A 55,434-nucleotide genomic window follows, 5' to 3' on the forward strand; every position below is an offset into this window, starting at 1 on the left:
GGATATTTCGGACCGGAAAGAGGGGCGCGGGCCGAGGGGTTCGCGCCCTTTTCGCGTGTCAGCGGGTGCGGGCGCGGCCGCCGCGGCGCTTGGCGATCATGGGCGCGCGGTCGGGCAGCGTCTCCATGATCTCGCGCCGTTCCATGTCGGTGAGGCGCGACCATGTGGCGATCTCGTTGATCGTCCGGTAGCAGCCGATGCAGATGCGCATTTCGGGATGGATCTGGCAGACCTTGTTGCAGGGCGACAGTGGCTCGTCGCGGATCCAGACGTCGTCGGTCACAGGTGCCTCATGCGGTCGAGCGCGCCTTGCAGGATGTAGCCTGCGGCCACATGGTCGATCACGCCGGATCGTTTGGCGCGTGAGGTGTCGGCTTCGAGGAGGGCGCGTTCGGCGGCCACCGTCGAGAGGCGTTCGTCCCAGAAGGTGATCGGGCGTTCGGTCAGGCGCGACAGGTTGCGGGCGAAGGCGCGGGTTTTCTGGCAACGCGGGCCTTCGGTGCCGTCCATGTTGCGCGGCAGCCCGAGGACGAGGCCGGAGATCGCGCGTTCGTCGAGGATCGCCATGAGCGCCTCGGCGTCCTGCGTGAATTTCTTGCCGCGCCGAATGGTGTCGAGCGGCGTCGCCACCTGGCGCATCCCGTCGGATACGGCCACGCCGATGGTCTTGTCTCCGTAGTCGAGGCCGGCGAGCGCCGTCATCGCGGGCAGGGCGGCGGCGAAGGCGGCGATGTCGTCGAAGATCACTCGGCCACCCCCGCGTCACGGGCCGCCGCGCGCACGATGTCGAGTTCGCCGGGCTGACCTTCGAACCGCGCCTGCGCCTCGGCCCAGATCGCCTGCGCCTGTTCCATGTCGCCCAGCACGCCGAGCGCACGGATGAGGCGGGCCCAGTCCGAGGCGGGGCCGCCCTCGGTCGCCAGACGGTCGGACAGGCCCGCGACCATGCCCCGGATCATGTCCTGCCGCTCTCCCTCGGTCATTTCGGCGGCGTTTTCGATGTCCTGCGCCGAGGGGCCGCGGGGGGCCGCCCCGCTTTCGGGCAGGGTGTAGTTGACGCCTGCGGCTGAGGCGAGAAGTTCGATGCGCTCGCGGATCGGGCCGACCCACGGATCTTCCGGCGCCGAGCTTTCGAGCAGCGCGCGCCACATGCGGAAGGCGAGGTCGGGGCGGTCGTTCTGGGCGAACATCAGGCCCGAATAGTAGCGCGCGACCTTGTTGCCCGGTTCGATCTGGAGCGCGCGCGAGAGGGCGGTTTCCGCCTCAGGCGAGACATAGCCACCGGCGGCGAGGATCAGAAGCTCGGCGAGGTCGGAATAGTCGTTCGCCGTCGCTTCGTCCCCCTTGGCCTGAATAAGCGACCATTGCGCGTTGTGGGCGGCGCGGTAGTTGCCGAGCTGCGCCTCGTGCTGGGCCAGCAGGGCGAGGCCCTGAACATCGCCGGGGCGGCGCGCGACGGCGGTGCGCAACTGGGCGACGAGTTCGACGTAATCCTGCGGCACGTCGGCGGCGGGGCCCTCCCACGCGGGCATCTCGGCCTCGGCGGCTTTCTGGTCCGGTCGGTTTTCGCGTGCTTCGGCGGCGAGGCTCTTGCGCAGGTCCAGCGGCAGGTCCGGGTAACCCGGCGCGCCCAGATCGGAATAGAGATACCAGCCGCCGCCGACCAGCAGCACCGCGATCCCGGCGACGGCGGCGATGCTGGCGGAGCGGGGCGCGCGGCCCGCGCCGCTTTGCGCCTGCGCGGCCCTGTCGGCTTCCAGCAGACGGCGCGAGATCTCGATCTTCGTGCGCTCGGCATCCGCTTCGGACACGACACCGCGCGCCACGTCGCGGTCGAGTTCCTTGAGCTGGTCGCGGTAGACCGCCATGTCGAATTCCGCGCTGGCGCGGGCCGTCGTGCGGGCGGGCGCGAACAGCGCGTAGCCCAGAATGAGCACGATGAAGATCGCGGCGAGCGCCGCCAGCATCCAGAACCCCATGGTCCCTCCCGAAAAGTTCCCCCTCATCTACCCATTTGCCGTGTCCTGCAAAACCCCCTGCGACATCGCGTGTCGGAAACCGACGACAAGTTGATGTCGCATTTGGTGCAGGTGGTGCCGTTCGCCGCATTGGCGCGGATCGTCGGGTTGATATGAACGGGGCGAACCACGACGTCGGGGATTCGCATGAAACGATATTCGGCCTTTGCCATCGCGCGTGAGGCGCTGCGCTACCACACCGGGTGGGAGCGCGCCTGGGGCAATCCCGAACCCAAGAAACGCTACGATGTCGTCATCGTGGGGGCCGGGGGCCACGGGCTCGCCACCGCGTTCTATCTGGGCAAGAACTTCGGCATCACCAATGTGGCGGTGATCGAAAAGGGCTGGCTCGGCGGCGGGAACACGGGCCGCAACACGACGATCATCCGGTCGAACTATCTGCAAGACCCCTCGGCGGCGATCTATGAAAAGTCGCGCTCGCTTTACGAGACGATGAGCCAGGACGTGAACATGAACGTCATGTTCTCGCCGCGCGGCGTCATCATGCTGGCCCAGACCCATCACGAAGTGCGCGGGTACGAGCGCACGGCTCATGCAAACGCGCTTCAGGGGGTCGATACGACGTTCATCGGGCCGGAGAAGGTCAAGGAACTGGTGCCGATCATCAACATCGACGGCCCGCGCTATCCGGTGCTGGGTGGGCTGTGGCAGCCGCGCGGCGGCACCGCGCGTCACGATGCGGTGGCCTGGGGCTATGCGCGGGCCTGCGCGGGCATGGGGATGGACATCATCCAGAACTGCGCCGTTCAGGGGGTCGAGACCGAGGGCGGTCAGGTCAAGGCGGTGAACACCACCAAGGGCCGGATCGAATGCGGCAAGCTGGCGCTGGTCGTCGCGGGGCACTCCTCGGATCTGGCCGAAATGGCCGGGTTCCGCCTGCCGATTGAGTCGGTCGCGCTTCAGGCGCTGGTGTCGGAGCCGATCAAGCCCTGCATGGACGTGGTCGTGATGGCCAACACCGTTCATGGCTACATGAGCCAGTCCGACAAGGGCGAGATGGTGATCGGCGGCGGCACTGACGGGTTCAACAACTACACCCAGCGCGGCAGCTTCCACCACATCGAAGAGACCGTGCGCGCGCTGGTCGAGACCTTCCCAATGATCTCGCGGCTCAAGATGCTGCGCCAGTGGGGCGGGATCGTGGACATGACCGGGGACCGCTCGCCGATCATCTCGAAAACTCCGGTGGGCAACATCTTCGTCAACTGCGGCTGGGGCACCGGCGGGTTCAAGGCGATCCCCGGCTCCGGCTGGGCGATGGCCGAGCTTGTGGCCAAGGGCGAGCCGGGGCCGCTCGCGGCCGAGTTCGGCGTGGATCGCTTCCGCGAGGGGCGCTTCATCGACGAGTCCGTCGCCGCCGGGGTTGCGCACTGATGCGGACGGTTGGAAACATACATCCGAAAGCCAAAAAAACCGTGCCGGTTGCGCGCGTTGCGCGAGTGATGCCTCACTTGGCTGGGGCTTGGAACCTCGCTGCCGGACAGCGCGTTGGCTGTGCAACTGAGAATTGCACAGGAGATCGAAAATGGCAGATCGGAGCGACACGCCCCCTGACCACACCGTCGTGCAATCCGGCGGTGGTAATACCGGACTGGCCTTCGTCGTCGGCATCCTTGTCGTCGTCGTCGCCGTCATCGCATGGTTCGTCTTCGCGGGCGATCCGTCCGGTGCGGGCGATCAGGTCAACGTCACCATCGAAGGCGCAGGGGACAACGGCGCAATCGAAGGTGCGGAAAACCGGATCGGCAGTGCCACCAGCGACTTTGGTGAAAGCGCCGAACCCGCAGCCGAATAATACGACCATCACAACCAGACTGACCGGCCTGCCGCCTTTTGGCGTGCGGGCCGGTCGCATGCGTGGCGCCTCTGCCACCCTGACCGGAGGTGCGACATGCTGATCCTCACCTGTCCTTATTGCGGCGTGGAGGCCGACGAAACCGAACTGGCACCGGGGGGCGAAGCGCATCTGAAGCGTGCCACCGTGGGCGACAGCGACGAGGCGTTCGAGGCCTACCTGTTCGACCGGGCGAACCCCAAGGGCGTGCATTTCGAGCGGTGGCGTCATGCCTATGGCTGCGGGAAATGGTTCCTCGCGGCCCGCCACACCGTGACGCTGGAGGTCTACGGGACTTACAAGGCCCAGACGCCGGAACCGACGAAAGAGATCGTCGCCGCCATCAAGAAACGCCTGCCGGAGTGGGAGGGTCGGGGATGAGCCATCGTCTCGACGGAAAGGGGCGGCTGATCGACCGTTCCAAAAAGCTGCGCTTCACCTTCAACGGCAAGGCGATGACGGGCTATGCGGGCGACACGCTCGCCTCGGCGCTGCTCGGATCGGGCCAGTCCGTGATGGGCCGAAGCTTCAAATATCACCGTCCGCGCGGCGTGGTCGCTTCGGGCGTGGAAGAGCCGAATGCGCTCATGAACCTCGGCGAAGGCGGGCGGTTCGAGCCGAACCAGCGCGCCACCACGACGCCGCTTTTCGACGGTCTGACCGCGACCAGCCAGAACCACTGGCCGTCGCTGGAGTTCGACATCGGCGCGGTGAACGATCTGGCCGCGCGGTTCCTGCCGGCGGGGTTCTACTACAAGACCTTCATGTTCCCGCGTTTCGCGTGGAAGCACCTGTTCGAGCCGTTCATCCGCCAGTCCGCGGGGCTGGGTCAGGTCCCGAAGGAACCCGATGCGGACCGTTATGAGCATGTCTATCACCACACCGACGTGCTGGTGATCGGCGGCGGTGTGGCGGGTCTCGCGGCCGCGCGGGCCGCTGCGGCGGGCGGCGCCAAGGTCATGGTGCTGGAACAGACCGCCCATTGGGGCGGGCGTGCCCCGGTCGATGGCGGGCAGATCGACGGTCTCGACCCGGAAACGTGGGTGAACAACGCGGTCCAAGAGCTTGAGACTGCTGAAAATGTGACGCTGCGCCTCGGCACGATGGGCGCGGGCGTCTACGACCACGGCTACGTGCTGGGGTATGAGCGTGTGGCTGACGCGACTCCGGGCGACGACCGCCCGCGTCACCGCCTGTGGCGCATCCGCGCCAAGCAGATCGTGACCGCGACCGGCGCGATCGAACGCCCGCTGTCTTTCCCCGGCAACGACGTGCCGGGCGTGATGCTGGCCTCTGCCGTGCGCGACTACGTGGTGAACTGGGGCGTCGCGCCGGGCCGGCGCACGGTGATCGTGACGAACAACGACGATGCCTACCTGACCGCGCTCGCGTTGAAAGAGGCGAAGCTGGAGGTGCCCGCGATCATCGACGTGCGCGCGACCCTCGTGGGGCCGCTCGCGGACCGGGCGCGCAAGGCCGGGATCAAGCTGATGCATGGCAAGGCCGTGGTCGGGGTGAAGGGCAAGAAACAGGTCACGGGCGTCATGGTCGCCGACCTCGACGGCAAGTCGACGCCGGACGCCATCGAATGCGATGCGGTCGCCATGTCGGGCGGCTGGTCTCCTGTGGTGCACCTGTGGTCGCACTGCGGTGGCAAACTGAACTGGGACGATGCCGAGGCGATGTTCAAACCCGATCCGGCTCGTCCGCCACTGGGCGCCGACGGGCAGGGGTTCGTCCTGACTGCCGGGAACGCCTCGGGCGCCATGGGTCTGGCCGAGGCGCTGGCCGACGGGCATGAGGCCGGGCGGCAGGCGGCCAAAGCCGCAGGCGGCACGCTGACGCGCAAAGCCGCACCCAAAGCGCCCGAGACCGAGCGTCAGCCGCTCAAACAGGTCTGGATCATGCCGACGTCGGCAGGCCCGGACAAGCGGATGAAGATGTGGCTCGACTACCAGAACGATGTGAAAGTGTCGGACGTGCAGCTTGCCGCGCGCGAAGGCTATGCGAGCGTCGAGCACACAAAACGCTACACCACGCTCGGCATGGCGACGGATCAGGGGAAACTGAGCAACATCAACGGTTTGGCGGTGTTGTCCGATGCTCTGGGTCAGGCGATCCCGCAGACCGGGACGACCACGTTCCGTCCGCCCTATACACCGATCAGCATGGGGGCCATCGCGGGCGAGGCGCGCGGCGAACTCTTTCAGCCGATCCGCCGCACGCCGATGCATTCGGCCCATGACGCCGCCGGCGCGGTGTGGGAGCCTGTGGGGCATTGGCGCCGCCCCTTCTGTTTCGCGCGCACGGGCGAGACCGACATGGAGGCGGTGAACCGTGAGATCGTGAACACCCGCGACAACGTCGGGATGCTCGACGCCTCGACGCTGGGCAAGATCCTCGTGACCGGACCCGATGCGGGCAAGTTCCTCGACATGCTCTACACGAACGTGATGTCGAGCCTGCCGGTGGGCAAATGTCGCTACGGCCTGATGTGCACCGAAAACGGCTTCGTCACCGACGACGGCGTGGTCGCGCGTATCGGCGAGCAGACGTGGCTCTGCCACACAACTACGGGCGGCGCGGATCGGATCCACGGCCACATGGAAGACTGGCTCCAGTGCGAATGGTGGGATTGGAAAGTCTATACCGCCAACCTGACCGAGCAATACGCGCAGGTCGCCGTCGCGGGCCCCAAGGCGCGCAAGGTGCTTGAGGCTCTGGGCGGCATGGACGTCTCGAAAGAGGCGATGCCGTTCATGACATGGGCCGACGGAACGCTCGCGGGCATCCCGGCGCGCGTCTACCGGATCAGCTTCACCGGCGAACTCAGCTATGAAATCGCGGTCCCAGCGAACCGGGGGGCCGAGCTTTGGGCGAAGGTGGCCGAGGCGGGGGCCGCGCATGGCATCCAGCCCTACGGCACGGAAGCCATGCACATCATGCGGGCCGAAAAGGGGTTCGTAATGATCGGGGACGAAACCGACGGCACCGTGATTCCGCAGGACCTGAACATGGGCTGGATCATCTCGAAGAAGAAAACCGACTACCTCGGCAAGCGCGCGCAGGAGCGGTCGCACATGGCAAGCCCGGATCGCTGGCGGCTCGTGGGGCTCGAAACGCTCGACGGGTCCGTGATCCCCGATGGGGCCTATGCGGTGGGCGAGGGCTTTAACGCCAACGGTCAGCGCAACATGATCGGGCGTGTCACCTCGACCTACTACTCCCCCACGATCCGCAAGGGGATCGCGATGGGTCTGATCCAGCACGGGCCGGACCGGATGGGCGAGGTCGTGGATTTCGCCACGCTGGACGGCACCGGCACGGTCATCAAGGCGAAGATCGTCGAGACCTGTTTTTACGACAAGGAAGGAGCCAAGGCCGATGTCTGATGCGGTTTCCGTTCTGAATGGCGCGGCCTTCGACGGCTTCGCGCAGGTCTCCGACACCGGCCCGCGCGGAATGATTACCCTGCGTGGCGCGCCGGAGGTGCTGGCGAAAATGGCAAAGGCGCTTGGGCTTGCGGTGCCGGAGACGCTGGGTCTGACGAGCAAGGGCGACCTGTCGCTCGCGTGGATGTCGCCGGACGAGGCGATGGTGCTGTGCGACTATGCCGACGCGCCGGGGCTGGCGGAGAAGGTGCAGGGGGCCGTCAAAGGCGATCACGCGCTGGTCGCCGTGGTCTCCGACGCCCGCGCGGTGTTCCGGGTGAAGGGGGACAAGGCCGATCAGGTGCTGCGCAAGCTCACCCCCGCGCCGCTCGACGGCTTCGCGCCCGGACAGGTCCGGCGCACGCGGCTCGCCCAAGTCGCCGGCGCGTTCTGGATGACGGATGCACAGACATTCGAAATCATGTGCTTCCGCAGTCAGGCGCAATACGTGTTCGACCTTTTGTCGAATGCGGCGCGGCCCGGCTCGGAACTCGACCTGTAAACCCATAGGCGGCCAGTACGTTGCGACCGAAAGCGGGGCCGGAATGCCCCGCTTTTTGTTTTCCACGTCGCGGCCCGATAGCCGTGACGCCAGCCCAAAAGCGACAACGCGCCCGCGCGCAGACGGGTTCCGTGCACATCCCGTGTGCCGCTCATTATTCGCCGCAAACCCGGAAACCCGGCCTGCGCCCCTTGACCTCGGGCGCGACCAAGGCCCATCTAAGCGGCAACTGACACCAGAAGAACAGGGGGATATCCCAATGGCTTTCGAACTTCCCGACCTTCCCTACGCCCACGACGCGCTCGCCGATCTCGGCATGTCGAAGGAGACGATGGAGTATCACCACGACATCCACCACAAGGCCTATGTTGACAACGGCAACAAGGCGATTGCCGGCACCGAGTGGGAAGGCAAGTCGGTCGAAGAGATCATCAAGGGCACCTATGACCCGAAAGCGGTCGCCCAATCCGGTATCTTCAACAACGCCTCGCAGTATTGGAACCACAACCAGTTCTGGGAAATGATGGGTCCGGGCGAAAAGAAGATGCCGGGCGAGCTGGAAAAGGCGCTCACGGAAGCTTTCGGCTCGGTCGACAAGTTCAAGGAAGACTTCTCGGCCGCGGGCGCCGGCCAGTTCGGCTCCGGCTGGGCCTGGCTCGTGAAGGACACCGACGGATCGCTCAAGGTGACCAAGACCGAGAACGGTGTGAACCCGCTGTGCTTCGGTCAGACCGCGCTTCTGGGCTGCGACGTGTGGGAGCATTCCTACTACATCGACTTCCGCAACAAGCGCCCGGCGTATCTGACGAACTTCCTCGACAACCTCGTGAACTGGGAAAACGTCGCCTCGCGCATGTGATCCGACGCCCGAATGATGTGAAATGGTGGCCGCCCCAAGGGGCGGCCGCTTTGTTTTCATCGCCACATCTGCGGGGCAGATGAAGCGATGCGGTGGGGGCTCGGGCTCACCAAAGCAAGCCCCGGAGCCGCCATCCCCCGATCCCGCGCCTGACAGCCGCCGGACCGCCCACCAAGTACAATCGCCGTATCCCCACCTGCGGCGGGGCCCCTCGGCGATTCTCCTTGGCGTTCGGACCGCCGCCCGTCCTGCGGGTCTCAGGCGACGGCGGCTCCGAAGCAAGCTTCGGTCGGAGGGGGTGTTCCGGTGAGGTGGTCCTTGGGCGCACAGGGGGCAGGGCACTGCGCCGGCGGTTTCGAGTGTCGCGGTCTTTTGGTTTGGGATGTCCTTTTTCGGCGTGTCCGCCGCCGCAAAGGAACAGCGGGCGGCGTGCGGGCGTTTTTTAGGGAAACGGCAAACAGGAGGACGATATGGCCGAGCGCAAACGCTCCAAAGACGGGCACAGCGAAACCGAAGCGATCCTTGGCGGAAAGCCCGAGAAGCTGGATGAGACGGCGCAGGAAGGCGCGTCGGGCGGAAACCTTCAGCGCAAGGTCGGCACCCGTGACGAAGAAAAGCGGGTCGACGAGACTTCGGCGGGCAACACCCGGCCGCTTGCGCAGGATCAGAACGGGTCGGGCGACAAGGAAAAGGTCTGACCTGCGTGCGGAGGGCCCTGCGAACGCGGGGCCTTTCGTCAGTCCGGGTGGATGTCACGCGGCGTGCACCCGGCATCGAGGATCACGGCGATCCAGTTCACATCGGCTTTCAGACCGAGTTCGGCCAGCCACGCCGACTGCGCCCGATAGGCGCCCTCTTCCTGCGCGGCTGGGCAGTAGAAATGGCGCGGGGCCTGACGGTGGTGGACGAGTTCGTGCAGCAGCACGGACAGGTCTTCGGGGTCGTCGGCGGCCCAGGGGTGGACGAGATAGATCGTTTCGGACTGGGCATCGTAAAGCCCGCGCGTGGCGCCGTGGCCGCGACCGGGAAGACCCGCGATCAGGGCGGCGTGTTGCGCGGACACGACCTTGATTTCGGGCAAATCGGAGCGGGCGGGCAGGTCGGTGTTCGCATCCAGCCAGTGCTCCAACATCCCCAGAATATCGCTGCCGACAACGGGCGGCTCGGCGGCGGACACGGGCGCCGTGCTCAGGGACAGGCAAAGCGGGATTGTTGCCAGCCAGCGGCCGGCTTGGGACGGGAGGTTCATCAGATCACTCCGGATAGCGTGGATTTGGTTGTGAGCCTGAAATCATGCTAGGATCTGAGGGCACCGGTCGCAAAAGACGGTTCTTCAACTGCCGATGAACGGGATTCATGCGCGATGAGCCGCAAGTTGCCCCCTTTCGCCGCCGTGCGCGCCTTCGAGGCCGCCGCGCGGCTTTTGAGCTTCAAGGACGCAGCGGACGAGCTGTGCCTGTCGCCGTCCGCGGTCAGCCATCAGGTGCGCGCGCTGGAGGAGTTCCTCGATACCAAGCTGTTCGAGCGGCGCGGGAACGCGATGCACCTGACCCTGACGGGGGAGTCCTATGCGGGGCGGCTCGAAACCCTGCTCGACGGGATCGACGGAGCCACGCGGGCGGCGCGGGCCGGGGCCGATCCCGAGGTGCTGCGGGTGCTTTGCACGCCGGGCTTTGCCGCGCGCTGGATGGTGCCGCGCATGGGGCGGTTCGCCCATGCCGACCGGCTGCGCCTGCGGGTGTCGGTAGGTGCGCCCTCGACGGACTTCACCACGAACGATGCGGATATCGTGATCCATTGGGCCGATGCCCCGGTCGCGGGTGTGCTGGTGGAACCGCTCATGGCCTCGGCCCGCTATCCCGTGATCCGGCCCGATCTGAAGGCGCGGCTGGGGATCGAGACCCCCGCCGATCTGGCGCGCGCCACGCTCATGCATGACGAGACGATGGATATGTGGGCGGAATGGTTCGAACTGGCCGGATGCCCGCCGCCGCAGATGCCCGCAGGCCCGGAATTTCCCAATTGCGAACTCGCCACCACGGCGGCGGAGCAGGGGGGCGGTGTGGCGCTGGCCTATGACATGATGGTGCGCGACACGGTGGCCTCGGGCCGGCTCATGCGACTATTCGACACCGTGACAATGCCGTTCGTGATCTATTCAGTCGCCTGCGATGAAGCCCGCATGGACGAGCCGATGATCGCCGCGTTTCGGACGTGGGTGCAGGCCGAGGTGGCCGAGGATGGGCGGCCCGCCACCGCGATCCGGGTCGCCGAGTAGGCGGGAACCCCCGCCAAGTTCCGGGCGTTTCTTCCTAAATCACTGACACTTAAGGAGGATATGCAATGGCACAGATCGATACCGGGACCTGGGTTTTGGTCGCCGACAGCGAAAAGGCCCTGTTTCTCGAGAATGTCGCGGATGCCGAAAACCCGCATTTGGTGGTGACCCGTGAAGAGCATCAGGACAACCCGTCCGACCGCGAACAATCGGCCAACCGTCCGGGCCGGATGCAGGACACCGGGGTGGGCCAACGCTCGGCGCTGGACGACACCGACTGGCACGAACTCGCCAAGGAACGCTTTGCCTCGCAACTGGCGGACATCCTTTACAAGAAGGCGCATCGCGGCGAGTTCGAGAAAATCGTCATCGCCGCCTCGCCGCAGGTGCTGGGCGCCCTGCGCGACGAATTGCATCAGGAGGTCACAAAGCGGATCGTGGGGGAGGTCGACAAGACCCTGACCAACCATCCGCTCGACAAGATTGAGAAGATCGTCAAGGAAGACCTCGAAGCGGCCTGACCGATCGGGCGAGGCGCGCGGCCTTGACCCCGCCGCGCGCCTCTGCCACCCCCGGTTCGAAACGGCAGGAGCGGACAGGGATGAGCGAGACGGGCAAAGGCATCGCGGCCATCGCGGGTGCCTGCGTGATCTGGGGTCTGTCCTCGATCTATTACAAGGCTTTGGCGCATGTGCCGCCGGAAGAGGTGCTGGCGCATCGCACCCTGTGGTCCTTCGTGTTCTTCGCGGGCGTTCTGGCGGTGCAGGGGCGGCTTGGGGCCCTGCGCGGACTTATCGGGTCGCGGCGTGTTTGGCAGGTGCTGCTGGCCGCCGTCATGATCTCGACCAACTGGTTCTTCTTCATTTATTCGGTTCAGACCGGCCGGGCCTTGGGGGCATCGCTGGGCTATTACATCTTTCCGCTCGTCGCCGTGCTTCTGGGCGTGGTCATCTTCCGCGAACGCTTGCGGTTCGGGCATGGGATCGCTGTGGTCATGGCCGCGCTCGCCGTCGCGATCCTCACCTGGGGGCTGGGGCAGGCGCCTTGGATCTCCCTCCTCTTGGCGACCACATTCGGGTTCTATGGTGTCGTGAAAAAGGGGCTGGATGCCGGGCCGGTGGCCAGTGTGACGGCCGAGGTCACGCTTCTCCTGCCGCTGGCGGTCCTGTGGCTCGTCGGGGTCCACGCGTTCGGCTGGACCGGGATCACGGGCCGCAACCTCGCCGTGTTCGGTGACGACCTGCGCGACAGCCTGTTGCTGGCTTTTTCGGGCGTGCTGACGGCCACGCCGCTGATCTTGTTCTCCTACGCCGCGCGACGGTTGGGATACGGGTTGCTCGGCTTGATGGAATACATCAACCCCACGCTGCAATTCCTTGTCGCATCGATGATTTTCGGCGAACTCGTCACCCGTTGGCATATGATCGCGCTGCCGATCATCTGGGTCGCGCTTGCCCTTTATTCATGGGTCAGCCTACGTCAGGACAGGGCGGAGTCCAGCCTCGCGGCGAGGGTTTCGACGTCGGGCACGACCTGAACGAAATCCAAGAGCGACCGATCCGCGAACCCCTGATCGATGGTATGCTCGATCAGCGCGATAAGCGGGTCCCAATACCCTTGCGTGTTCAGCACGATCAGCGGTTTGTCGTGGAGGCCCAATTGGCGCCACGTCAGCACCTCGAAGAACTCGTCCAGCGATCCCGCCCCGCCGGGGAGGACCACGACGGCGTTCGAATTCATGAACATGACCTTCTTGCGTTCGTGCATGTTCTCGGTGACGACGAAACTGGTCAGGTCGCGCTTGCCCACTTCCATCGACAGTAGGTGCGTGGGGATCACGCCGAAGGTCGCGCCGCCTGCCTCCTGCGCCGCCCGCGCGACGGTGCCCATGAGGCCCACGTCCCCGGCGCCGTAGACCAATTGCCAGTTGCGCGAGGCCAGAAGGGCGCCGACGGCGCGCGCCTCGGCCACGTACTCCGGCCTGGCCCCGAAGCGTGAGCCGCAAAAGACACAGACAGAAGCTTGTGGCGCGGGCATGGGTTAGCCTTTCGGGAAAGTGTTTTGACCCGTGATAACCGCGTTGTTAATGTCCCTCAAGCCTTGGGGATACGGGGCGTTTGGGGGACGGCGAAAGGGTAAGAATGATCGGCTTGCTGAGAGGTTGGCTGGGCTGGGCGCTTGGTGCGGTTGCAGCAGGTGTCGCAGTCGTGGCTGCCGTCGTGACGACCGGGGATTTCCCACGGTCCGATCCCGATGTGCCCGAGGCACCCGCCGAGGTCGCGGCTTTGCCCGAAGCGGCAGAGGAGACGCCAACCGGCGAGACGGACGAGACCGCGGAAACCGCGCCCGAAGCGGGTGCCGAAGAGGCGACCGATACCGACACGCCCGCGATGGCCCCGCCTGAATTCGACGTGGTGCGGGTCGATCCGAACGGATCGGCCCTGATCGCGGGTCATGCCGCGCCCGGATCGGACGTGACCGTCATGGTCGAAGGCGAGAAGATGATGACCGTCACCGCCGATGCGGGCGGCAATTTCGTCGCCATGTTCGACCTCCCGCTCTCGGATACGCCGCGCATCATGCAACTGATGGCCGCCTTGGGTGGCGAGGACATGATGTCGGACAAATCCGTGATCGTCGAGCCGCGCGACCTGCCGGTTCAGGTCGCAGAGGCGGACACCGGGACTCCGACGAGCGAAGCGCCGTCTGAGACGACGGAAGTCGCGCGGGACGAGGCCACGACGACCCCGGACGCGCCAACCGAGACCGCCGAGGCGGACGCGGAAGTGGCGCAAGCGGCTGAGGATACGGCCCCGGTGGAGATGGCCGATGCGGCGCAGGCTATGGACGAGGCGCCGGAAACCGCGCCCGAACCCGTCGAAACGCCGACCGAGGTCGCGCAAGCGCCGGAGGTTTCCGCGCCGGACGCGCCCGAAGCGGGCGAAAACGCGGACATGGCCGAGGCCGACGCGGCGCCGGAAACGCCCGAGGTCACCGCCGAGGCCGAGGCGCCACGGGTTCTGCTTGCCGACCGTGACGGGATCACCGTCTTGCAGGACGGCGCGGCGCCCGATCTGTCGCTCGACGCGATTGCCTATGACGACGCGGGCGAGGTCACGATTTCGGGTCGCGGTCAGCCGGGCGGCACCGTCCGGCTCTATCTCGACAACGGGCTGGTGGGCGACGTGCCGGTCGCTCCGGCTGGCCAGTGGCGCATGACCCTGCCCGAAAGCGTCGAGGCGGGGATCTACACCCTGCGGGTCGACGAGGTGGCCGAGGACGGCACCGTCATGGCGCGCGTCGAATCTCCCTTCAAACGTGAGGACCGCGAGATGCTGGCCGCCGCTTTGGGCCGGGCGAGCGAGGCGCGGGAAGGCGAGGCGGCGGCGCAGGATGAGGTCGAGATGGCCGAGGCGGACATGGCGGACCCTGCGCCGACCGCGACGACCGAGGATGTGGCGGGAGCGGACGGGATCGGGGCCGACCCGGAACCGACGCCTGTGCCTGCGGAAACCGCTGAGGCGGTCACCGAGACCGCCGTCGAAGACGAGGCGCCCGAATTGCCCGCCGAGACCGCAGACGCGGCGCAGGCGGGCGAGGCTCCGACCGCGCCGGATACGCCCGCAGCGGAGGTCGGCGTTGAAAGCGAGGCCGCGACGCCCGCGAATGCAGGAGACGCCCCGGAGGCCGCCGAGGCACCGATGGAGGCCGCGCCGGACGCCCCAGAGGCGGGCGATACCGTCACGGCGGCCATGGACAGCGACGCGCCCGACACGGCCTCAGCGCCGGACATGCCCCCGGCGGACAGCGACCCCAAGGCTCCGGCAGCCGAGCCGATGATTTCGGCCATCACCGTGCAGCCGGGATCGACCCTCTGGGCGATCTCGCGCGAACGCTACGGCGACGGGCTCCTTTACGTGCAGGTGTTCGAGGCGAACCGCGACAAGATCCGTGACCCCGACCTGATCTATCCGGGTCAGGTGTTCGAGCTTCCGGCCGATGTGAGCGGCAACTAGGCCACTGGCCTTTTCCGGTCCGAGACCCTAGGTGATAGGACCTTAGGGAAAGGGAACGGCATGAGACGTGGCGGACAACGGACGGTGAGCGATGCGCGGGCGTCGGGGGCGCATGAGGGCACCGGGCTACGCACGATCCAACGCGTTATCCCCTACCTCTGGCCCAAGGGCGACCGCGACACGCAGTGGCGGGTCGTCGTCGCCATGTCGCTCCTGATCGGGGCCAAGCTGATCGCGGTCGCGACGCCGCTGTTCTACAAGGCCGCCGTCGATGGACTGACCGGCGAGGCGAGCGACAGCGCGGCCTGGATGCTGGCGCTTGGTGCGGTGAGCCTGACGGTGGCCTATGGTGTCGCCCGGTTCCTGTCCGTGGGCTTTCAACAATTGCGCGACGCCGTGTTCGCCAAGGTGGCGCAGGGCGCGCTGCGGTCGATGGCGCTTCAGACGTTTCAGCACATCCACGCGCTGTCCCTCCGCTATCACATCACGCGCAAGACCGGGGGCCTCAGCCGGATCATGGAGCGCGGGGTGAAGGGCGTCGAATTCCTGCTGCGCTTCCTTCTGTTCAACATCATCCCGCTATTCATCGAGCTGGGGCTGGTCTGCGTGATCTTCTTCGTGCTCTTCGATGTCTGGTATCTGGCCGCCGTCGTGGCGACCATCGCGGTCTATATCCGCTTCACCTTCGCCGTGACCGAGTGGCGGGTGAAACTGCGCAAGCTGATGAACGATCAGGATACGGATGCGAACCAGAAGGCCATCGACAGCCTTCTGAACTTCGAGACCGTGAAATACTTCGGCGCCGAGAAGCGCGAGGCGCGGCGCTATGACGGTGCGATGGAGGGCTACGAGGGGGCCGCGATCAAGACGTCGCAGTCGCTCGCGTTCCTGAACGCGGGGCAGAGCTTCATCATCACGGCGGGTCTGGTCGCGGTCATGGTCATGGCGGCCATCGGGGTGCAGAACGGCACGCTCTCGACCGGCGATTTCGTCATGGTCAACGCCTACATGATCCAGATCACCATGCCGCTGAACTTCCTCGGCTCGGTATATCGCGAGATCCGGCAGGCGCTGGTGGACATGGCCGAGATGTTCGACCTGCTCGAACAGCCCGCCGAGGTGACGGACAAGCCGGGGGCCAAGCCGCTGGACATGAAGGGCGGCAAGGTCGAACTGGATGCTGTCGAATTCGGCTACGATCCCGCGCGGCCCATCCTGCATGGCGTCACGATCACCGCCGAGGCGGGCGAGACGGTGGCCATCGTCGGCCCGTCGGGATCGGGCAAATCCACCATCGGGCGGCTTCTGTTCCGGTTCTACGACGTCACCGGGGGCGCGATCCGCATCGACGGGCAGGACCTGCGCGACGTGACGCAGGAAAGCGTGCATGACGCCATCGGCGTGGTGCCGCAGGACACGGTGCTTTTCAACGACACGATCCGCTACAACATCGCCTACGGGCGCGATGGTGCGACGTTCGCGGATATCGAGGCGGCGGCGAAGGCGGCCAAGATCCATGACTTCGTGATGAGCCTGCCCGAAGGCTACGACACGCAGGTGGGCGAGCGCGGGCTGAAGCTGTCGGGTGGCGAGAAGCAGCGGGTGGGGATCGCGCGCACGCTCCTCAAGAACCCGCCGATCCTGCTTCTGGACGAGGCGACGAGCGCGCTGGACACCGAAACCGAGCGCGACATCCAGATGAGCCTGAAGGCCATGGGCGTGGGGCGCACCGTCATCACCATCGCGCACCGGCTGTCGACCATCGCGGATGCGGACAAGATCGTCGTCTTGCAGGACGGCGAGGTGATCGAAGAGGGCCGTCACGACGCGCTTTTGACCAAGGGCGGCAAATACGCCTCGATGTGGGCGCGCCAGCTTGCCGAGGAAGAGGACGAAGCGGCGTGACCTGATCGTGCGGGCGTGCGCCCGCGCAGGGTTTGCGCCGCCCCGCCGCTGGCGGGTCGTCGCGGTGGGACGCGGCCGGGGCCGCGTCTGGAGGGCGCTGCCCTCCAGACCTCCCGAAGTATTTCCGAAACGAAGAAGAAGGGCGCGGTTATTCGGCGGCCTTGATGTCCGGGCCTCGACGGGTTTCGTCGTGTTCATCCTCGGCCTCGACCGCCTCTTCGGCCACGTCCGCGTCGATCCCGTCGCCTGCCGAGCGGCGGGCGGTGAGGAGGTAGTCGAGTTCGTCGGCGGTGGGTTCCGCTTCGCCCTCGTCCTCTTCGATGGCCGGTGAGTCGAAGTCCCACACGAACTCGTCGACGCTGGTCTTTTTCGCCTGTTTCTGAAGCGCGAGGTCGCGGGCGGTGCGTGAGCCGCGGCCCCAGGTCATTGCCTTGAGACCCGCCGCACTGCGGTAGGCGCCGACGCCGACCCAGACGCGCAGGGCCAGCATGGAGGGGGTGAAGACCAGCGTGAGAATCGTCGCGATGCCGAGGCCGAAGACCACGGCGGTGGCGAGTTGCACCCACCAGAGCGCGGTCGGGGCGTTCACTGAATAGCCGCCCCCGATGAAGTCGAGCGACAGGCCGAACATCATCGGCGCGAGGCCCGCCATCGTCGTGATCGTCGTCAGCAGCACGGGGCGGATGCGATCCTCGGCGGTGCGGGTGATCGCCTCGATCCGGGGCATGTAGCGGGCGTATTCCTGATAGGTGTCGATGAGCACGATGTTGTTGTTCACAACGATCCCCGCAAGCGCCACGACCCCGGTGCCGGTCATGATGACCGAGAAGGACTGACCCATCACCAGCATCCCGAACAACACGCCCGCCGTGGACAGGACGACGGCCAGCAGGACCAGCACTGCGTTGTAGAACGAGTTGAACTGGGCCAGGAGGATGATGAACATCAGAAACAGCGCGCCCGCGAAGGCCTTGCCCAGAAAGGCGGTCGATTCCGACTGGTCCGCGAAGTCGCCCGCCCATTCGTAGTCGATGCCGGTGGGAAGGTTGCCCGCTTCGAGCCATTCGGTGATCCGTTCGATCCGTTCGGTCGAGGTCACGGGCGTCTTTCGGTAATCGTCCGGATTGGCGGCGTTCGCGATGATCCGGTCGGCCTCGGCCACGGCAAGCGTCCGCGTGTCGCCCGAGGGGCCGGTCAGCACCACCAGCCCGGGGTCCACGGCGGCCTTGACGTCGAAATAGCGGGACTGGTCGATCCGGTCGATCTGGGCGAGGGTCGGCACCGCTTCACGGGTGACGAAATTCGACAGCGGCACGAGGCCCTGCGCGGTGCGGACCTTGAGCGTGTCGAGGGTCGACAGCACGCGGTCCTCGGCCGGGAACCGCACCCGGATTTCGATCTCCTCGTCATTGCCGTCGACGCGCATCGTGTCGAGCAGAAGCCCGGTGGTCACGAGTTGCACCATGCCGCCCACTGTGGCGACGTCGGTGCCGTAGCGTCCCGCCTCTTCCACGTCGATGTTGAGCTGCCAGTCGATGCCGGGCAGGGGGCGCGTATCTTCGACCTGCGCAAGGCCCGTCAGACCCTCGAAGAACTGGCGGGTGATTTCGGTGGCGGCCAGAAGCGTGTCCCAGTCGTCGCCCTTGAGGCGCAGGTTCACGGGCTTGGTGGAGGCGGGGCCGCCGGCGATGCCCGCGACCTCGGTCGGGATGCCTTCGAGCCCGGCCAGATCGCGTTTCAGCCGCTCGACCACGACTTTGCCGTCGTAATCTGCGTCCCGCACCGTGCGGGTGTAGGGGATGATCCCGAGAAGCTTGTCCTCCACATCGTAGGCGGGGCGATCCTCGAAGGTGGCGATTTCGATCTGGACCTGTCCGATGGTGTCGCGCGGTCCGGCCGCGCCGCCGGTGTTCTGGTTCAGACCGCCTTCGCCGGCGAAGGAAAACGCGTTCTTCACGCCGGGCACGGCGCGCACGACCTCTTCGACCCGGCGCACCATGTCGTCCTTCTCTTCGATCGACAGGTTGCCGCGCCCCCGGACATAGACGATGGCCTGTTCCGGCGCGGTGTCGGCGAAGAAATCGACGCCCTGATTGTTGCGCCCGTAATCCATGCCGATCCCGGCGACGAGCGCCATGACGCCCAGAATGGTCACGATGGGCATGACCGGATTGCCGACGATGGCGTTGATGATGACGCCGAAGCCCGTGCGACGGTAGGTGCCCGTCACCTTCTTCGGCTTGCGCTTGGGTTTGGCCGCGTCGAGCAGGATGGTGGTGACCAGCGCCATGACGACGAACAGCACGATGCCGGGCAGCATGGCCACGGCGCCATCCAACGGGTTCGAACCCCGCCCGAACAGGAAGTCGGGGTTGGCGATCTGAAGCGCGGCCACGAACAGAAGCGCGAAGGCCGGGAGGACCAGCGCGGCGCGCACCACCCACGGCCAGCCCCGCAGCCCGTGCGAGGCGCGTTCGAGCGAGCGCGACAACCGGCCCGCAACCCCGCCCATGACGGGCAGGTAGATCAGCGCGACCAGCAGCGACGCGGTCAGCGTGTAGATCAGCGTCTTCGGCAGCATTTCCATGAATTCGCCGGGGATGCCGGGCCAGAAGAGCATCGGCAGGAAGGCGCAGAGGGTGGTGGCGGTGGACGAGATGATCGGCCAGAACATCCGCTTGGCGGCCTCGGTATAGGCCGACATCGGGCCGACGCCATCCGAAATGCGCTTGTCGGCATATTCGACGACCACGATGGCCCCGTCGACCAGCATCCCCACGGCGAGGATCAGGCCGAACATGACGATGTTGTTGATCGCCACGCCCAGCACCGCGAAGAGCGCGAAGGTCAAAAGGAACGAGGTCGGGATCGCGAAACCAACAAGCAGCGCCGAGCGCATCCCGAGCGAGGCGAGCACGACGATCATCACCAGCGCGATGGCGGTGATGACCGAACCTTCAAGCTGGCTGACCATCGACGATATGACGTGGCTCTGGTCGTTGGAATACCGGACCTCGACCGCCTGTTTCAGCTCGTCGGGCCATTCCTCGGTGGCGGCTTCGACCACCTCCTTCACTTCGGCCACGGTGTCGATCAGGTTGAAGCCCTTGCGCTTGACCACCTGTAGGGCAACGGTCGTGTCGCCGTTGAAGCGTGCCGTGCCTGCGCGATCCTCGAACGCCAGCCGGATCTCGGCCAGATCGCCCAGCGTCACCACCCGGTCGCCGTTCACCTTGACCGGAAGGCCGTAAATGTCCTGCACATCGTCGAAGGACGACGGGATCTTGATCGACGTGGCGCCGGACGGTGTTGTGATCTGGCCCGCCGCGATCAGCTGGTTGTTGTTGGTGACGACCTGAATGAGCTCGCCCGCCGTCACGTTGTAGGCTTCGAGTTTCAGGGGGTCGATCAGGACTTCCATCATCTCGTCGCGCGCGCCGGTCAATTGCGCCTCGAGCACGGGCTCGATGCCCTCGACCTCGTCCTGCACCTCGCGGGCCAGTCGAACGAGCATCCGTTCCGGCACCGCGCCGGTGAAATTCACCACCAGAATCGGGAATTCCGAGAAGTTGATCTCGTTGACCGAGTATTTGTCGGCCCCCGACGGGAATTTCGCCTCGGCGGCGTTCATCGCGTCGCGCACGTCGGCGATGACCTTGGTGCGGTCCCAGCCGAACTCGAATTCGAGCGCGAGACCCGCATAATTCTCGGCCGCCGTCCCGGTCATGGTCTTAAGACCGTCGATATCCGCAAGCTCCTGCTCCATCGGGCGCACGAGCAGGTTTTCGCTGTCCTCGGCGGAAATGCCGGGGAAGGGAACCGAGACGAACAGGGCCGGGATTTCAATGTCCGGCTCGCCCTCTTTCGGCAGGCCGACATAGGCGGCGATCCCGGCGGTCAGCGACAGGATGATGAAGGCGAGGACCATCCTCGCCCGTGAGGCCGCCCAATCGACGACGCCGTTCATGTGCCGGACTCCCGATAGGTCGGGTCGATGGCGACACCGTCGATCACATAGTCCTGTCCGACGACGATCACCGCCGTCTCGTCCGGCAGGCCCGCGACCCAGACCCCATCGGTCGAATCGCGCACGAGGTCGACGGGCATGAAGCGGGCCACGTCGCCTTCGCCCACCACCCGCACGCCAAGATCGCCCGCGTCGTTCAAGGTGAGCGCGGATTGCGGCAGAAGGTGCGCGGTGCGCCCGGCCGACTGGATCAGGATTTCGGCGGTCTGGCCGTGGCGGATCGCAAGATCGGGATTGGCCACCTGCGCCTCGACGCGGAAGGTGCGCGTGACCGGGTCGGCGGCGCGACCGATGAAGGTGATCCGGCCCTGCACCTGATCGCCGGTGGCAAGGCGCGCGCCGACCGGGGCGCCCATCGACACGCGGTTCACGTCAAGCTCGGCCACGTAGCCGACGAGCTTCAGGGGATCGAGTTGAACGACCGTCGCGCAGGGGCTGCCGGGTTGCAGGAGCGCGCCGATTTCGGCGGGGTCGTCTTCGATCAGGCCCGAGAACGGTGCCCGGATGTCGAGGTCGTCAAGCGCGGCCTCGGCCTGTTCGACACCGCTTTGCGCGGCCTCGAACGCGGAACGGGCGGACAGAACGCGCGTCTCGGCGGCGAACCCGCCCTCCGACAGCTTTTCGGCGGCATTGAGGTTCTGCTCCGCCTCGGTCAACTGCGCCTGCGCCTGTTTCAGCGCGACTTCGCGGGTGCCGGGGTCGAGGCTGCAAAGCACGTCGCCTTCCGCCACCGCATCGCCCTTGGCGACCGGTGCGGCGATCACCCGGCCCGAGGCTTCGGACATCAGCGTGACCGAACGCGTCGCCTCGGTCTCGCCCCGCACCACCACGGCGCTGTCGATCTCCTGCGCGGCCGAGCGCATGGCGATCACCGAAATCCGGGAGGCGTCAGTGGTCTCTTCGGTAGGGGTATCTTCCTCGACCGCGGCTTCGGCATCGCTGCCGAGTCCGACGAAATCGCGCACCATTTCGCGCTGAAAGACCAGCATGAACAGCACTGCGACCGTCAGCAGCGCCGTCAGGATCGGAATGGGTCTCATGCTGTCCTCATGTCCCAAGTCGTTAATTCGTTTCACATAGCCCGCACCACCCTTTGCAACAAGGGTTTGGCATCACTCTATGCGTATATGACAAGATATTGGATCACTTTTGCCGCGCCCCTTGGCAAACCTCGCGCCTTTCCGGTAAAGAAGTGGTCAAAAGTGACGCAAAAAGGCGCTGGGGGCCGAGCACGTGAGCAATCCCGATAGTTTCATCGACGAGGTGACCGAAGAGGTTCGTCGCGACAAGCTCTTTGCGCTGTTTCGCAAATGGGGCTGGGTCGGCGTTCTGCTGGTCGTCGTCATCGTCGGCGGGGCCGCCGTGAACGAATTCCTGAAAGCGCGCGAACAACGTCAGGCGCAGGCGACCGGCGACGCGGTGCTCGCCGCGCAGGATGCCGACGGGGCCGAGGCCCGGCTGGCGGCCCTCGACGGTGTCGCCGCCGAGGGGGATGCGGCTGCGGTGATCGGGCTCATCAAGGCGGCGGAAGCCGAAGCGCCGGAGCGCGCCGACGAACTGCTGGCGGCGATCGAGAGCGACACGAGTTATCCCGCGCTCTATCGCGACCTCGCCACGCTCAAGCGCGTGATGCTGCCGGGCTCGCCGATGACGGCGGACGAAAAGGTCGCCGCCCTCGATCCGCTGCTCGGGCCGGGTGCCCCGTTCCGGGTGCTGGCCGAGGAACAACTGGCGCTGGCCGAGATCGAGGCGGGCGACGCCGAGGCCGCACTTGCGCGGCTGAATGCATTGATGGACGATGCCGAGGCGGGGGATTCCCTGCGCGAACGGGCGTCGCAACTGATCGTGGCGCTCGGCGGCACGGTGGAATGACAGGGCGGGCGCGGTCGGACCGCGTGCGCGAAAAGAACGGGCAGATCTTGGGGGACACGCGCGTGACACGCAAAGGTTTGATCGCACTGGCACTGGTGGGGGCCGTCGGCGCCCTGAGCGCCTGCGACAGGGACGTCATCTTTCAAGGCAAACGCGAAAACATCTATTCGCCGGACCCGGCCATCGTGGGCGAGGACGCTGCCGCGGCCTTTGTCCGTGAACAGGCCGAGGCCGAGGCGAACGTCACCCGCGCGGTGTCCCTGCCGGGGATGAGCTCGCTGGGATCGTGGACGCAGGTCGCCGCGAACGCCCAGAACAACGTGCCGCACGTGGCTTTTTCTTCTGCGCCGCAGGTGATCTTCAATACCGATTTCGGACAGGGCAGCACCCGCAAATACAAGATCACCGCCGAACCCGTCATCGCGGGCGGGCAGGTCTTCGTCATGGATTCGCAATCCACCGTCGCCGCGCTCACCACGGGGGGCGAACGGCTCTGGACATCGGACCTGACACCGCCGGGCGAGCGGGCCGGGCAGGCATCGGGCGGCGGGCTGGCCTATGCCAACGGGCTTGTGCTCGCCTCAACCGGATATGGTGAACTCGTCGCGATCGACGCAGGCTCGGGCGCGGTCCGCTGGCGTCAGGATCTGGGCTCGCCGGGGTCCGGCGCACCGACCGTTTCGGGCAACACCGCCTATGTCATGTCGACCGCGAACGTGGGCTACGCCGTCAATATCTCGAACGGTCGCCTCGTCTGGCGCCTTCCCGGCACCCCGCAGGCGCCGGGCGTGATCGGGGCCTCGTCGCCCGCCGTTTCGGGCAACACCATCGTGATGCCGTTCTCGCTTGAAAGCCTCGTCGGCGTCGACGCGAACAAGGGCGAGCCGAGCTGGGTCGTGCCCGTGAAGGGCAAGCGCAACGGTCAGGCCTATAACATCCTGTCGGAAATCACCGGCGCGCCGGTCGTGAACGGCTCGATGATCTACGCCGGCACCGTGGCCGGGGCCAGCGTGGGCGTTTCGACCAACGGTCAGCTGCGTTGGACCGCGCTCGAAGGGGCGACCGGGCCGATGGTCGTGGCCGGCGGCTCGCTGTTCATGGTGGGTGACAACCTCGAACTCGTGCGGCTCGACGCCTCGACCGGCAAACGGGTCTGGGGCGTGCCGCTGCCGGGCTACGAGAACGAGAAACCGCGCCGGTTCAAGGCGATCTATCCGAGCTACGGGCCGACGCTGGCCGGTGGGCGGCTCTGGGTCGCGTCGGGCGACAAGATGCTGCGCGCCTTCGATCCGGCCAGCGGGTCGCTCGTCGGGGCCGTCGAATTGCCTGCGGGAGCAGCCTCGCGCCCCGTGATCGTTGGTGGGATCGCTTATATCGTCAGCGAAAAGGGCTCGCTGATGGCCTTGCGTTGAGGGCGCGAAATCTCTATGCGGGCGCCTTCACGTCCGGAGAGTTGAAATGACCTTCACCCTCGCCATCGTTGGCCGCCCCAACGTCGGCAAATCCACGCTGTTCAACCGGCTCGTCGGCAAGCGCCTTGCGCTCGTCGACAACCAGCCCGGCGTCACGCGCGACCTGCGCGAGGGCGAGGCGCGGCTGGGCGAGATGCGGTTTACCGTGATCGACACGGCCGGGCTCGAGGATGCCACCGACGACTCGCTCGAAGGGCGGATGCGCCGCCTGACCGAGCGCGCGGTCGAGATGGCCGATGCCTGCCTGTTCCTGATCGACGCGCGGGCGGGCGTGCTGCCCACGGACGAGATTTTCGCCGACATTCTGCGCAAGAAGAACGCCCACGTGATCCTCGCGGCCAACAAGGCCGAAGGGAAAGCGGGCGAGGCCGGGATGATCGAGGCTTGGGGCTTGGGGCTGGGCGAACCTATCGCGCTTTCCGCCGAACATGGCGAGGGGATGGGCGATCTGGCCGCCGCGCTTGCGCCCGTGGCCGAAGAAATGGCATCGCGCCCGTCGCCCGAACCCGAAACGGACGTGGACGTGGACCAAGGCGCGCCGCGCATTCCGACCCGCGAAAAGCCCTTGCAGGTCGCCGTGATCGGGCGGCCCAACGCGGGCAAATCGACACTCATCAACCGGCTGATCGGCGAGGAACGGCTTCTGACCGGACCGGAAGCCGGGATCACCCGCGACTCGATCTCGCTCGCCTTCGACTGGGACGGAACGCCGACCCGCATCTTCGACACCGCCGGGATGCGCAAGAAGGCCAAGGTGCAAGAGAAGCTTGAAAAGCTGTCGGTCGCGGACGGTCTGCGCGCGGTGAAATTCGCCGAGGTGGTCGTCGTGCTGCTCGACGCCGCGATCCCGTTCGAACAACAGGATCTGCGCATCGCGGATCTGGCCGAGCGCGAAGGGCGCGCGGTCGTCGTCGCCGTGAACAAGTGGGACGTCGAGGCGGAAAAACAACAGAAACTCAAGCACCTGCGCGACGGTTTTGAGAAACTGCTTCCACAGTTGCGCGGCGCGCCTCTGGTGACGATTTCCGCCAAGACGGGTCGCGGTATGGACCGGCTCCATGCCGCCGTGATGCGCGCGCACGAGGTCTGGAATCGTCGCATCCCGACCGCCAAACTGAACGACTGGCTGGCCGAAATGATCGCGCAGCACCCGCCGCCCGCGCCGTCGGGCCGCAGGATCAAGCTGCGCTACATGACACAGGTGAAGACCCGCCCGCCCGGCTTCGTCGTCATGTGCTCGAACCCGGAAAAGCTGCCCGATGCCTATTCGCGCTACCTCGTGAACGGGTTGCGCGAGAATTTCGACATGCCGGGCACGCCGATCCGGCTGCACATGCGGTCGCAGGCCGACAAGAACCCCTACAAGAACAAGACGAAATCGACGCCCTCACGGTTGCGCAAGCATCTCGGCAAGGGACGCGCCGACGAATAGGTCTTCTCTGGTCCGAAAATACCTCGGGGGGTCCGGGGGGCAGCGCCCCCCGGTGGGTCGCCCGGCTATGCCGGGCGAAACCGTTAATTCAGATACTGCATCGGATCAACGGACGACGTGCCCTGACGCACCTGGAAGTGGAGCGCGGGGCTGTCCGAGGCGCGGATCTGCGCGATGGTCTGCCCCCGGCTCACGGTCGCGCCCTTGGCGACCGAGATATTGTCGATCCCGGCATAGACCGTCAGCAGGTTGCCCTCGTGCCGGATGACGAGGATCGGCACCTGATCGGTGTCACGGGTGATCGCCGCGACCGTCCCGCCCTGCGCGGCCTTCACCGGGCTGCCGGCGGCGGCGGCGATGTCGATCCCGTCCGACTTGCCCTTGACGTAGGCACCCGTGATCCGGCCATCCGCAGGCATCGACATGGCCGCGCCCGAGGTGCGCTGCGCCCCGAGGTTGGGCGAGGCCGGGGTGTCGGCCGGCCCTTGCGATGCGGTGCGGTTCGACCCTTCCGGCAGGGGGTTGCTGGAGGACGGCGGCAGGGGTGTGGGCGTGCCCACACCGGGGGCCGAATTGGTGTTGGGCGCGGCGGTCTCGGCGGATTTGGGCGGGATCATCAGGTATTGGCCCTGACGCACCGACAGGTCGCCGCCCAGCCCGTTCCATTCGGCCAGCGACCGCACCGACACGCCAAAAAGTCGCGCGATGGAATAGGCGGTTTCGCCGCTCACCACCTGATGTCGCAGGGGTTCCGCGCCCTGCTGGCTCGTGGCGCCCGCGTTGTTGGACGGCTGGTTCGGCCCGATCCGGTCGAGCGCCTGACCCGCCACGGCGGTCACGTCCACGCTGCCCGCATCGACGCGCCGGGGCAGGGCGACGACCTCGCCCGCGCGCAAGGTCGCGCCCGCGTTCAGGCCGTTGTAACGGGCGAGTTCCGCCTCGGGCAGACCGACACGGCTGGCGAGCGCCGAGAGCGTGTCGCCCTGCCGGGCCACGGCCACCTGATAGGTCGGGTATGAGATGATGCCGCGTGCGTCGGGCGTCGGGCGGGCCGCCGCGCGGGCCTCGCGCGCCGCGTCCGCAGTGGTGAAGTTGTTGCCGCCGATGCCTCGAAGGTCGAAATCGAGGTTCAGGGGCCGCCCCATGCCGTCGGAGCAGGCAGCGACCGCCAGCAGGCTCCCGCCAAGCAATAGCCCCCGCACCGCGCGCGTCATCGTCGTGTTCGCCAAATCCATACTGCCGACCTCGTCTCTTTCACCCCTGTTCCCGGGGTTTGCCCTGGCCGCTCTAGTCTTGTCCCAGACCTTCCACAAGCGGCACGAAACGCACCGGCAGGATTTCTTCGTAGTCGAACCCGTCATCGCTCCGCGTCACTTTGATGAGGCTTTGCACATGGTCCGACTGGCCCACCGGTAGCACCATGATACCGCCAACGGCCAGTTGAGCCAAGAGCGGCCCGGGCGGATCCTCGGCGGCGGCGGTCACGATGATGCGTTCGAAGGGCGCCTGTTCGGGCAGGCCGAAGCTGCCGTCGCCGGTGATCGCGGTGATCGTGTGCAGGCCCAGCTCGTCGAACACCTCGCGCGCGGCTTTGACAAGGCCCCGGTGGCGGTCGACGGTATAGACCCGGCGGGCGAGCTTGGCGAGGATCGCGGCCTGATAGCCGGAGCCTGTGCCGACCTCGAGCACCTTGTCTCGGGGCTGCACGTTCAGCGCCTGCGTCATGATCCCCACGACGGACGGCTGGCTGATGGTCTGGCCGCTCGCGATGGGCAGCGGCATGTCCTCATACGCCCTGTCGGCAAAGACGCCGCGCACGAAAAGGCCGCGGTCGATGGCCTCCATCGCCTGCAAAACACGGGTATTCGTGACGCCCTTCGAACGCAGGTGAAACAGGAACTGCATCTTCCGCGCGGCGATGGGGTCGTTCGGGTCGCTCATGCCAGCGCGCGCTCCAACTCGGACAGGGCGTCATGCGCGGTCAGATCGGCGCGCATGGGCGTGACGGAAATATAGCCGTCGAGGTTCAGCGCGGCATCGGTGCCGGGGGCCGTCGGCTTGTGCTGCGGCCCGCCCTTGATCCAGATGAACCGGCGGCCCGAGGGTGAGGTGGTCGGCTCGGTGCCGAAGAACGTATCCTCGCGCCAGCCCTGAGCGCCGGCTCGCATCCCCCGAACGGCAGAGGCGGGAACGGGCGGAAAATTCACGTTGTAGAACAGACGGTAGTCGGCGGTTTCCTGCCAAGGGGCGCGCTCGATCAGGGTGCGGACCGTGTCGGCGCCGTGCGCGGCAGCCGCTTCGAACAGGTTGTCGAGCGCGTAGTTCTCGGGCCCGATGAATTGCGAAAGCGCAATCGCGGGGAGGCCTTGAAGCGCGGCTTCCATCGCGCCGCCGATGGTGCCGGAATACAGCGCGTTCTCGGCGGCGTTGTTGCCCCGGTTCACGCCAGAAAGCACCAGATCAGGCGGTTCGGGCAGGATGTCCCCGATGCCTGCGAGCACGCAATCGGCCGGGCTGCCTTCGGCCGCGAACCGGCGCGGGCCAAGCTCGGCCACCATCATGGGGCGCGAGTAGCTGATGCAGTGGCCGACGCCGGATTGCTCGAAGGCAGGGGCGACCACCCAGACCTCGCCATCGGGGCCTGCGACCTCTGCTGCAATCGCCTCCAGCACCTTCAGCCCCGGTGCGTTGATGCCGTCGTCGTTGGTGACCAGAATGCGCATGTTTACCCCACAGCTTTCCCTTTCAATACGGGAGCCTGTGGGGGCTCACAAGCGGCCCGGACGGCGCGCCGTCAACCGATGAGTTCGGGCAACAGCCGTTTCGCCTCATCCCACGGGCTGACCAGCGTTTCACGGTTCTCGCCGGGGTGGAAACGGGCGCGCATGGCGGTGGCGAGCGGCCGGGGCGTCACGATGCGCACCTTCGGCCCGATCTTCGCGGTCTCGGTCTGCCAGCTTTTCGCCAGCGCCATCTGCCCGGCCTTTGTCGCGCCGTAGGCGCCGAAGAACGCCTCGCCCGCGTGATCGTCGTGAAAGAACGCGGCGGTCCCGACAGAGCCCAAAAGGGGAGCCACGTAGGCGATCAGGCGCGCCACGGCGTCGAGGTTGACGGCGACGGATTTGGCCCAGTCCTTTTCCGCCAGCGCGACGTGATCGGTGGGCATGAGTTGCTGCGCCTCGATCGCGGTATGTGCCCAGATGTCGACCTTGCCCCAGCGGTCGTGGGTCGCGCGGCAAAGCTGGGCCATGGCGTCGGCGTTCGTGATGTCCATCGGGGCGAGCGTCGCCTCGCCGCCGACCGCCTTGATCCGGTCGTCGACCTCTTCCAACGCGCCGGTGGTGCGGGCCACGGCCACGATGTGATGCGTCGGGGCCAGTTCGACGGCCAGCGCCGCGCCAAGGCCGCGCGAGGCGCCGGTGATGAGGGCGATCTTATCGGGCATGTTTCACTCCGCTTCGGGTCGGTCGCGGTATCTCAGACGTTGCGCGGCCTGTCCAGAGGCGCGGGGCCGGGTCAGAGCGGCGTGAAAACGAACGTCGTCATCGGTCCTGCCGGGCTGGGCATCTGGATCACGAGGATGTCGTGCGTGCTGTTCAGCGCATAGGGGTATTCGCCGGGGATGAAGCCGAAGGGCGGACCGGCGGTGACGGTCGTGCTGGAGGCCGCGCCCGCGCAGGTCATCGTGGGTTTCTCCGCCGCCTCGCGGTCTGTGGACATCCTGAGGCGCAGGTTCACGCCAAGGATCGTGCCGATGTCGTCGACCACGTCGAGGTTCACGTCGCCGTCTTCGGTCATGGTCTCGGCTTCGGTCGGCGCGTAGGTGTCGAGGTCCACGTCATAGGCGACCGACAGAAGGCCGGGGACACGACCGGCGAATTGTGCCTCGCCGGGGCAGCCATGCGGCAGCGAGAGGTCGGGCGGCGGGGCGATTTCGTGCTCCACGCCGTCGAGTTCCAGCAGCACGCTTTCGGTCATGGCGCCGTCGGGCAGGCGGGCGGGGGCGTAGTCCATCGCGAAGCTGCCGTCGCTGCCGATGGTCAGTTGCGCATCGACGACCGGAACGACCAGCGTTCGCGCCCCGTCGGTCATGCCGACCCGGATCAGGCGCCACTGGCCGGGCAGCGCGTTGTCGATGGGGGTGATCGCGTCCGACTGGAGCACCTGCGAACCCCAGGGTGTCGGGGTCATCGAAATATCGACCTCTTGCGCGGCGGCCAGAGCGGGTGCGGCGAACGCGGCACAGAAAATGAGCGGGCGCAAATGCGATACCTGAAAAATCATGGCGCACCGTGCCACGGTTCAGCCGATTTCGTCCAGCCTGCGCCGGATGATCTCATCCAGAACCCAGTCGGGGGGCGGCGTGTCGGGGCGAAAGGTGATGCCGGATTTCGAATGCGCGATGCCCTCGGCGCGCAGGCGGTCAGCGATCTTCGGCACGACGGTCCCGCAATGGGGATACAGGCCGATGTGTTTCGCGAACCCCGCCATCCCGGCGGCCATCTTGGTGCCCTTGGGGGCCTTCACGCGCCAGCCGGGCATGGCGTAGCTAATGACCCGCTCGACATCGGCTGGCAGCCGCGCCTCGATCCGCTTCGCCAAATCGTCCAGCGCCGCGCGAAACTCGTCGGGCTGTTGGGCAATGTAGGGCGCGAAAGGGTCCGTCATGGCCGGATCATGCGGCGGGGCACATGATCCGTCCAGCGTCATCCGACCGGGATCGGCGGGATGAAGATCGAATTGCCGTTCGACCGTGTGACCACGACGCCCGCCTCGGAAATCTCGTAGATGCGGCCGATCTGGCTCTGGTCGCCGGTCTTGACCCGCAGGATGTTGCCCCGCGTCATCCGAAACAGCGCCGTCATGTCGTCGGGCTTGCCCATGATCCCGACCAGCTGCACCTGATCGAGCCTGATTTCGTCACGCTTCGTCGCATTCAGCGAGACGATCGGACTTGTCCCGTTCCCCACCGGGAACGCGCCTGATTCTGCCATGTTGTCACCTCTGGTTTCGCGAGGGAGTGGGCCTCGCTCAAAACTAGCGGCTGGCGGTAAACAACAGGTTCATTTCCGGGGAAAGGGGGGTGGCCGGGCATGGGCCGGGAAGCGCCGAACGGCATGCTGCAATGCGGCAAAAACACGCCGATCGCCTTGTTTTGCGGGCCTCGGCGCGGCTGTAGCGGCGTTATTCCGCCGCTGTCTTGAGCTCGAAACCCTTGGCGACCATGTCGCGCGGGGCCACCGGGTATTCACCCGAGAAGCAGGCGTCGCAATAGGCGGGAGACTTGGGGTCGCGACCCGCGGCCACACCCACGGCGCGATACAGCCCGTCAAGCGAGATGAACCTGAGGCTGTCCACCCCAAGGTGTTCGCACATCTCGTCTTCGCTCATGTTCGCGGCGAGCAGCTTGTCGCGCTCCGGCGTGTCCACGCCGTAGAAGCACGGCCAAGCGGTCGGTGGGGAGGCGATGCGGAAATGCACCTCCTTCGCGCCGGCGTCGAGGATCATGTCCTTGATCTTGCGCGACGTCGTGCCGCGCACCACCGAGTCGTCCACGAGGATCACGCGTTTGCCCTCGATCAGCGCCCGGTTCACGTTCAGCTTCAGCCGCACGCCCATGTTGCGGATCTGCTCGGTCGGTTCGATGAAGGTCCGGCCCATGTATTGATTGCGGGTGATGCCCAGTCCGAACTCGATCCCGCTTTCGGCGGCGAAACCGATGGCCGCGGGCGTGCCCGAATCCGGCACGGGGCAGACGAGGTCGGCATCGACCGGGTTCTCACGGGCAAGCTCCACACCGATCTGGCGGCGGGTCTCATAGACCGAGCGGCCGCCGATGATCGAATCGGGACGCGAGAAATAGACGTGTTCGAAAATGCAGAAGCGCGACTTCTGCGGGCGGAACGGCTGGCGGCTTTCGACGCCCTTGTCGGTGATGACCACCATCTCGCCCGGCTCGATTTCGCGCACGAACTTGGCGCCGATGATGTCGAGCGCACAGGTCTCCGACGACAGCACCCAGCCGTCGCCCAACTGGCCGAGCACCAGAGGCCGCACGCCCAGCGGGTCACGCACGCCGATGAGCTTGGTGCGCGTCATGGCGACGACCGAGAAAGCGCCTTCGACCCGGCGCAGCGCGTCTTCAAGCCGTTCGGCGGCCTGCTTCTGCAAGGACCGCGCCATCAGGTGAATGATGCATTCGGAATCGCTCGACGACTGGAAGATCGAGCCGCGCTCGATCAGTTCGCGCCTCAGCTCTTCGGCATTCGTGATGTTGCCGTTGTGCGCGATGGCCGCGCCGCCCATGGAAAACTCGCCGAAGAACGGCTGCACGTCGCGGATCGCCGCGCCCTTGGACCCGGCGGTGGAATAGCGCACGTGGCCGATCGACAGCGGCCCCGGCAGCGTTTCCATCAGCGATTGCTTGGTGAAGTTGTCGCGCACGTAGCCGAAGCGGCGGGCCGAGTTGAACCCGTGTTCGGGGTGATAGGCGACGATACCGCCCGCTTCTTGCCCGCGATGTTGCAGGGCATGCAGCCCGAGGGCCACGAAGTTGGCCGCATCCGAGAGGCCGATGACGCCGAAAACGCCGCATTCCTCTTTCAGCTTGTCCTCGTCGCCGGAGGCGCGGATGGCGTCAAAGTCGAAGGGGTGCGCGGGCGGCATGGCGGGCTGGCGAGCAGCAGACATGAGCAGCTTGTCCGAATCCGGTGGCAGGATGGCCCCTGCATAGAGCAGGGGCTGGCCCGTGTCACGGGTCGCTGCGCGGTTTGTAATGATATTATGTAAGCGAGGCTTACTCGGTCGGCGTGGTCGAGGGCGTGCCCGAGGTGCAGGTGGACACCAGTTCCTCGTACCGGGCCACGATCCAGCCCGGTGCATCGTCCGGGATCTGCTCGTCGAGGTTGTCGGTCGTGCGCGCGAACACCTTGGCGGTGCGCGAATTGTCGACCGCGGCCACCGTGTCGGCGGTCACCACGTTGTCGTAGACGATCAGCGCGATCGCGACGAGGAGGATGCCGCGCAGAACTCCGAAGACGAAGCCAAGGGCCTGATCCGCACCGCCCAAGGCCGACCGCTGGATGACGCTGGAAAACAGCGGCGTGAACAGGGACACGACCACCAGCGCAAGCGCCAGAACGGCGGCGAAAGACGCGATCACGGACAGTTCGCAACTGTCGGCGATGAAGTCGCGCAGAACCGGGATTTCCTTGATGAGCGGCACGAAACGGGGCGCGAAGAGATAGGCGATGACGGCGGCGGCGACCCAGCCGACGATGGCCATGCCCTCGCGCACGAAGCCGCGGGAATAGGCGAGGATGGCCGAGACGAGAATGACCAGCGCGACGACACCGTCGACAATCGTGAACCCGTCCATCTATCCGTCCCTCTACAAGTGGCGCTCATCCGGCGCCGAACATATCCCCGACAAACCCGGCAAGGCCCGCGTAAGACTTGAGCGCCAGCCCCGGTTTTTCACCGGCCTTGGATCGTGCGGGCGCGATGGCCGTTGTGAAACCAAGTTTTTGCGCCTCTTTCAACCTGTTTTCGGTCTGGCCGACGGGGCGTAAGGCCCCGGACAGCGAGATTTCACCGAAAACGACGGTATCGCGCGGGATCGCAACATCCTCGCGCGCCGACAGCAGCGCGCAGGCGACGGCCAGATCGGCCGCCGGTTCGGACACGCGCATCCCGCCGGCCACGTTCAGATAGACGTCGAGCCCGGCGAAGGGGATGCCGCAGCGCGCCTCGAGCACGGCGAGGATCATGGCGAGCCGGCCGCCGTCCCAGCCCAACACGCTTCGGCGCGGCTGGCTGAGGGGCGAGGGCGCGACGAGGCACTGGAACTCGACCAGCACGGGGCGCGTGCCCTCGATGCCCGCGAAGACGGTCGCGCCCGGCGCCGGGTCTTCACGATCCGACAGAAACAGGGCCGAAGGGTTGGCGACCTCCGACAGCCCGCCCCCCGTCATCTCGAACACCCCGATCTCGTCCGCCGGGCCGAAGCGGTTCTTGACCGCGCGCAGAATGCGGAACTGATGCCCGCGCTCGCCCTCGAAATAGAGGACCGTATCGACCATGTGCTCGACCACGCGGGGTCCGGCGATCTGGCCTTCCTTGGTGACGTGGCCCACTAGGATCACCGCCATGCCGCGCCGCTTGGCGAAGGTGACCAGCTCATGCGCGGCGGCGCGCACCTGACTTACGCTGCCCGGTGCGCTGTCGACATTGTCGGCCCACATGGTCTGGATCGAATCGATGATCGCCAGACCGGGACGCTCCTCCTCCAGCGTGGTCAGGATGTCGCGCAGATTGGTCTCGGCGGCGAGCTTCACGGGCGCATCGGCCAGCCCAAGCCGCTGGGCGCGCATCCGCACCTGCGCGCTGGCTTCCTCGCCCGACACGTAAAGCGTCTTCAGCCCCTGGCGCGCGAAATGCGCGGCGGCCTGCAACAGAAGCGTCGATTTCCCGATCCCCGGATCGCCGCCGACCAGCACCGCACTCGCCGGCACCAGCCCGCCCCCCAGAACCCGGTCGAACTCCGCCACACCGGAGACGGTGCGCGGTGGCGGGCTTTCGGTCGAGGCGAGATCGGTCAGCGCCACCGCCCGGCCGCGCGCGGCCCCGAGTGACTTGGACGCAGGCCCCGCCGACAGCGGCTTTTCCTCGACGATGGTGTTCCACTCGCCGCAGGATTCGCAGCGCCCCGACCACTTGGACGTGGATGCACCACAGCTCTGACAGACGAAGGACGCGGAGGATTTTGCCATGACGCCTTGTGCCTCGCGCCGCCCCGCGAGGCAAGCGCCCGACCGTCCTCTTTCCGGTCCGAAATATCCCGGGGAGCGCGAGGGGCAGCGCCCCTCGCACGAGTCGTGGCGGCTTTAGCCGCCGCGAAATTCAGTCACGCTTGCGCTCCATCAGGGTGACGAGCAACGAGGCCAGCACGCAGAAGGTGAACAGATACAGCCCCCATCCCACCTCGACCCGCGTCATCGCCACGCCCTTGATGATGACCACGTAGAGCGCCATCAGGAAAATGTCGGCCATGGCGAGGCGGCCGAGAAATCCGAACACCGGCTTCGCGCGGTCGCCGATCCTGCCGAACTGGATCAGCGCCATGCCGACCACTTTCACCGCCGGGGCCACGATCGCGAAGAGGAACACGATGAGCGCGAGGAACAGGTCCTCCTCGACAAGGGCCGCGAGGCCCGAGATGACGCTCACCTCCTTCAATCCCAGGAGCGGCAGGTTCAGTCCGGCTCGCAACAGCGGGGCGACCCACGCGAGGGGGAAGAGCACGATCAGGGACAGGTTGAGATACCGAAGCCACGCCATCGGAATGATCTAGGCGCTCAGACCTCGGGTTTCGAGGGGCGGCGCGGGGTGACGGGCTGGCGAGCTTTCTGGGGCAGGGGGACGACTATCTGGTCGGGGTCCTCGACCTTGTCGTCCACCTCGAAGCCCAGCTCGGGCAGAAGCGACATCAGGTCGGCCTCCAGCGCCGCCAGTTGCTTGTCCACGACCCGCTCTTCGGTCTCGATCTGCTGCATCCAGTGGCGCAGGTCTTCCGTCGTCTTCTTCGCCAGCGCGATGTTTTCGAGGAATCTGTCCACCTCCTCCTGCCGCTGGCGCAGGAACCCGCGGGCGCGCTCGACCGAGGCGTCGGAATAGGTGCTGGCGAGATCGCGGGACGTGTGGCTCATCTGCGCGGCGAGGTCGAGGATATCTGGCTCCAGCGCGCCCAGATCCGGGTGGTCGCGCAGATGCCGGATGCGTTCGCGCACCGAATCGAACTCGCCGCCGATCCGGAACAGTTTCTTGCGGTCGGCCTCGTGGCTCGCGCGGTAGGCACGGGCCACGTCCTCCATCGAAATCGCGAAGTTCCGGTGGCTGTTTTCAAGCTGCATGATCCGGTGGTTGGCAGGCAGGTAGAACGCAAGCAGCACGAAAAGCACCGTGAGGCCGATCTGAAGGTATTTCCCGGCTTCGGCCAATTGCGTGCCGCCGAAACTCGCGTAGATCTCGACCCAGGGCAGTTGGCCCAGAAACGCCCCGGCCGTGGCGACGACAAGCGCCAGCGCGGCGACGGCGATCAGGACCATGACGATGACCTGCACCTGTCGCTGCGCGGCCGAAAATAGCCCCGTAACGGAATTCATACCTTTACCCCCAAGCGAAACGCCACCTAGCCCCCAAGGCAGGCTGCGCCGATAAAATCCAGCGTAAACAGAATGTTGGGGGATGATAAGCGGCTCAATGAAAAACAGTGGCGCCGATGGGACACCACTGTTTCATGTTTCGCGACAATTGTCGCCGGTGTCAGCGATCCGGCTTTTGCGGCACCACGGGCCGGCCCGAGGAGAGCTGCGATTTGTGCGTCATCGGCACCACGGTCGGGGCCGGGGTCGTGCGCGTGTCTTCGAGGTCCAACCCGATCTCGGGGAGCAGCGCCTTGAGGTCTTTTTTCAGGGCCGACACCTGACCATCGACGATATGTTCCTCGGTCTCGATCTGCTGAAGCCACTGTTGCAGTTCCTCGGTCGTGCGCTTCGCCATCGCGACGTTTTCCTGAAACGCCTCGATCTCTTCTTGCCGCTGACGCAGGAAGGTGCGCGCGCGTTCGACCCGCTCGTTGGAGTAGACTTCGGCGATGTCGCGCGAGGTGTGGCTCATCTGGGCGGCCAGTTCGAGAACCTGAGGCTCCAGCGCGCCCAGATCGGGATGTTCGCGCATGTGGTTGATCCGTTCCCGCACCGCGTCGAATTCGCCGCGCAGCTTGAACGCCCCGGCCCGGTCGGCTTCGTGGCTCGCACGGTAGGCGCGGATCACGTCATCCATCGATAGGTTGAACTGGCGATGGCTGGTTTCAAGTTGCATGATCCGGCGGTTGGCGGGAAGGTAGAGCGACAAGAGCACGAACAGCACCGTGACGGCGATCTGGGCGATCATCCCGGCGTTGGCGACCGGCGCGCCGTTGAATCCTGCGTATAGTTCGAGCCACGGAAAAACGCCGAGCGCCGCGCCCGCTGTCGCGACGATCAACCCGGCGGTGACGGCGCAGATCGCGCCCATGATAAGTGCCTGTGCCTGCGTCTGGGCAGCCGGAAAGAGCCCTGTGGAACGGGTCATGTCTTCACCCCTCGCTTGGTGTATGTCCGCGCACCGGCTTGATGCGCATTTCACCGTCAACGCGGGTCGTCGGCAAAAAGTTGCTTGGCGGTTTCGCGAATGACGAAAAACCGGTCCTAGCGGGCGAGAAACCGGGCCAAAAGCGGGTCATCTGCGCTGGCAAGGTCGGATACCCTGCCGTGCCAGCGGGCGCGGGCGGCGTCGAGCAGCAGAACCTCGTCGGCGATGGTGCGGATCGACGCCATGTCATGTGTGATCGTGATCGCCGTCGCCCCCAGATCGGTGACGAGTTCGCGGATCAGCGCGTCGATGTCGGTCGAGGTCACCGGGTCGAGGCCGGAGTTCGGCTCGTCGAAGAAGAGGTATTTCGGCGTGCCGATGATCGCACGGGCGAGCCCCACACGCTTTTGCATGCCCCCCGACAGGTCGGAGGGGAAGAGGTCGGCCACACGCGGTTCCAGCCCCACGCGCCCCAGCGCGACTTCGGCCCGCTCGCGCGCTTCGGTGCGGCCCACGCGGGCGCGCCCGTTGCGCAGGCGAAACGCCACGTTTTCCCACACCGTCAGGCTGTCGAAGAGGGCCGAGGCCTGAAACAGCACCCCGGTCTGTTCGAGGAAAGCGCGCCGCACGCGGCGGGTCATCGGCTGGCCGTCGATCAGGATCCGGCCTGCATCCGGCGTGATGAGGCCCAGAATGATCCGTGTCAGCACCGATTTCCCGGTGCCCGAGCGTCCGAGGATCGCAAGGCTCGTGCCGCTGTCCAGCGCCAGCGAGATGTCGTCAAGCACCTCCTTGGTGCCGAAGGACTTGGAGATATGCTGAAGTTCGATCATTGGCCGAAGAACAGCCCGGTCAACGCGACGTTGGCGGCGAGCACGAGGATCGCGGCGGCCTGCACGGCGGATTTGGTGGCTAGCCCCACGCCCTGCGCGCCGCGCCCGGCATTCAGCCCCGCATGACAGGCGAGCGTCACGGCGATACCGCCGAAGACCGCGCCCTTGGTGAGCGACAGCACGATGTCCACGGGGTCGAGGAAGTTCCAGCTTGTCGTCACATAGGACGGTCCGTTGAAGCCCAGACCCTGCGTGGCGACCACGAAGCCGCCGAAGAGGCCCAGAATGTCGCCGAGGCCCACGAGGATCGGCACCGTGACCAGCCCGGCCAGCACGCGCGGCGCGGTCAGGTAGGTCATCGGGTCGGTCGACAGCGTGGTGAGCGCGTCGACCTGTTCGGACACTTTCATGGTGGCCAGTTCGGCGGCGATGGACGAGGTCACGCGCGCCGCGATCATCAGGCCGACCATGACGGGGCCCAGTTCACGGACGATTCCGATGGCGACGATCTGGGGCACCACGGCCTCGGCCGAGATGCGCGAGCCGCCCGCGTAGATCTGAAGCGCCAGCGCCGCGCCGGTGAACACGGCAGTCAGCCCCACGACGGGGAGCGAAAGCCAGCCGATTTGCAGGAACGCGCGGGCCAGTTCGCGGGGGTAGCGCAGCGTTGCGGGGAACCGGATCACGGCGTTCAGGAAGAACAGCGTGACCGAGCCGATGCGGCGCAGCATACCAAGTGCTGCCCGGCCCAGAAGGGTCAAGGGCAGCAGGGCGCGTGTCACGACTGGCCTCGGGTGTAGTCGCGGGTGTAGCGGTGGCCGAGTTGCGTCAGGATTTCGTAGCCGATGGTGCCGGTGGTGTCGGCGATGTCATCGACGCTCTGATGCGGGCCGATCAGCGTCAGCCATTCGGGCACGGTGTCCAGATGGCCGATGTCGATGCCGATCGAATCCATCGAGACCCGGCCAAGGATCGGGCAGGGGGTCGCGCTGTCGAAGAGCACGCCTTTGTTCGACAGATGCCGGGTGATCCCGTCGGCGTAACCGCCCGACACGGTGGCCACGCGGGTCGGCGCGTCGGCGGTCCAGCTGTTGCCGTAGCCCACGGTCTCGCCCCGCCCGATCTCGCGCGTCTGGATCACGGGGAGGTCGAGGTGAACCACGGGCGTCGCCTCCTCGAAAGGCCGCGCGCCGTAAAGCCCGATGCCGGGGCGGGTGAGGTCGAAGTGGTAGTCGGGGCCAAGCAGGATGCCGCCGGTCGCGGCGAGCGAACGGGGCACGTCGCAGCCTTCGGTCATCTCGGTGAACATGCGAAGCTGCATCGCGTTCATCTCATGCTCCGGCTCGTCGGCGCAGGCGAGGTGCGACATGATGAGCGTCGGCCCGGCGGTGAGCGCGATGTCCCGCACGGCGGCCCATTCGGCAGGCTCCATCCCCAGCCGGTTCATGCCCGCGTCGAGCTGGATACCGAAACTTTGTCCGGGCAGGGTTTCGACATGGCGGGTCAGTTGTTCCACCGAACTCAGTAGCGGGATCAGGTTCAGGTCGCGGATCATGTCCGCGTCACCCGCCATGTGCCCGTTCAGCAGGAAGATCGCCGGGCCGGGGCCGAGAGCGGTGCGCACATCGGCGGCTTCCTCGGCGGCCGCGACGAAGAAGCGGCGCGCGCCGGCGGCGGCCAGCGTCTTGGCCACACGGTCCACGCCAAGGCCATATCCGTCGGCCTTGACCACCGCGCCGGTCTGCACGGAGGAGGCGGTTTTCGCGTCGAGCGCGCGCCAGTTGGCGGCGATCGCATCGAGATCGATCTGTAGACGTCCGGTTCCCATGCGGCGTGGTTTGTCCGCGCGCGCGGGCCGCGTCAAGCGCAAAGCCGTCAGGCCGTGTGGGTAAGCTCCGTCACGATCCGGTTGTCCTGATGCAGCGTCTTGTGGACGGGGCATTTGTCGGCGATTTCCAGCAGGCGCTGACGTTGTTCTGCGTCCAGATCGCCGGTGAGCGTGATCTTGCGGATGAACTCGTCGACCTTCTGCGGCGGGGTGTCGGGGTCGGCGTCCTTGGCGTGAACCTTGGCATGGGTCACGTCGACCTGAATGTCTTTCAGCGGCCAGCCCTTGCGGCGCGCATACATCCGGATCGTCATCGAGGTGCAGGCCCCCAGACCCGCCGACAGAAAGCCGTAGGGCGACAGTCCCCGGTTCGTCCCGCCGAAATCCACCGGCTCGTCGGCGTAAAGGTGATGCGGCCCGTGGCTTACGTCCTGCAAGAACCCCTCGGCATCGGCTTCACGCACCCTGAGGACGCCTTCGGGCACCGCCTCGGTCGTTTCGGCACTGCCCAGATCGAGATAGCGTTCGGCCCAAGCCGCGATCACCGATGCCGCGTATTCCGCATCTTCGCCGCGCGAGATCAGGTGGTCGGCGTCGTCCAGCGTCACGAAACTCTTCGGGTGTTTTGCGGCGCGGAAGATCGATTCCGCGTTGTCGATGCCCACCACGGCGTCGCGCGGTGCGTGCATGACGAGCAGCGCGGCGTGCAGGTCGCGGATCGCCGGTTTCAGGCTCTCGGCCCGGATATCCTCGACGAAGTCGCGCCCGATGGTGAAGGTGCGCCCGCCCAGATTGACCTCGGCCGACCCGTCGCGCGTGATCTCGTCCAGCTTGTCGGCGAAGTTGTGGGTGACGTGATCGGGCGCGAACGGCGCGCCCAAGGTGACGACCGCTTTGATCCCGCCGATTTGCCCGGCGGCTTTCAGCACCGCGGCACCCCCAAGCGAGTGTCCGATGAGCAGGGCGGGGCCAAGGTCGCGGGCGGCAAGGGCCTGTGCCGCCTTGGTCAGGTCTTCCACGTTCGAGGTGAAGGTGGTGTTCGAGAACTCCCCTTCGCTGTGACCCAGCCCGGTGAAGTCGAACCGGAGCACCGCGATCCCGGCGGCATTCAGGCGTTGCGCGATGCGGCGCGCGGGCAGGATGTCTTTCGAGCAGGTGAAACAGTGCGCGAACAGGGCCGTCGCCCGCACGCGCCCCGTAGGAAGGTCCAGCCGTGCGGCCAGCATCGACCCGTCATGGCCCTCGAACTCGAACTTTTCGGTCGTCATACCTGTCCCTCCGTCGTGATGGTTCAGAGATGGAGGCGCAGGCGATGTTTGCCAATGCTTCACTTTCGCGCGGGCATCCGGGTGTTGGCGTTTTACCTCGTTCAGGCCAATGCGTATGGAAGGGGCATGAAGATGCTTTCACCCAAGGCCCTGCGGATCGTCGCGGGCGGATTGCTTGTCGCCGTGCTCGCCGGGTTTCTCGGCGACCTTCACCCCGTGGGCGATACCTTTGCGGTCTTTCGGCTTTACGTCGCGGGGGCGCTGGCGCTTGTCGGTGCGCTCCAGCTTCAGGCGGGGGTGCGCAATCAGGGACTGGTCAATCTGGGGCTTGGGCTGGGCGTGATCGTCATGGCCGGGGTTCTGCCGTTCGGGCGGCAGTTTCCGCCGGGCGAGGGTGCTGCCGTCGTGCGGCACTACCAAAAGAACATGCTTTATCACAACGACGACCCGCGCCGGGTGCTGGACGATATTCTCGCACGCGATCCCACGGTCGTGACCTTGCAGGAGGCCGCGGGAAGCAGCGCGCTGATCCTCGACGACCTCTTCGACCGCTATCCGGCGGGGGTGGCCTGCGACACACCCGAATCCATCGGTCTCGCGGTCTTTGCCGATTACCCGCCGGTCGCCGATACCGCCTTTTGCGCCACACGTATGGCGGGCGTTCAGGTCGAAGGGCCGACCGGGCCGGTGTGGGTGATTTCGACCCACCTGCGCTGGGTGTGGCCCTATATGAACGCCTTCCACGCGGATCGCATGGTGCCCGAGCTTGCCGCGCTCGACGGCCCCAAGATCATCGCGGGCGACTTCAACGTCGTGCCTTGGGCCGCGAGTGTCGAGCGGATCGCGCAGGCGGCCGGGGCCGAGCGCGTCGGGCGGGCCGTCGTCACCTATGCCGTGGCCGGGGTCTTGCGGGTCCAGATCGACAACATCCTCGCCACGGGTGGACGGGGCGTGACCCGCGCCTTGCCGAAACTCGGCTCGGACCACTGGGGCGTCTGGGCGGAATACACCTTGGGCGAGGGCTGAAAAAAAGGGGCGATCCAGCACGCCGGGTGCGGATCGCCCTAAGAATGAGGGTGCGCCAGCCACGGACCTGTGGGATTACCGTGGCGAGGTGCGTCGCCCTCCTGACCATGTTCTCTCGAACAGGTTGGTTATCCTCCAGCCATGTGGTCGTGCTTTGCCCGAAACCGGGCGGAAACGGATTGTTGCCGCCCCAGTTCCGTCACAGGTTGGGGAAACCCTACCGTCTAAAGGCGAAAAAACCGGGGCCGAGACCCCGGTTTCGTCACATTTGGTGGAACGGACGCAGGTCAGACGGGCACGGAAACGAATTTCCCGTCGATCCAGCGCCGAATATGCGTCCGGGTGGATTCGCCCGCTTCCCGCGTGCTGCGAAAGGCGAGCGCAAGGCGGCTCTCGTAGAACGCGCGCTGGAAATCCTGCGCGTCCAGGGTCTTGAAGAATGTGTTGCTCAACATGGTTCTGCTCTGTGGTTCGTTGGAATTATCCTTTCGGATGGTGGTTATCCTTACCCTTGGCCGCGGCGACGTTGGGGAAACACTGGGGCCGATTTCGTATCATTTCATGCCGAACGCGACACAATTGAGGATCGGTCTATAAAAAGAAAGGGCGCCCCGACCGGGACGCCCTTGAATTTTCGCTGATCCCAGAGGGGATTAGCAGGAGTAGTACATCTTGTACTCGATCGGGTGCGGGGTGTGCTCGTATTCGTACACTTCTTCCCACTTCAGATCCATGTAGCCGTCGATCTGGTCCTTGGTGAACACGTCGCCAGCGGTCAGGAACTCGTAATCCTCGGCGAGGCTTTCGAGCGCTTCACGCAGGCTGCCGCAGACGGTCGGGATACCGGCCAGCTCTTCGGGCGGCAGATCGTAGAGGTTCTTGTCGGACGAGGGGCCCGGATCGATCTTGTTCTTGATACCGTCGAGGCCAGCCATGAGCAGGGCCGCGAAGCACAGATACGGGTTCGACGCCGGATCGGGGAAGCGGGCTTCCACACGCTTGGCCTTCGGGCTTTCGGTCCACGGAATACGCACGCAGCCCGAACGGTTGCGGGCCGAGTAGGCGCGCAGAACCGGGGCTTCGAAGCCCGGGATCAGACGCTTGTAGGAGTTGGTCGACGGGTTGGTGAAGGCGTTGAGCGCTTTCGCGTGCTTCAGGATGCCGCCGATGAACCACAGGGCCTCATCCGACAGGTCGGCATACTTGTCGCCCGCGAAAAGCGGCTTGCCGTCTTTCCAGATCGACATGTTCACGTGCATACCCGAGCCGTTGTCGCCCTTGATCGGCTTCGGCATGAAGGTCGCGGTGCGGCCATAGGCGTGGGCCACGTTGTGGATCACGTATTTGTATTTCTGAAGTTCGTCGGCCTGCTTGGTGAGCGAGCCGAAGATCAGGCCCAGCTCGTGCTGCGAAGTCGCGACCTCGTGGTGGTGCTTGTCCACCTTCATGCCGATCATCTTCATCGTGGTCAGCATTTCCGAGCGGATGTCCTGGCTGTCGTCAGACGGGTTCACCGGGAAATAGCCGCCCTTGTAGTCGGGACGGTGGCCCAGGTTGCCCATTTCGAACTCGGTGTCGGTGTTCCAGGCGGCGCCGTCGGCGTCGACCTCATAGGCCACCTTGTTCGGGGTAACCGAATAGCGCACGTCGTCGAACAGGAAGAATTCCGCTTCCGGGCCGAAATAGGACGCGTCGCCGATGCCCGACGAGATCAGGTAGGCTTCGGCCTTTTGCGCCGTGCCGCGCGGGTCGCGCTCATAGGGTTCGCCGGTGTCGGGCTCGACGATCGAGCAATGCACGGCCAGAGTCTTTTCGGCGTAGAACGGGTCGATGTAGACCGAGTCCGGATCGGGCATGAGTTTCATGTCCGAGGCTTCGATCGACTTCCAGCCGGCCACGGACGACCCGTCGAACATGAAGCCTTCTTCCAGGAAGTCTTCGTCGACCAGATCGGCCACCACCGTCACGTGCTGCATCTTGCCGCGCGGATCGGTGAAGCGGATGTCGACATAGGCGACATCTTCGTCCTTGATAAGCTTGAGAACGTCTTTGTTGCTCATTGTGCTTCTCTTTCCCCTAAGTTGATACGGTTGAGAATTTTCGGTCCGGCGAGGGCGACGTCAGATCGCGTCGTGACCCGTTTCGCCGGTGCGGATGCGGATGGTCTGCTCGACGGGCGAGACGAAGATCTTGCCGTCGCCGATCTTGTCGGTCTTGGCCGCGCCCACGATCGCTTCGATCGCCGCGTCAACCTGATCGGCGGGAAGCACGACCTCGATCTTCACCTTCGGCAGGAAATCGACGACGTATTCGGCGCCGCGATAAAGCTCGGTATGGCCTTTCTGCCGCCCGAACCCCTTCACTTCGATCACGGAAAGGCCCTGCACGCCGATTTCCTGGAGTGCTTCCTTCACCTCATCCAGCTTGAACGGCTTGATGATGGCTTCGATCTTTTTCATGGCTGTCCCCCCTCGGAAATCAGGTTCGAGGCCCACAGACCACTTCTCATCCGGGGCCACAATTGGATAGGGTTTCGGTAGCAGGGGCGCGGGCCGGATTCCAGACGCTTCGCACAATATTTATGCAATCTGATCGACTTTCGGGCGGTTTGCGAAAAATTGGGGCAGAAACCATGTCGGAACTCGTGACCGCCGCCCAAATGCGCGCCATCGAACAGGCTGCGATCTCGTCGGGCAAGGTCACCGGGCTCGCGCTGATGGAGCGGGCGGGGCAAGGCGTCGTCCAAGCGATTTGCGAGACATGGCCGGAGCTTACCATAGGGGCCCACGGTGCCGTCGTGCTCTGCGGTCCGGGCAACAACGGCGGCGATGGTTATGTCGTCGCGCGGCTTCTGGCGGCGCGGGGCTGGTCGGTCGCGGTCTTCGCCTACGGCGATCCGGCCAGACTGCCGCCCGATGCGCGGGCGAATTACGAGCGGTGGTGCCGGGTCGGCGGCTGCGCCCCTCTGACCGCGCTGGATGATAGCACCTTCAGCGACGCGGCCGTCACCGTCGATGCCCTGTTCGGAACGGGCCTGACCCGGCCCTTGCCGTCCGAGGTGCTGAACGCGCTGATGTTCGCATCGACACGCCCCAACGCGGCGGCGCCCCAACGCCCGCCTATCGTGGCGGTCGACATCGCCTCGGGTGTGGATGCCGACAGCGGTCGAGTCATCGGCGGCGACGAGCAGGGGGACGAGCTGCCGTATTGGCCCGCTCTGACGGTCACCTTCGGCGCGGCGAAGGTCGGGCATATGCTCCTGCCTCATGCGGGAGACACGCGGCACAAGCTGGTGGTCGCCCCCATCGGGGTCGAGGACGACATCGCCCGCGCCTACCTGACATGGAACGTGGTCGAACACCTCGACCTCGCGGCGGTCCGACATATCGACCTTCTGGGCAGGCCGGATATCAGCCTTCAGGCGCTTGAGCTTGCAAAGGACGTGGCCTCCCACAAGTTCGGCCACGGCCATGCGGTGATCCTGTCGGGGCCGGCCGGGCGCACGGGGGCCGCCCGGCTTGCCGCGCGGGCTGCCCTGCGCGTGGGGGCTGGGCTGGTGACCGTGGCCGCGCCGCGCGATGCCATGGCCGAGAACGCGGCCCAGCTGACCGCGATCATGCTGCGCGAGGCCGAGGGGGCCGCGGCGCTTGCGGACCTGCTACGTGACAAACGCCTGAACGCGATCTGTCTGGGGCCGGGGTTGGGGCAGGCGCGCGCCCGTGACCTTGTCCCGGTGGCGTTGGATGCGACGCGGGATCGGGATGTGAGCGGCGTCGTGCTGGACGCCGATGCGCTTTCGGCCTTCGCAGACGATCCCGTCGACCTGTTCACGATGCTGCACGACGGGTGCGTGCTCACGCCCCACGCGGGCGAATTCGCGCGGCTTTTCCCCGACCTCTCCGCCCGCCTGAACGCGCCTGCAATGACCGGCCCGGCCTATTCCAAGGTCGACGCCGCGCGCGACGCCGCCGAACGCGCAGGCTGCACGGTGCTTCTCAAAGGCTCAGACACGGTGATCGCGGATGAAACGGGCGACGCGGCCATCAACGCGGCCTGCTACGACCGCGCCGCGCCGTGGTTGGCGACGGCCGGGTCGGGCGATGTGCTCGCCGGTCTGGTCACGGGACTTCTGGCACGCGGCTACGCCCCCGTGACGGCGGCCGAAACCGCCGCATGGCTCCACACCGAAGCCGCCCTCAGCTTCGGCCCCGGTCTCATTGCCGAAGACCTCCCCGAAGAACTGCCGAAGGTGTTTCGCGCCCTCGGCGTCTGACCTTCTCCGGTCCGAAAATACCTCGGGGAGGTCGCCATTTCAGCGCCATAGGTGCGAGCGACAATGGCGACGGGGCAGCACCCCTCGCATCGGTCGCTCCGGCGCAAGCCGGCGCGAAACCTCTCAGGTCTTCATCTTGCAGGTGTTGATCCCGAAAACGGTGTACAGCGCGCACCAGCCCACGGCGGCGGTGAACAGGGCGAGCACCGCCACGACGAGCGCGACCCAGCCCAGCGTCGTGCCTTGGTTGAGAAAGAAAACCACCAGCGCGGCGATGCCGATCACGGCGCGAATGATGCGGTCCATGCCGCTTTCGTTGGTCTTGAACATGATGACCTCCAGTCCATGCGTGTCTGATGGAGTGAGTCTACTCTCACCTTCAGGACATTGCATGTGACGTGGTCACACAGCGGGGCTGTCGATCAGTTTTTCCAGCGCGGCGATATCCAGAACCCGCACGCGGCCCCGTTCGTGCGTGATGATCCCGGCGCGGGCCATCCGGTCGAGCCGACGCGACACGACCTCGCGCGCTGATCCGATCGCACGGGCCATGGCGGCCTGCGTCATCGCCACCTCGCCGTCCTCCGCCCGTTCGATGAGCAGGGCGGCCAGCCGCGCTTCGACCCTAAGGAACGACATGGTTTCGATCAGTTGCATCATCGCCTGCATCCGCTCGGCGAAAGCGGCGAACACCACCTTGCGAAACGCGGGCGAGCTGTCGACCAGTTCGAGAAAGACCGGGCGCGGGATCAGGACGAGGCGCGTGGCATTCGTCGCGACCGCCTCGGCCGAGTAATCGTGGCCGCCCAAAAGGCCGAGCGTCGACTGGATGCAGCTTTCGCCGGGCTTGACCTCGTAAAGCAATATATCGCGGCCGTTCGGGCCGACGAGGTGCACACCCACATGGCCGGTCAGGACGACGACATAGCCTTTCACCGTTTCGCCCGGCGAGAACAGAACGGCGCCTTCGGGCACCTCCAGCGGTTTCAGCCGGGCGAGCGCGGTCCGGGCCGGCGGCTCGAGGGCCGCAAGCTCCTGAGCCGCGTCGACCCAGCCGGACACGTCAGCCGCGTCCGCGCTTTTCGAACCGGGGCAGCATGGCCGAGAAATCGGTGCCTTCGCCGCCTTCGTTCTCGACGAATTGCGCGTAGAGTTTCATCGCGGCTTCGCCCATGGGGGTGTCTGCATCCGCTGCCTCGGCGGCCTGCATGGCAAGGCGCAGGTCCTTGAGCATCAACTCGCTCGCGAAGCCGGGCTTGTAGCCGTTGTCGGCCGGGCTGGTCGCGCCGATGCCGGGGGCAGGGGTGTAGGCGTTCATCGTCCAGCTGTAGCCGGACGAGGTCGAGACGACATCGAACATCGCCTGCCGGTCGAGGCCCAGTTTGTCGGCCAGCGCGAAAGCCTCGCAAGTGACGATCATGGTCGCGCCGAGGATCATGTTGTTACAGATCTTGGCGGCCTGACCATTGCCCGACGGGCCGCAATGCACGGCCTTCTGCCCCATGATGTCGAGCAGCGGTTTCACCTTGTCGAACGCCTCTTCCGATCCGCCCGCCATGAAGGTGAGCGTGCCGTTCGCCGCGCCCGTGATCCCGCCCGAAACCGGCGCGTCGATCGCCAGAAGCCCGGCTTCCATCGCCTGATCGGCCACGGCGCGCGCGCTTTCCACGTCGACGGTGGAGCAATCGGCAAAAAGCGCACCCTTGTCCATCGCCGGCACGATCTCGTCCGCCACGGCGCGCAGGATCTTGCCGTTGGGCAGCATGGTGATGACCACCTCGGCGCCCTTCGCGGCCTCTGCCGCGGTGTCGGCCTTGGTCACGCCTTCGGGCATCGGGGCGGCGAGGTCGAAGCCCGTCACCTCATGCCCGGCGGCGACGAGATTGGCGGCCATCGGTCCGCCCATGTTGCCGAGGCCAATAAATCCGATCTTCATGTCATCCTCCCTCAGATGCTCAAAGCTTCGTCACCCAGCGGCGCGCGCATACGGGCGATGTCCTCTTCGGGCACCTCCTCGATGCTGGCGTGGCGCCATGTGGGGTTGCGGTCCTTATCGATGATCTGCGCCCGGACGCCTTCGAGGAAATCCCCGTGCTCCATCGCGCGATAGGTGAATTCGAATTCGTAGGCCAGCACCTGCCGCACGCTCTCGGCGTTGCGCGCGCGGGTGATGTTGGCGAGCGTGCAGCAGACCGACAGGGGCGAGGCGCGCCGGATCGCCTTGGCCGAGGCCCGAGCGATTTCGCTGTCGCCCGCGTCGCATTTCGCGGCGATGTCGGCGGGGGTTCCGTCGAACAGGTTGTCGATCTCGGTCTGGGCGCGGGCCAGCGGGCTTTCGGGCGGCGTCGCGGCCATCGTGGCCACAAGGCCCGCGTTTCCGGTTTCTTCCAGCTCGGACACGAGGTCGAGCCAGTATTCCCGCTCGATATAATGATCGGCGAAGCCCGCATGGATCGCGTCGCCCGCGTTCATGCGCAGAGAGGTGGCGCCGAGGTATTCGCCCAGCTTTCCCGGTGCGCGCGACAGCAAGTAGGTGCCGCCCACGTCGGGGGCGAGGCCGATGCCGGTTTCGGGCATGGCGACCTGCGAGGTTTCGCAGACCACGCGGATGCCGGCATGACCGCCCACGCCGACGCCGCCCCCCATGACGAAGCCCTGCATAAGCGCGACGATGGGTTTCGGGTATTCCGCGATCTTGGCGTTCATCCGGTATTCGTCGCGCCAGAAGGTGCGACCGTAGTCGTAATCGCCTTTCAGCCCATGCTCATACATCGCCTGAATGTCGCCGCCGGCGCAGAATGCCTTGTCGCCCTCGGCGTCGATCACCACGATCTCGACCGTGTCGTCGTCGCGCCAGGCATCCAGCGCCGCCTCGATGTCGAGGCACATCTGGTAGGACAGGGCATTGAGGGCCTTGGGGCGGGTCAGCGTGATGCGACCGGCCTTGCCGATGATGCGGGTCGAGACTTCGCTCATCTCAGCCCCGATCCGCCAGCATCTGACGGCTTACGATCAGGCGCATGATCTCGTTCGTGCCTTCGAGGATCTGGTGTACGCGCAGGTCACGGACGATCTTTTCGATCCCGTAGTCGGCGAGGTAGCCGTAGCCGCCGTGCAGTTGCAGACAGTCGTTGGCCACGTCGAAGGCCACGTCGGTGACGAACATCTTGGCCATGGCGCAGAACTTGGTCGCGTCATGCGCCTTGTTGTCGAGCTTCCATGCCGCCTGCCGCAGGAAGGTGCGGGCGGCCTGAAGCTTGATCTCGTTGTCGGCGAGACGGAACTGGAGCGCCTGAAACTGGTCGATGGTTTTACCGAACGCTTTGCGCTCGCCCATGTAGGCCAGCGTCAGGTTCAGCGCGTTCTGGGCGCCGCCCAATGCACTGGCGGCGATGTTGAGGCGCCCGCCGTCGAGACCGGCCATCGCATAGACGAAGCCGCGCCCCTCTTCCCCCATCAGGTTCTCGTGCGGGACGACGCAATCGTCGAACTGCACCTGTGCGGTGGGTTGGGCTTTCCACCCCATCTTGTCCTCGAGTCCGCCGAAGGACAGCCCCGTCGCGCCGTCTTCGATCACCATCGCCGAGATGCCCTTGGGGCCGTCGTCGCCGGTGCGCACCATGGTCAGATAGGCGTCGGAATAGGAGCCGCCCGAGATGAAGGCCTTGGTCCCGTTCAGTTTCCAGCCCTCGTTGGTCTTTTCCGCCTTCGTACGCAGCGCGGCGGCGTCCGAGCCGGAGCCGGGTTCGGTCAGGCAGTAGGAAAACACCTTTTCCATGCTGGTGAGAGCGGGCAGCCAACGCGCCTTGTCCTCGTCCGTGCCGAACTTGTCGATCATGCCGCCGCACATGTTGTGGATCGACAGGAACGACCCGACGGCGGGGCAGGACATGGCGAGCGCCTCGAACACGAGGGTTGCGTCAAGTCGGCTCAGACCGGAGCCGCCGTATTCCTCGGAGACGTAGATGCCGCCCAGACCAAGCTCGGCCACCTTGGGCCAGAGGTCTTTCGGGATCGTGCCCTGACGTTCCCAGTCTTGTGCGTATGGTGCGATATGTTCCTGGCCGAAACCGTGGGACATATCGAAGATGGCTTCCTGTTCCTCTGAAAGCGCGAAATCCATTCTCTCCTCCCGAGCAGAAATGAACGCTGGTTCATTTAACAGAGTGGCGCAGCATGGGTGCAAAGCACAAGGGGGAATTGGCCAAAGGGGGTTTGTGTTTCTGCAAAGCCAAGGTGTGCGATGAGGGGTGTCTGTTGGCCCTGTTGGCATCGTCCTGCGCGATACCAGAATACTAGGATTCTAGTATCCTGGTTCTCGTGAAAGCGTTTCATATCAATGCCATAAGTAGTCATCCGACCCTCAAAAGGTTAACGCACGCACGATCCCCTCGCGCGCAACGCCCTTGGCGCCCCTCACAGACCTTCGTGAAATTCGGCGATCAACGATCTCACGACCTCCCGCAAGGCTTCGTCCCGTGACAGGTCCGCTTCGACCGCGTCGGTGAAGACCCGGCGCTGTCGTTCGGCGGATGTCCCGCCGAGAATGATGTCGCGCGCGCCTTCCAGTTCCGCCGTGCATCCCAATGCCTCTGCGTCCTCCGCCAGCAGGTCGATCAGTTCCTCGACCAGATGCGCGACCGGAATGATCTCGCGCTGCCCGAAGTCGATCAGCCCCCGCGTCGCGCCATAGCGTTGCGCCATCCAGCGGTTCTCGGAGATCAGGAAGTTGTCGTAGATCCGCCAGCGTTGATTGCGCCCCTTCATCCGCCACAGGAACCGGGCGAGGCATTGGACGAGGGCGGCGATCGTCAGCGCCGTTTCCACCTTGGGCGACACATCGCAGATGCGGGCCTCGATGGTCGGAAACTTGGCAGACGGGCGCAGATCCCACCAGATCTTCGACGCGTCCTCGATCAGGCCGAGGTCCACGATGGCATCGACCGAACGCTGAAACTCGGCCCAGCTCCACAGTTGCGGCGGGAGACCCGTTCGGGGGAGGTTGTCGAACACCGACAGCCGGTAGGAGGCGAGCCCGGTATCCTCGCCCTGCCAGAACGGGGAGGACGCCGACAGCGCCAGAAGATGCGGCAGGAAGTAGGACAGCTGGTTCATCACGTCGATCCGATCTTCCTGATCGGGGATACCCACGTGAACGTGCATCCCGCAGATCAGCAGCCTGCGGGCGACGCCGCCCAGATCGCGGCGCAGGTCGTTGTAGCGGTCCTTGTCGGTGTGGTGCTGTTCCTTCCAGTCGGAAAACGGGTGACAGGCCGCCGCGATGGGGGCCAGACCGTGGTCGGCGGCATGGCGGGCGACCGCGCTTCGCAGGCGTATCAGGTCTTCGCGGGCCTGCCCGACATCGGCGCAGACATTGGTGCCGATTTCGATCTGGCATTGCAGGAATTCGGGGCTCACCTGTTCGTCGAGGTCGGCCTTGCAAGCCTCCATCAATGCCTCGGGCGCTTCGGCCAGGTCGCCGGTCTCGCGGTCGACGAGCAGGTATTCCTCTTCGATCCCGATGCTGAAGCTGGGGTTTCCCTTGACCATCTCGCGCCCTCCGCCTGTGCGGGTTCAGCCTGCGCAAAACCCGCGTGGGGCGCAAGCGCGGCTCAGGCGACGGAATGAAGCAGTTCGGCGATGCTTTCTTCGCGCAGGCCGAGGATCGAAAGGGCCGCGGCCTCGTCGGTCTGAAGCGTGACGACCATGCCCGCGACATCGCTCCACGCGTCGACGAAATGCCGGGCCAGTTTCATAGACGGGCCGGGCGCCGCGTGAATGACCATCATCATGGACTGTTCCTCGACATAAATGCCGGCGGCGGCGTCGGCCTGAAACTGCATCAGTCCGACCAGATCCCGTTCCCAGTCATCGATACGGGCTAGGTTGATGAGCTGCTTCTGCTCCGGCCTGCGCTCCGGGTCGGCCATATAGGCACCATACAGCCCGCGCGCATCGGCCAGCGTGGCGAACCCTTCGTATTCTACGTAAACAAGCCCATGTGCGGGCAGGATCCTGTATCCACCGGGCATCGCCCGTCCCCTCGATTTACCTCGTCGGACGGGTTCGACCCGTCTTGACCAAATGGTAAACTAATATGCGGGTTTCAGGAAGGCCGTCTTTGGACGGGTCACACGGTGGAGCGCAGCATGTCCGCGATCGAGGTTTCCGGCTGCCCCAGAATGGCCAGCGCGCCCGCCTCGTCATACTGCATGGAGGTGACGACGCCGTTCACACCCTTCCACGGGGCGACGAGGATGCGCCCCATTGCCTGCGCCTTTTCGGTGGGCGCGACGAAGACCATGAAGAACTGGTGACCCTTGGACAGAAACGTGTCCGCCTTTTCGGCCTGCATGGCCATCAGGGTCGGAAAGTCCCGTTCGAAATCCTCGACATGGGTGAGGTCGACGAGTTGCTTTTGGCCGGGGTGGGCGTCGGGCTTGGTCTGATAGTCCGCGAACAGGTCCTGAGCTTCCTGAAGACGCACGAAACCCTCGTAGCGCACGTAGACGAGCCCGCGTTCAGGCAAGATCTGGTAACTTCCCGGCATATGCGCGTCGATCCTCGGTCCGGTCCCGGCGGTCAACTGATCCGCCGGGCCTCACCTTAACTTGCCTGGCGCGTGAGGGAAGGTGCCAAAAGGTCACCGCGCCGAAAAGGTCACACCAGCCGGACCTGCGTCCCGATCTCGGTCAGTTCGTACAGCTCCGCGATCTTCTCGTTGTAAAGACCGATGCAGCCGTCGGACGAACGGCGCCCGATCTTGCGCGTGTCGTGGGTGCCGTGGATGAGATAGGCGGGCCAGTCCAGATACATGGCATGGGTGCCCAGCGGGTTGGCCGGGTCGCCCGCACCGATCGGTTCCCAATCCGGGAAGCGTTCCATCTGCGACGCCGTCGGCGTCCAGGTCGGGCCGACTTTCTTGCGCACGATCTCGGAATACCCGCGTTTGGTCAGTTCGTCGGTGCGCGGCACCGAGGTCGGATAGAGCCGGTAGATCGAGCCGTCGGCGTTCCAGTAATGCAGGGCCTTCGAGGTCGTGTCGCAGACGATCGCGCCTTTGCCGAGGCTGTCGAAATGATCGCGCCACTCCATCGTGCGGAAGGACGAGGCGTTGCGGCGCGAAAACTCCTGCACCGTCTCGTCATCCGCGCCCATCACCTGCGGCGGGGCGGACTGGGCGCGCAGCAGCGCAGGGGTGCAGAGCGGAAGGGCGGAGGCTGCGGCGAGAAGGCCGCGGCGCGTCATCTTGGAAGCCATGAGATACCTGTATGTCTGTCTCGTGTTTCCCCGAGAGCTAGCAAGATATTCAGCCGACGCAATTCACGCGTTTGAGAGCCGGCGGAGTTTCACCGCAACGTGAGGTGGAATTCAGTAGAGATGCATCTGGACGGAACCCGTCAGGTTCTGGGTATCGACGTTCGCCGCCTCGATGGCCGCGGCGACGGTTCCGTAAGCCGACACTTTCACCGGCCGGTCCTGCGGTGCGAAAAGCGCGTAAAGGCGGATGAAATTCGATGTGATCGTGCCACGAGCGGCGATGTAGAGGTCAAGCGGAAGGCCGCGCTCGCGGATGGTCGCCTTCATGAAGCCCACGCAGTCGCGGAATTCGCGCACCGAAAGGTCGACTTCGCGCACCGAAAGGGCATCGACGACGACCTTCTGGCTCGACCGGAACTCCGTGCTCGCCAGCATCGCCGTGTTGGCCAGAACCTGTTCGACCGTCACTGAATCGGCGCAGCGCGCGAAGATGACGTCCGACCCCGAAAAGTGGTCCAGCGATATGCTCATTCAGATTGGGGTGTCCCGGTTGGGTTCGTTCGGAGAAACGGATGCACTGGAAATAAGTAAACAATAAGGAAGGGGAGGCCGCGAAGCCTCCCCCACTTTCGTATCAGATCAGTCCATCGCCTTGAAGGCGAATTCGCCGCCTTCCTTGATGCCCGAGAACCAACGCTCGGTCACCGTCTTGGTCCGGGTGTAGAACCGGAAGGCATCGGGGCCGTACTGGTTCAGGTCACCGAAGGCCGATTTCTTCCAGCCGCCGAAGGTGAAGTAGGACAGCGGCACCGGGATCGGGAAGTTGATGCCGACCATGCCGACGTTCACGCGGCTTGCGAAATCGCGCGCCGTGTCGCCGTCGGAGGTGAAGATCGCGGTGCCGTTGCCGTACTGGTTCTTCATCACCAGATCGAGCGCCTCTTCGTAGCTGTCCTTGCGGACGGTCGAAAGCACCGGGCCGAAGATCTCTTCCTTGTAGATGTCCATGTCCTCGGTGACGTTGTCGAACAGCGTCGGGCCGACATAGAAGCCGTCCTCATAGCCTTGCAGGCTGAAGTCGCGGCCATCGGTGACGAGCGTCGCGCCATCGTTCACGCCCGAGTCGATCAGGCTTTCGATCCGCTGTTTCGCCTGCGCGGTGATGACGGGGCCGTAGTCCACATCCTTATCCGAGGTGTAGGGGCCGACTTTCAGCGCCTCGACCTTGGGGGTGAGCTTTTCGATCAGCTTGTCGGCGGTGTCCTTGCCGACCGGAACCGCAACCGAGATCGCCATGCAGCGTTCGCCCGCTGCGCCGAAACCGGCACCCACCAGCGCGTCGGCGGCCTTGTCGAGGTCCGCGTCGGGCATGATGATCATGTGGTTCTTGGCACCGCCGAAGCACTGGGCGCGCTTGCCGTTGGTGGCGGCGCGGCCATAGATGTATTGCGCGATCGGGGTCGAACCCACGAAGCCCACTGCCTGAATGGTTTCGTTGTCGAGGATCGCGTCCACCACTTCCTTGTCGCCGTTCACGACCTGAAGCACGCCATCGGGAAGCCCGGCTTCCTTGAGCAGTTCGGCCAGCATCATCGACGTGGTCGGGCAACGCTCGGACGGTTTCAGGATCATCGCGTTGCCGGACACGAGCGCGGGGCCCATCTTCCACAGCGGGATCATGGCCGGGAAGTTGAACGGGGTGATGCCCGCGACCACGCCCAGCGGCTGACGCATGGAGTAAAGGTCGATGCCGGGGCCGCCGGAATCCATGAACTCGCCCTTGAGCAGGTTGGGCGCGCCCATGCAGACCTCGATCACTTCAAGGCCGCGCTGCACGTCACCGGCGCCATCGGGCAGGGTCTTGCCGTGCTCGCGGCTGACGCTTTCGGCCAGCTTGTCCATGTCGCGGTTGATGAGTTCGGCGAACTTCATCATCACGCGGGCGCGGCGCTGCGGGTTGGTCGCGGCCCAGGCTTTCTGCGCTTCGGCGGCTTTCGCCACGGCGGCATCCAGCTCGGCAGCCGTCGACAGCTTCACCTTGCCCTGAATTTCACCCGTGGCGGGGTTGTAGATATCGCTGGTGCGCGAAGAGGACGACGCCTCGTTCTGACCGTTGATCCAGTTTCCGACTTCGTACATGAGAGTC

General features: G+C 65.7%; 55 protein-coding genes. 17 read left to right on the plus strand and 38 right to left on the minus strand.

Translation table 11 applies throughout. From position 1 onward, the window contains the following. Positions 1–58 precede the first annotated feature (58 nt). The 3 genes from RB2654_RS02405 to ccmI are packed head-to-tail and all read right to left on the minus strand — an operon-like array spanning position 59 to position 1,979. Positions 59–283: a DUF1289 domain-containing protein gene (locus RB2654_RS02405; RefSeq protein ID WP_008328276.1), complete on the minus strand. Its 225-nt coding sequence runs from the start codon at positions 281–283 to the stop codon at positions 59–61. Next, positions 280–747: a Holliday junction resolvase RuvX gene (ruvX, locus tag RB2654_RS02410; RefSeq protein ID WP_008328278.1), complete on the minus strand. Its 468-nt coding sequence runs from the start codon at positions 745–747 to the stop codon at positions 280–282. Before ruvX ends, RB2654_RS02405 begins: the two co-directional genes overlap by 4 nt. Beyond that, entirely contained in the window at positions 744–1,979 is a 1,236-nt protein-coding gene (gene ccmI / locus RB2654_RS02415; protein ID WP_008328279.1) for a c-type cytochrome biogenesis protein CcmI, read from the minus strand. Before ccmI ends, ruvX begins: the two co-directional genes overlap by 4 nt. 186 nt (positions 1,980–2,165) lie before the next feature. On the opposite strand from ccmI, the gene RB2654_RS02420 reads away from it, so the two are divergent. The 7 genes from RB2654_RS02420 (at position 2,166) to RB2654_RS02450 (ending at position 9,363) form a co-directional block, all read left to right on the plus strand. Beyond that, entirely contained in the window at positions 2,166–3,413 is a 1,248-nt protein-coding gene (locus RB2654_RS02420; protein ID WP_008328282.1) for a sarcosine oxidase subunit beta family protein, read from the plus strand. A 151-nt stretch (positions 3,414–3,564) separates the two neighbouring features. Further along, a complete protein-coding gene (locus RB2654_RS23655; protein ID WP_008328285.1) occupies positions 3,565–3,834 on the plus strand; it encodes a hypothetical protein in 270 nt (89 codons plus the stop codon). 96 nt (positions 3,835–3,930) lie between these two features. Then, complete coding sequence (locus tag RB2654_RS02430) at positions 3,931–4,254, plus strand: sarcosine oxidase subunit delta (protein ID WP_008328287.1); 324 nt, start codon at positions 3,931–3,933, stop codon at positions 4,252–4,254. Next, positions 4,251–7,265: a sarcosine oxidase subunit alpha family protein gene (locus RB2654_RS02435; protein ID WP_008328289.1), complete on the plus strand. Its 3,015-nt coding sequence runs from the start codon at positions 4,251–4,253 to the stop codon at positions 7,263–7,265. Before RB2654_RS02430 ends, RB2654_RS02435 begins: the two co-directional genes overlap by 4 nt. Continuing rightward, entirely contained in the window at positions 7,258–7,806 is a 549-nt protein-coding gene (locus RB2654_RS02440; RefSeq protein WP_008328291.1) for a sarcosine oxidase subunit gamma, read from the plus strand. The genes RB2654_RS02435 and RB2654_RS02440 overlap by 8 nt, the downstream gene beginning before the upstream one ends. A gap of 259 nt (positions 7,807–8,065) precedes the next feature. Beyond that, the gene (locus RB2654_RS02445; RefSeq protein WP_008328293.1) at positions 8,066–8,665 is read left to right on the plus strand and encodes a superoxide dismutase; all 600 of its coding nucleotides are present in this window, start codon (positions 8,066–8,068) and stop codon (positions 8,663–8,665) included. Between the two features lie 470 nt (positions 8,666–9,135). Then, positions 9,136–9,363, plus strand: coding sequence for a hypothetical protein (locus RB2654_RS02450; protein ID WP_008328296.1), 228 nt, complete (start codon positions 9,136–9,138; stop codon positions 9,361–9,363). A 38-nt stretch (positions 9,364–9,401) separates the two neighbouring features. Here the strand turns inward: RB2654_RS02450 and RB2654_RS02455 are convergent, their stop codons facing one another. After that, the gene (locus RB2654_RS02455) at positions 9,402–9,914 is read right to left on the minus strand and encodes a DUF6647 family protein (RefSeq protein ID WP_008328298.1); all 513 of its coding nucleotides are present in this window, start codon (positions 9,912–9,914) and stop codon (positions 9,402–9,404) included. Between the two features lie 114 nt (positions 9,915–10,028). Between RB2654_RS02455 and RB2654_RS02460 the strand changes: the two genes are divergently transcribed. From RB2654_RS02460 to rarD, 3 genes are all read left to right on the plus strand, one after another. Continuing rightward, positions 10,029–10,943 carry a LysR substrate-binding domain-containing protein gene (locus tag RB2654_RS02460; protein ID WP_008328300.1) on the plus strand — a complete coding sequence of 305 codons (915 nt, stop codon included), beginning with the start codon at positions 10,029–10,031 and terminating at the stop codon, positions 10,941–10,943. Positions 10,944–11,008: 65 nt separating this feature from the next. After that, the gene (locus RB2654_RS02465) at positions 11,009–11,464 is read left to right on the plus strand and encodes a host attachment family protein (RefSeq protein ID WP_008328302.1); all 456 of its coding nucleotides are present in this window, start codon (positions 11,009–11,011) and stop codon (positions 11,462–11,464) included. Between the two features lie 80 nt (positions 11,465–11,544). Next, positions 11,545–12,480 carry an EamA family transporter RarD gene (rarD, locus tag RB2654_RS02470; protein ID WP_008328304.1) on the plus strand — a complete coding sequence of 312 codons (936 nt, stop codon included), beginning with the start codon at positions 11,545–11,547 and terminating at the stop codon, positions 12,478–12,480. Here rarD and RB2654_RS02475 read toward each other — a convergent pair. Beyond that, entirely contained in the window at positions 12,423–12,980 is a 558-nt protein-coding gene (locus tag RB2654_RS02475) for an LOG family protein (RefSeq protein WP_083783326.1), read from the minus strand. The two genes, rarD and RB2654_RS02475, sit on opposite strands and share 58 nt — an antisense overlap. Before the next feature lie 104 nt (positions 12,981–13,084). Here RB2654_RS02475 and RB2654_RS02480 point away from each other — a divergent pair, with 104 nt between their 5' ends. Both RB2654_RS02480 and RB2654_RS02485 read left to right on the plus strand, forming a co-directional pair. Further along, complete coding sequence (locus RB2654_RS02480) at positions 13,085–14,959, plus strand: LysM peptidoglycan-binding domain-containing protein (RefSeq protein ID WP_008328310.1); 1,875 nt, start codon at positions 13,085–13,087, stop codon at positions 14,957–14,959. A gap of 60 nt (positions 14,960–15,019) precedes the next feature. Beyond that, the gene (locus tag RB2654_RS02485) at positions 15,020–16,864 is read left to right on the plus strand and encodes an ABCB family ABC transporter ATP-binding protein/permease (RefSeq protein ID WP_008328311.1); all 1,845 of its coding nucleotides are present in this window, start codon (positions 15,020–15,022) and stop codon (positions 16,862–16,864) included. Positions 16,865–17,012: 148 nt separating this feature from the next. Here the strand turns inward: RB2654_RS02485 and RB2654_RS02490 are convergent, their stop codons facing one another. Both RB2654_RS02490 and RB2654_RS02495 read right to left on the minus strand, forming a co-directional pair. After that, positions 17,013–20,831, minus strand: a complete 3,819-nt coding sequence (locus RB2654_RS02490; RefSeq protein WP_008328312.1) for an efflux RND transporter permease subunit — start codon at positions 20,829–20,831, stop codon at positions 17,013–17,015. Beyond that, positions 20,828–21,931 carry an efflux RND transporter periplasmic adaptor subunit gene (locus tag RB2654_RS02495; RefSeq protein ID WP_008328314.1) on the minus strand — a complete coding sequence of 368 codons (1,104 nt, stop codon included), beginning with the start codon at positions 21,929–21,931 and terminating at the stop codon, positions 20,828–20,830. The genes RB2654_RS02490 and RB2654_RS02495 overlap by 4 nt, the downstream gene beginning before the upstream one ends. 193 nt (positions 21,932–22,124) lie before the next feature. Here RB2654_RS02495 and RB2654_RS02500 point away from each other — a divergent pair, with 193 nt between their 5' ends. The 3 genes from RB2654_RS02500 (at position 22,125) to der (ending at position 25,667) form a co-directional block, all read left to right on the plus strand. Further along, entirely contained in the window at positions 22,125–22,763 is a 639-nt protein-coding gene (locus RB2654_RS02500; protein ID WP_008328315.1) for a hypothetical protein, read from the plus strand. Positions 22,764–22,825: 62 nt separating this feature from the next. Further along, positions 22,826–24,175 carry a PQQ-like beta-propeller repeat protein gene (locus RB2654_RS02505; RefSeq protein ID WP_040885390.1) on the plus strand — a complete coding sequence of 450 codons (1,350 nt, stop codon included), beginning with the start codon at positions 22,826–22,828 and terminating at the stop codon, positions 24,173–24,175. Between the two features lie 46 nt (positions 24,176–24,221). Next, a complete protein-coding gene (gene der / locus RB2654_RS02510; protein WP_008328324.1) occupies positions 24,222–25,667 on the plus strand; it encodes a ribosome biogenesis GTPase Der in 1,446 nt (481 codons plus the stop codon). Positions 25,668–25,750: 83 nt separating this feature from the next. On the opposite strand, the gene RB2654_RS02515 is transcribed toward der, so the two are convergent. The 17 genes from RB2654_RS02515 to RB2654_RS02595 form a co-directional block, all read right to left on the minus strand. Continuing rightward, positions 25,751–26,902 carry a M23 family metallopeptidase gene (locus RB2654_RS02515; protein WP_008328325.1) on the minus strand — a complete coding sequence of 384 codons (1,152 nt, stop codon included), beginning with the start codon at positions 26,900–26,902 and terminating at the stop codon, positions 25,751–25,753. A 52-nt stretch (positions 26,903–26,954) separates the two neighbouring features. Then, positions 26,955–27,608: a protein-L-isoaspartate(D-aspartate) O-methyltransferase gene (locus tag RB2654_RS02520; RefSeq protein WP_008328326.1), complete on the minus strand. Its 654-nt coding sequence runs from the start codon at positions 27,606–27,608 to the stop codon at positions 26,955–26,957. Then, positions 27,605–28,390 carry a 5'/3'-nucleotidase SurE gene (gene surE, locus RB2654_RS02525; RefSeq protein ID WP_008328327.1) on the minus strand — a complete coding sequence of 262 codons (786 nt, stop codon included), beginning with the start codon at positions 28,388–28,390 and terminating at the stop codon, positions 27,605–27,607. Before surE ends, RB2654_RS02520 begins: the two co-directional genes overlap by 4 nt. 71 nt (positions 28,391–28,461) lie before the next feature. Then, positions 28,462–29,112 carry an SDR family NAD(P)-dependent oxidoreductase gene (locus RB2654_RS02530; RefSeq protein ID WP_008328328.1) on the minus strand — a complete coding sequence of 217 codons (651 nt, stop codon included), beginning with the start codon at positions 29,110–29,112 and terminating at the stop codon, positions 28,462–28,464. A 71-nt stretch (positions 29,113–29,183) separates the two neighbouring features. After that, on the minus strand, positions 29,184–29,951 hold the full coding sequence (locus RB2654_RS02535; RefSeq protein ID WP_040884307.1) for a hypothetical protein: 768 nt from the start codon (positions 29,949–29,951) through the stop codon (positions 29,184–29,186). Positions 29,952–29,969: 18 nt separating this feature from the next. Beyond that, a complete protein-coding gene (locus tag RB2654_RS02540) occupies positions 29,970–30,335 on the minus strand; it encodes an iron chaperone (RefSeq protein WP_040884309.1) in 366 nt (121 codons plus the stop codon). A 38-nt stretch (positions 30,336–30,373) separates the two neighbouring features. Continuing rightward, on the minus strand, positions 30,374–30,661 hold the full coding sequence (locus RB2654_RS02545) for a pilus assembly protein PilP (protein ID WP_008328331.1): 288 nt from the start codon (positions 30,659–30,661) through the stop codon (positions 30,374–30,376). Positions 30,662–30,851: 190 nt separating this feature from the next. Further along, positions 30,852–32,333 carry an amidophosphoribosyltransferase gene (purF, locus tag RB2654_RS02550; RefSeq protein WP_008328332.1) on the minus strand — a complete coding sequence of 494 codons (1,482 nt, stop codon included), beginning with the start codon at positions 32,331–32,333 and terminating at the stop codon, positions 30,852–30,854. Between the two features lie 130 nt (positions 32,334–32,463). Beyond that, on the minus strand, positions 32,464–33,045 hold the full coding sequence (locus RB2654_RS02555) for a CvpA family protein (protein WP_008328333.1): 582 nt from the start codon (positions 33,043–33,045) through the stop codon (positions 32,464–32,466). Positions 33,046–33,070: 25 nt separating this feature from the next. Next, positions 33,071–34,438 (minus strand): DNA repair protein RadA, encoded by a 1,368-nt coding sequence (gene radA / locus RB2654_RS02560; protein WP_008328334.1) that lies wholly within the window; start codon positions 34,436–34,438, stop codon positions 33,071–33,073. A gap of 130 nt (positions 34,439–34,568) precedes the next feature. Continuing rightward, the gene (locus tag RB2654_RS02565) at positions 34,569–35,006 is read right to left on the minus strand and encodes a paraquat-inducible protein A (protein ID WP_008328335.1); all 438 of its coding nucleotides are present in this window, start codon (positions 35,004–35,006) and stop codon (positions 34,569–34,571) included. 17 nt (positions 35,007–35,023) lie between these two features. Next, positions 35,024–35,830: a DNA repair protein gene (locus RB2654_RS02570; protein ID WP_246146560.1), complete on the minus strand. Its 807-nt coding sequence runs from the start codon at positions 35,828–35,830 to the stop codon at positions 35,024–35,026. A gap of 160 nt (positions 35,831–35,990) precedes the next feature. Continuing rightward, positions 35,991–36,800 carry a DNA repair protein gene (locus RB2654_RS02575; RefSeq protein ID WP_246146562.1) on the minus strand — a complete coding sequence of 270 codons (810 nt, stop codon included), beginning with the start codon at positions 36,798–36,800 and terminating at the stop codon, positions 35,991–35,993. A 116-nt stretch (positions 36,801–36,916) separates the two neighbouring features. Continuing rightward, positions 36,917–37,633, minus strand: coding sequence for an ABC transporter ATP-binding protein (locus RB2654_RS02580; protein WP_008328338.1), 717 nt, complete (start codon positions 37,631–37,633; stop codon positions 36,917–36,919). Next, on the minus strand, positions 37,630–38,364 hold the full coding sequence (locus RB2654_RS02585) for an MlaE family ABC transporter permease (RefSeq protein ID WP_008328339.1): 735 nt from the start codon (positions 38,362–38,364) through the stop codon (positions 37,630–37,632). The genes RB2654_RS02580 and RB2654_RS02585 overlap by 4 nt, the downstream gene beginning before the upstream one ends. 47 nt (positions 38,365–38,411) lie before the next feature. Continuing rightward, complete coding sequence (gene alr, locus RB2654_RS02590; protein WP_008328340.1) at positions 38,412–39,461, minus strand: alanine racemase; 1,050 nt, start codon at positions 39,459–39,461, stop codon at positions 38,412–38,414. A gap of 47 nt (positions 39,462–39,508) precedes the next feature. Beyond that, entirely contained in the window at positions 39,509–40,729 is a 1,221-nt protein-coding gene (locus tag RB2654_RS02595; RefSeq protein ID WP_008328341.1) for a bifunctional alpha/beta hydrolase/OsmC family protein, read from the minus strand. Between the two features lie 126 nt (positions 40,730–40,855). Here RB2654_RS02595 and RB2654_RS02600 point away from each other — a divergent pair, with 126 nt between their 5' ends. After that, entirely contained in the window at positions 40,856–41,755 is a 900-nt protein-coding gene (locus tag RB2654_RS02600) for an endonuclease/exonuclease/phosphatase family protein (protein ID WP_148912539.1), read from the plus strand. Between the two features lie 287 nt (positions 41,756–42,042). Here the strand turns inward: RB2654_RS02600 and RB2654_RS23270 are convergent, their stop codons facing one another. From RB2654_RS23270 to RB2654_RS02610, 3 genes are all read right to left on the minus strand, one after another. Next, complete coding sequence (locus RB2654_RS23270) at positions 42,043–42,207, minus strand: hypothetical protein (RefSeq protein ID WP_154653301.1); 165 nt, start codon at positions 42,205–42,207, stop codon at positions 42,043–42,045. 201 nt (positions 42,208–42,408) lie between these two features. After that, positions 42,409–43,815 (minus strand): type I glutamate--ammonia ligase, encoded by a 1,407-nt coding sequence (gene glnA / locus RB2654_RS02605; protein ID WP_008328344.1) that lies wholly within the window; start codon positions 43,813–43,815, stop codon positions 42,409–42,411. A 60-nt stretch (positions 43,816–43,875) separates the two neighbouring features. Beyond that, positions 43,876–44,214, minus strand: coding sequence for a P-II family nitrogen regulator (locus RB2654_RS02610; protein WP_008328352.1), 339 nt, complete (start codon positions 44,212–44,214; stop codon positions 43,876–43,878). A 173-nt stretch (positions 44,215–44,387) separates the two neighbouring features. Between RB2654_RS02610 and RB2654_RS02615 the strand changes: the two genes are divergently transcribed. After that, entirely contained in the window at positions 44,388–46,028 is a 1,641-nt protein-coding gene (locus RB2654_RS02615; RefSeq protein ID WP_008328354.1) for a bifunctional ADP-dependent NAD(P)H-hydrate dehydratase/NAD(P)H-hydrate epimerase, read from the plus strand. Between the two features lie 123 nt (positions 46,029–46,151). Here the strand turns inward: RB2654_RS02615 and RB2654_RS02620 are convergent, their stop codons facing one another. From RB2654_RS02620 to RB2654_RS02670, 11 genes are all read right to left on the minus strand, one after another. Continuing rightward, complete coding sequence (locus tag RB2654_RS02620; protein WP_008328355.1) at positions 46,152–46,358, minus strand: YgaP family membrane protein; 207 nt, start codon at positions 46,356–46,358, stop codon at positions 46,152–46,154. 72 nt (positions 46,359–46,430) lie between these two features. Then, positions 46,431–47,090: a Crp/Fnr family transcriptional regulator gene (locus tag RB2654_RS02625; protein ID WP_008328357.1), complete on the minus strand. Its 660-nt coding sequence runs from the start codon at positions 47,088–47,090 to the stop codon at positions 46,431–46,433. A gap of 1 nt (position 47,091) precedes the next feature. Further along, positions 47,092–47,964: a 3-hydroxyisobutyrate dehydrogenase gene (gene mmsB, locus RB2654_RS02630; protein WP_008328359.1), complete on the minus strand. Its 873-nt coding sequence runs from the start codon at positions 47,962–47,964 to the stop codon at positions 47,092–47,094. Between the two features lie 11 nt (positions 47,965–47,975). Then, positions 47,976–49,004: an enoyl-CoA hydratase/isomerase family protein gene (locus RB2654_RS02635; protein ID WP_008328361.1), complete on the minus strand. Its 1,029-nt coding sequence runs from the start codon at positions 49,002–49,004 to the stop codon at positions 47,976–47,978. A 1-nt stretch (position 49,005) separates the two neighbouring features. Next, complete coding sequence (locus tag RB2654_RS02640) at positions 49,006–50,151, minus strand: acyl-CoA dehydrogenase family protein (protein WP_008328362.1); 1,146 nt, start codon at positions 50,149–50,151, stop codon at positions 49,006–49,008. A 293-nt stretch (positions 50,152–50,444) separates the two neighbouring features. Continuing rightward, on the minus strand, positions 50,445–51,578 hold the full coding sequence (locus RB2654_RS02645; RefSeq protein WP_008328363.1) for a carboxylate-amine ligase: 1,134 nt from the start codon (positions 51,576–51,578) through the stop codon (positions 50,445–50,447). Positions 51,579–51,640: 62 nt separating this feature from the next. Continuing rightward, positions 51,641–52,060: a hypothetical protein gene (locus RB2654_RS02650; RefSeq protein WP_008328364.1), complete on the minus strand. Its 420-nt coding sequence runs from the start codon at positions 52,058–52,060 to the stop codon at positions 51,641–51,643. 98 nt (positions 52,061–52,158) lie between these two features. After that, the gene (locus RB2654_RS02655) at positions 52,159–52,578 is read right to left on the minus strand and encodes a hypothetical protein (RefSeq protein WP_040884314.1); all 420 of its coding nucleotides are present in this window, start codon (positions 52,576–52,578) and stop codon (positions 52,159–52,161) included. A 110-nt stretch (positions 52,579–52,688) separates the two neighbouring features. Next, positions 52,689–53,288, minus strand: coding sequence for a L,D-transpeptidase (locus RB2654_RS02660; RefSeq protein ID WP_008328368.1), 600 nt, complete (start codon positions 53,286–53,288; stop codon positions 52,689–52,691). A 111-nt stretch (positions 53,289–53,399) separates the two neighbouring features. Continuing rightward, entirely contained in the window at positions 53,400–53,819 is a 420-nt protein-coding gene (locus tag RB2654_RS02665; protein WP_008328370.1) for a hypothetical protein, read from the minus strand. A gap of 108 nt (positions 53,820–53,927) precedes the next feature. After that, a complete protein-coding gene (locus RB2654_RS02670) occupies positions 53,928–55,427 on the minus strand; it encodes a CoA-acylating methylmalonate-semialdehyde dehydrogenase (RefSeq protein WP_008328372.1) in 1,500 nt (499 codons plus the stop codon). Positions 55,428–55,434 lie beyond the last annotated feature (7 nt).

This window comes from Maritimibacter alkaliphilus HTCC2654, assembly GCF_000152805.1.
GTDB classification, from domain to species: Bacteria; Pseudomonadota; Alphaproteobacteria; order Rhodobacterales; family Rhodobacteraceae; genus Maritimibacter; species Maritimibacter alkaliphilus.

Bases quoted from the DNA above. Each gene is read 5' to 3' on its own strand.
- RB2654_RS02655 (WP_040884314.1), bottom strand. From the start codon at position 52,578: ATGCCGGGAAGTTACCAGATCTTGCCTGAACGCGGGCTCGTCTACGTG.
- RB2654_RS02475 (WP_083783326.1), bottom strand. From the start codon at position 12,980: ATGCCCGCGCCACAAGCTTCTGTCTGTGTCTTTTGCGGCTCACGCTTC.
- RB2654_RS02545 (WP_008328331.1), bottom strand. From the start codon at position 30,661: ATGGCAGAATCAGGCGCGTTCCCGGTGGGGAACGGGACAAGTCCGATC.
- RB2654_RS02460 (WP_008328300.1), top strand. From the start codon at position 10,029: ATGAGCCGCAAGTTGCCCCCTTTCGCCGCCGTGCGCGCCTTCGAGGCC.
- RB2654_RS02620 (WP_008328355.1), bottom strand. From the start codon at position 46,358: ATGTTCAAGACCAACGAAAGCGGCATGGACCGCATCATTCGCGCCGTG.
- RB2654_RS02440 (WP_008328291.1), top strand. From the start codon at position 7,258: ATGTCTGATGCGGTTTCCGTTCTGAATGGCGCGGCCTTCGACGGCTTC.
- radA (WP_008328334.1), bottom strand. From the start codon at position 34,438: ATGGCAAAATCCTCCGCGTCCTTCGTCTGTCAGAGCTGTGGTGCATCC.
- RB2654_RS02580 (WP_008328338.1), bottom strand. From the start codon at position 37,633: ATGATCGAACTTCAGCATATCTCCAAGTCCTTCGGCACCAAGGAGGTG.
- purF (WP_008328332.1), bottom strand. From the start codon at position 32,333: ATGCCGCCCGCGCACCCCTTCGACTTTGACGCCATCCGCGCCTCCGGC.
- RB2654_RS02430 (WP_008328287.1), top strand. From the start codon at position 3,931: ATGCTGATCCTCACCTGTCCTTATTGCGGCGTGGAGGCCGACGAAACC.
- RB2654_RS02555 (WP_008328333.1), bottom strand. From the start codon at position 33,045: ATGGACGGGTTCACGATTGTCGACGGTGTCGTCGCGCTGGTCATTCTC.
- RB2654_RS02660 (WP_008328368.1), bottom strand. From the start codon at position 53,288: ATGGCTTCCAAGATGACGCGCCGCGGCCTTCTCGCCGCAGCCTCCGCC.
- RB2654_RS02540 (WP_040884309.1), bottom strand. From the start codon at position 30,335: ATGACGGACCCTTTCGCGCCCTACATTGCCCAACAGCCCGACGAGTTT.
- der (WP_008328324.1), top strand. From the start codon at position 24,222: ATGACCTTCACCCTCGCCATCGTTGGCCGCCCCAACGTCGGCAAATCC.
- RB2654_RS02610 (WP_008328352.1), bottom strand. From the start codon at position 44,214: ATGAAAAAGATCGAAGCCATCATCAAGCCGTTCAAGCTGGATGAGGTG.
- RB2654_RS02520 (WP_008328326.1), bottom strand. From the start codon at position 27,608: ATGAGCGACCCGAACGACCCCATCGCCGCGCGGAAGATGCAGTTCCTG.
- RB2654_RS02535 (WP_040884307.1), bottom strand. From the start codon at position 29,951: ATGATTTTTCAGGTATCGCATTTGCGCCCGCTCATTTTCTGTGCCGCG.
- mmsB (WP_008328359.1), bottom strand. From the start codon at position 47,964: ATGAAGATCGGATTTATTGGCCTCGGCAACATGGGCGGACCGATGGCC.
- surE (WP_008328327.1), bottom strand. From the start codon at position 28,390: ATGCGCATTCTGGTCACCAACGACGACGGCATCAACGCACCGGGGCTG.
- RB2654_RS02640 (WP_008328362.1), bottom strand. From the start codon at position 50,151: ATGGATTTCGCGCTTTCAGAGGAACAGGAAGCCATCTTCGATATGTCC.
- RB2654_RS02480 (WP_008328310.1), top strand. From the start codon at position 13,085: ATGATCGGCTTGCTGAGAGGTTGGCTGGGCTGGGCGCTTGGTGCGGTT.
- RB2654_RS02575 (WP_246146562.1), bottom strand. From the start codon at position 36,800: ATGACCCGTTCCACAGGGCTCTTTCCGGCTGCCCAGACGCAGGCACAG.
- RB2654_RS02665 (WP_008328370.1), bottom strand. From the start codon at position 53,819: ATGAGCATATCGCTGGACCACTTTTCGGGGTCGGACGTCATCTTCGCG.
- RB2654_RS02570 (WP_246146560.1), bottom strand. From the start codon at position 35,830: ATGAATTCCGTTACGGGGCTATTTTCGGCCGCGCAGCGACAGGTGCAG.
- rarD (WP_008328304.1), top strand. From the start codon at position 11,545: ATGAGCGAGACGGGCAAAGGCATCGCGGCCATCGCGGGTGCCTGCGTG.
- RB2654_RS02435 (WP_008328289.1), top strand. From the start codon at position 4,251: ATGAGCCATCGTCTCGACGGAAAGGGGCGGCTGATCGACCGTTCCAAA.
- glnA (WP_008328344.1), bottom strand. From the start codon at position 43,815: ATGAGCAACAAAGACGTTCTCAAGCTTATCAAGGACGAAGATGTCGCC.
- alr (WP_008328340.1), bottom strand. From the start codon at position 39,461: ATGGGAACCGGACGTCTACAGATCGATCTCGATGCGATCGCCGCCAAC.
- RB2654_RS02615 (WP_008328354.1), top strand. From the start codon at position 44,388: ATGTCGGAACTCGTGACCGCCGCCCAAATGCGCGCCATCGAACAGGCT.
- RB2654_RS02450 (WP_008328296.1), top strand. From the start codon at position 9,136: ATGGCCGAGCGCAAACGCTCCAAAGACGGGCACAGCGAAACCGAAGCG.
- RB2654_RS02585 (WP_008328339.1), bottom strand. From the start codon at position 38,364: ATGCTGCGCCGCATCGGCTCGGTCACGCTGTTCTTCCTGAACGCCGTG.
- RB2654_RS23655 (WP_008328285.1), top strand. From the start codon at position 3,565: ATGGCAGATCGGAGCGACACGCCCCCTGACCACACCGTCGTGCAATCC.
- RB2654_RS02595 (WP_008328341.1), bottom strand. From the start codon at position 40,729: ATGACGACCGAAAAGTTCGAGTTCGAGGGCCATGACGGGTCGATGCTG.
- RB2654_RS02445 (WP_008328293.1), top strand. From the start codon at position 8,066: ATGGCTTTCGAACTTCCCGACCTTCCCTACGCCCACGACGCGCTCGCC.
- RB2654_RS02530 (WP_008328328.1), bottom strand. From the start codon at position 29,112: ATGCCCGATAAGATCGCCCTCATCACCGGCGCCTCGCGCGGCCTTGGC.
- RB2654_RS02465 (WP_008328302.1), top strand. From the start codon at position 11,009: ATGGCACAGATCGATACCGGGACCTGGGTTTTGGTCGCCGACAGCGAA.
- RB2654_RS02515 (WP_008328325.1), bottom strand. From the start codon at position 26,902: ATGGATTTGGCGAACACGACGATGACGCGCGCGGTGCGGGGGCTATTG.
- RB2654_RS02485 (WP_008328311.1), top strand. From the start codon at position 15,020: ATGAGACGTGGCGGACAACGGACGGTGAGCGATGCGCGGGCGTCGGGG.
- RB2654_RS02565 (WP_008328335.1), bottom strand. From the start codon at position 35,006: ATGGCGTGGCTTCGGTATCTCAACCTGTCCCTGATCGTGCTCTTCCCC.
- RB2654_RS02490 (WP_008328312.1), bottom strand. From the start codon at position 20,831: ATGAACGGCGTCGTCGATTGGGCGGCCTCACGGGCGAGGATGGTCCTC.
- RB2654_RS02650 (WP_008328364.1), bottom strand. From the start codon at position 52,060: ATGCCCGGTGGATACAGGATCCTGCCCGCACATGGGCTTGTTTACGTA.
- RB2654_RS02495 (WP_008328314.1), bottom strand. From the start codon at position 21,931: ATGAGACCCATTCCGATCCTGACGGCGCTGCTGACGGTCGCAGTGCTG.
- ccmI (WP_008328279.1), bottom strand. From the start codon at position 1,979: ATGGGGTTCTGGATGCTGGCGGCGCTCGCCGCGATCTTCATCGTGCTC.
- RB2654_RS02455 (WP_008328298.1), bottom strand. From the start codon at position 9,914: ATGAACCTCCCGTCCCAAGCCGGCCGCTGGCTGGCAACAATCCCGCTT.
- RB2654_RS02420 (WP_008328282.1), top strand. From the start codon at position 2,166: ATGAAACGATATTCGGCCTTTGCCATCGCGCGTGAGGCGCTGCGCTAC.
- RB2654_RS02670 (WP_008328372.1), bottom strand. From the start codon at position 55,427: ATGTACGAAGTCGGAAACTGGATCAACGGTCAGAACGAGGCGTCGTCC.
- RB2654_RS02635 (WP_008328361.1), bottom strand. From the start codon at position 49,004: ATGAGCGAAGTCTCGACCCGCATCATCGGCAAGGCCGGTCGCATCACG.
- RB2654_RS02600 (WP_148912539.1), top strand. From the start codon at position 40,856: ATGAAGATGCTTTCACCCAAGGCCCTGCGGATCGTCGCGGGCGGATTG.
- RB2654_RS02645 (WP_008328363.1), bottom strand. From the start codon at position 51,578: ATGGTCAAGGGAAACCCCAGCTTCAGCATCGGGATCGAAGAGGAATAC.